We start from the raw sequence: 54,319 nt of genomic DNA, 5'->3' as shown, positions 1-54,319 counted from the left end.
CGACATTGAATGTCATCAGACGTTGGGCATTGCGGGATCAGATGTCCATCCGCGAGATCTCAAGGCGTACAGGCCTGGCTCGCAACACCGTGAAGAAGCACCTGCGATCAGAGGAGAGCGAGCCTAAGTACCCAAGACGGGTCAGCTCAAGCAAGCTCGATCCCTACGCCGAGAAGCTGGCCACCTGGCTGGTAATCGAGGCAACAAAATCGCGGAAACAGCGGCGCACTTTGAGGCAGATCCACACAACTCAGCCCAAAAAGGAGAAGATCAAGAACTTATCCACATCGTGAGCACCTTCTGCTCACAAAGAGTGTGGGTCAAGATTCGATGGAAAACTCGGGTCAGACTTCAGTGCAATTCAACAAACAGGCATTAATCGTGTCGCGTTGTGGCAGCACATGCGAGATGTGGCGCGAGCAGCGTATACAGACCGAGACATTTGGCTGTGAGCACACACGGAAACCACTTGGAGTTCTGAGATGAATCGTAGGAAAGCTCCACATCATCCAGGTGTGGTCCTTCATGAATACTTGGGCGACATTTCGATTGCCGAGGCAGCCAGGAAGCTGGCGGTTAGCCGTTCTGTGCTGTCACGCATATTGCATGGGAAATCCGGAATTTCCGCGGACATGGCGATCCGTCTCGGACTGGCATTGCAGACATCGCCAGACTTGTGGGCCGGGTTGCAATGGCAGTTTGATCTGTATTTGGCTAGCAAGCACGCGAAGCCCAGGGTTGGGCGCATCGTGACAAGGATCAAGGATAAGTCGATATTGGATCTCAAGGGAATGCTGCGTCCGCCCACTGGGATGAAAGTGTCAATAGAGGAGATGAGACGAGCACCCGCAGACCTCGACACGTAGGACGGTGAAGCACGTGGTGGGCGCGGTTGTTGGCTTCGCCAATCGGCTGGGGGAGTGTCCATCCTATTGCTCCATAAGTGGGGATGCCTACGAATGCATGGACTACCTCCTGGTAGTCCAAGTTTTTGCCCGCACCCCCTCGGGTCAGACTTCAGCGGAATTCAACACATCTACCAGAAAGTAATTGCCATGGAAAAGTTGACACCTTGGTTTGATGCCAAGTTACATTCTCCGTCCCGCGAGGGATGGTACGACTGCAAAGAATGCAACGCCAGGCATTATTTTAAGGACGGGCTTTGGTACAGAAACCAAAAATCAATCCGTGACGGAAACATGACGATCCGGAAGATGCACTGGAGAGGTCTGAGACGGGAGTCACAGGATTTTGATTTTCTACTCTGAAGCGTTGTGGCCTTTGTGTTCAACAGAAACCGCAAGGAAGAGCGTATGAAATCCTCCAATGTGACCGGGGAAGATACTCCCGACGACGAAAAAGAAGTCTTGGTGCCAGAAGACTTCCCTCACGATCCATTTCCCACTACGCTGACCGGCGCGCAACCGAAAGTTGCTGCACGTGAGGTCGATGGCCGCTATGTGATTGGCCTGACCGAGGAAGAACGCCGTGGACGGTACCTCATGTGCGCAGATCTTGTAGAGCAGCTGACCGCCTACACAGAGAGAAAGCGCATTGAACGTCACGATCTGACTTTAACCAAGCTATTGGATGAAGTCGATGTCGGCATCAGGCGTAAGGGATGGGAGCTTGGCAAAGTCGAGTTCGACTGGATCATGGCTAGATTGCGATCGCGGTTCCCTTAGCGCGGTCATGGTGGAGCTACGAGAGACTCTTGAGAGATAGATCATGAAAGAAATTCGCCTTTGCTGGGCAGCACATGTTGTTCATCATGAAGATGAGTTGAAAGATGGCGGACTGTGGACTCCTGCCACCGAAGAGGCGCGTCGCTACTATCAGATCGTCGCTGACGCTGGCAATGAGGTCTATGGCCCCGGCTCACACTGGGTGGAAGAGCGCGAGGCGTAAGGTGCACGGATTGCGTACCCACGATTTTGGTGCTGTACACGTCAAGGATGCTGGGGTAGCAAGGCCTCGCGAAGACATCTGATCCCGCAATGCTCAACGCCTGATGACATTCAATGTCGCCACGACTATCACCCTAATTTCCCCTGCTTTGATAATAAGCAGGGTAGTGCCTACGTGGGTCAGTTTTGGATAGAAATTACTGCCTTAAGTGGATCAGATTTTTACGGAATTCAACACGAATGTCCGAGCCGGCACGGCCCAGCCTTCAATGGCGGCCGGGAGGCCAGCGTTTTTCGTTTGACATCACGTGATAACCCAGGGTTATGGCTGAGGCAGGGTATGTGAGGCTCCCTGCCCGAGGTGTTTGCACGTCAAATTTGTCCAGCCTGTTTCGACGCCGGCATGCCCCGCACCACGGCTGGGCTGTGCGCCGCAGCGGGCCGGTTTGCCGTTGCAAAGCCTAGATGGCTTGCGCCGGCATCACCTCCTCGAAACCAGACAACAAGGAAAGATGGCCATGCACGCTGCAAGCCGGTTGGGTAGGGACATGGCAAGAGGAACAAGCACGCCCCGGTTCAGGCGGCGCGTCGTGGCGCAGGCGGTCACCGCCTGCCTGGTGGCCACGCAGGCGCCGGCGATGGCGCAGTCGGTGTACTGGCCGCTGCACGTCAACGTGGTGCCGTCCGCAGTGCCCACCACCGGCACACCGCTGCCGGTGATCTCCAACACCGGCACGGCCACCAGCGCGAAGGACGCGGTCACCATCCGCTACTCGCTGGCGCCGCGCAAGCTGGGCAGCAGCTTCGACGTGCATGCGGGCCTGGACCTCAACAAGATCGGCAACGCCACCGAACTGGGCAACACCATGGGCGTGGAGTACGCCTACGCGGTGATGGACGGACGCGTGGTCTTCATACGCCGGCCCCGCACCAATCCCTTGGACCCGGCCACGGGCTGCGACGGCATCCTGCCGCCGGGTGGCAGCGCGACCTCCAACGACTACGGCGCCGGCCACCCCTGCGCGCCCAGCGGTGTCGGCGGCGCGCAGGAAAATCAGGTCATCCTGCGGCACGACAACGGTGTGGCCACCTTCATGCACCCGGTGCTCGGCGAGTCGCGGCGCTACACCGTCTACAACCACCTTTATTCCATAGGCTCGGCGGCCGACGGCGGCACCACGCTGAACGCCGCCACCAACCTCAGCGGCAGCAACGGCACGCTGGTGAGCGGCGGTTCCACCGTGTTGGGGCGCATGGGCCTGTCGGGCGCCAACAACGTGCACCTGCACCTGACCTACTTGGTGGTGCCGACCAGCATCAGCGAGTCGGCCTACAACGCCGACAACGGCGCCAACGAGCGCTTCGCGCGCAACCCGCTGGAATTCCTTCCGCACAGCGCGCCGCGCACCGAGAACCTGCGCGCCAGCTTCAGCGGCAAAACCGTGCAGCTCGACGTGGCCCAGCAGAACAACGTGTTCATGCGCGCCACCGTGAGCAGCGGCAACGTGTACAGCGCGCTGGCCGGCAGCGGCCTGAGCACGGCCGACCAGAACCTGGTGCGCGCCGGTGACTGCCGCGACCTGGGCATGGCCAGCGCCAGCGCGGGCGGCGCGGCCAGCAGCTTCAAGTGCCGCACCGTCGACACCCACGACCTGCTGGCGCAGGGCAGCACGCAGCGCGACACGCAGGAGCAGTACGGCCTGCAGCTCGACGTGTCCAAACCTTTCTACCAGTCGCCGGCCACCTCGTCGACGGCCTACAGCTCGGCGCCCTCGGTGTTTCCCAATTCCTATGTGGGCATGGAGTCGGGCGGCCTCTCGGGCGACTATGCCAACACCACTGACGACGTGCTGAAGTCGCGCATGTCCTGGACGGTGATGGACAGCAGCATCAACGGCGGCGTGGCCAACAGCTCGACCTTCGCCAACAACGCCACGCGCCAGGCCAACATCTCGGGCAGCGGCAACACCACGCGCAGCTACGCCACCGGTTTTACGCCGGACCGGCTGCAAATGTTCGACTACTTCAACAACCGGCTCTACGACGCGGTGGCGGCCGACGACATCCTCGACACCAACGGCGTGTATTCGCAGTACCTGCCCAACCCGACCTCGGGCCACTACGCCACACTGCACCTGCTCAATTCCAGCCAGCGCATGCGCGGCATCACCGGCCCGTCCGATTCCATCGTGCGCATCACCGGCTCGTCCAGCGTGCTGACCCTGCAGCCGGCCGCGGGGACCACCAACACCTATTACGGCAGCGTCATCGGCGGCGGGGACGTGCGCATCAACGGCGCCGGCACCCAGGTGTTCGACGGCGGCACGCACACCTACTCGGGCGGCACCACGGTGAGCGCCGGCGGCTTCACGCTGCAGGGCGCCTCGCTGGCCTCGGGCGTGAGCGTCAGCGCCGGCGGCACGCAGGCCAGCCCGGCCGCCGTTTTCAGGATGGCCGGCGGCGCCGGGGGCAGCGCCTCGGTCACCGGCAACGTCACACTGGCCGCGCAAACCGCCTCCGGCCTGGGCAATGGCGGGCGGCTGGGCCTGGACAGCGCCACCCATTCGGTCACCGGCAACTTCACCATGGGCACCGGCTCCTCGCTGCTGACCACGGTGGACGCGGCGGCCAATTTCGGCCGCCTGAACGTCTCGGGCACGGCGCAGCTCAGCGGCAAGCTCATCATCCAGGCGGGCAGCGGCGCCGGCAGCGCCGTCACCGCGGGCATGACACGCACCCTGGTGCAGGCCGGAACGCGTACCGGCACTTTCAGTGGCGGCGTGCAGCACGACTATGCCTACTTGGCTCCCACGCTGAGCTACACCGCCAATTCCGCGATAGTGACCTTCGCGGCGGCCTCGGGCATGTCGGTGCCCAGCTATGCGCAGGTGGCGACCACACCCAACCAAGCCGGGGCGGGGCAGGCCCTCACTGCGTTAGCGCTCTCCGGCTCCAGCGCACCGCAAAAACTCGACGCGCTGTCGGTCGTCGATGCGCGGGAGGCGCTCACCGCGGTCAGCGGCAGCGCACATGCCACGGCGGCGCGGCAGATGTACCGCATGAACGACTCGCTGGACGAGCTGCTGATGTCGCATGTGCACCAGGGCGGTGCGGGTGGTGCCGAGGCCGTGCGCACATCCGGCCAGCTGAAGTTTTACAGCCGGCTCACACCGCCATCCGCCGCGCCGGTGTCGTCCTTGCAGTCGGGCCTGCGCCTGGGCCTGGATGCGGCCAGTGCCAGGCCGGCGCTGGACGGCTGGATGGCCGTGGTCAACGGCCGCAACCGGATCGCCGGCGACAGCGCGCAGGGCATTGCGGGCGGCGACGTGGACGCGCGCATGGTGCAGTTGGGCATGGACTGGCGCCCCCAGCAACCGCTGGCGGGCGGCGACGTATCGCTGGGCCTAGCGGCCGGGAGTGGCCGCGAAAACGGCATGCTGGGCGTCGATACCCTGGACACGAGCGCCTTTAACCTAGCCGGCTACGCGCGCTGGTCGCATGACAGCTGGTACGCCGGTGGCTACGCAAACCTGGCCTGGCGGAAACACCGCGTGGACCGCCGCATTGTGTTCGCGGGCGTCGACACCCTGGCGCAAAGCCGATTTTCCAGTTTCACGCCCAGCCTGCGCCTGGAAGCCGGCCGCAGCATCAGCCTGTCGCCGGCCTGGCGCGTCGAGCCCTACGCCGGCCTGCGCCAGACGGTGATCCGCCAGGATGCGTATGTGGAGCAAGGCGGCGGTGGTTTCTCGCTGGCGGTGGACAAGCGCACCGACAAACCGCTGGAGCTTTCCGCCGGCGTTCGCACCGAGTTCCGACTGCACGACTCCCCGCGCAGGAAGACCACACTGGACGCCGGCATGGCCGTGTCTCGTGTCAAAGGTGGCAACCCGGGCAGCATGGAACTGTCCTTCGCCGATGCACCCGGCGCGGCCGTCTTTAGCGTACAGGGCGCGCCCACCGACAACACGGCGCTGGAGCTGAACCTGGGCGTGAAGGTGCATTGGACCGACAGCTTCACCGGCGGCGTCGCCTACTACCGCAAATGGGTCCAGGGCAACAACACCGGCACCCTGATGGTGAGGCTCAACAAGAACTGGTGAATAAGATTGACACGCAACTGGCACTGGCGGCACTACGTGCAGCACTTGAGAGCAAGCGGCCTTCGCCAGGTTGCATTTATCACGCGGACCGCGAATGTCAATACGCGAGCGAGACTTACCGGAGGGCGTTGCGAGACGCTGGGCTTCCCGGCTCGAGGAGTTCACCGGCCAATCCGTATGACAATGCCCAGGTGGGGAGCTTTATGAAGACGCACAAGGTCGAGCAGCTGTACTTGGCCGGCGCGAGACCTTTGCGAAATGCAGCCACCGGGCTGCCACGCTTCATCGAAGAGGTCTACCACGCCAAGCGGCCTCATTCCGCAGGTGGTTATCCTTCACTGAACGAATTTAAATTGCAACTCGCTCGGGAGTCGCTTAGTTCTGATGGTCCCGTGGTCCAGCCTGAGGGGTTTACTCCAAACTCGGATCAGACTGCAACGGAAGTCAACACATCAAGAGTTCCAGTGAACGACGCCGCTCGTGTCTCGTGCACCTCGTTGCCGTCTTTCAATGCTCTAGATTTGTCTACAAAATGCTTGCCCCCCCCGGCTAGCTCTTGCCTTGCGGCAGCGACTTTTTAAAGTCGTCAATGCTGTCGAATCAGTCATCTAGACGGCGGCTTAGCTCTTTGCCATCGGCATCTTTCTCATCTCGGCGTTGAGGCTTGATGCCGACAATTTGGTCCGTATTTTCTGGCCGTCAGGCCGAGACCCGCCTTAGTTCTCCAGGTCCGCCACCTTGTCGCTTGGGTATTTGAAGGAGTCTTTCAGAACATAGGGCATCGGCAATTCCATGTTGATGCCGCGCGGCGGAATCGGCTGCTGGAACCATTTGGCGTAGATGGCGGTGATTTCGCCGCTCAGGATGATGCGGCGCATCTCCTTGTCGACCACCTTCTTGAAGGCGGCGTCGCCCTTGGGCAGCACGATGGCATAGGGTTCTATGGTCATGGGCTTGCCGACCACGCTGAACTTCGACGGGTCTGGCGCGTTGGCGCGCAGGCCGTAGAGCAGCACGTCGTCCATGGCATATGCGTCGGCTTTCCCGGCTGCCACCATGCCGAAAGCCTCGTTGTGGTCTTTGGCCTCGACGACCTTCATCCGGTAGTTGTACTCCGCGTCCAGCCGGCGCAGTGTTTTTAGGTTGGTCGTGCCAGTGGTGGACACCACGGGCCTGCCGGCCAGGTCGGCCATCTTGGTGATGCCCGAGTCGCTGCGAACCAGGAATCGCGCGGACGTGATGAAGTGCGCGATGGTGTAGTCCACGATCTTGCGGCGCTCGGCATTGTTGGTGGTGGATCCGCACTCCATGGCCGCCTTGCCATCGGCCACGGCCGAGAGCCGCGTGGCCGGTGTGACCAGCAGATACCGCACGACGAGGTCCTTCAGCTTCAGCTCCTGCCGGATGGCTGCGACGACCTTCAGGCACAAGTCCATGGCATAGCCGACGGGCCGTTGATCGCCGTCCAGGTAGGACATGGGAATGGCCGCGTCACGGTGCGCGAGGGTGATCTCGCCGCTCTCGCGGATGGTGTCGAGCAACCCGGCGTGAACCGGAAGCGTGGCGACAGCAACGGTGACGGCAAGCGCGCAGCGAAATGCCTGACCTGGCAGTTTTTTCATGCAGGAAGTCCTCTGGTAAATGGTCGGCCGCCTTGGCCGCAGCCCAGCCAGGCGCACCGTCCGGTGCGCCTGGCTGCTTTTAGTTCAGCGCGTGTAGCGGCTGAAGAATTCCACGGAGCGGCGGATGCTGTCTTCCGTGGCGCGGACGTTGGCTTCCACCGCCTGACGAGCCTTGCTCGGGGTGTCGAAGGAGTGGGTGACGCCTTCGTACCAGACCAGGTCCAGTTCGCTGCCATTGCGCTGTGCGTTCTCTGCCAGGATGCGGCAGTTTTTCGGATTCACTTCCTCGTCGTCGCTGCCGATGAACAGGATCATCGGCGTGTACGTCTTGTAGGCGGCTGTGTAATGCTGCGTAACCTGGGTGCAGGCCGGGTAGAAAGCGAGGATGGCGCGAAAGCCCGACGCCGTCGTGGGCGCGGAGGCACCCGGGGCGCTGGCCGATGCGGTGGACAGCGCCGCGCTACCGCCGTTGGACCATCCCTGCAAGAAGACCTGGGTCGCTATGACGTCGGGCTGCTCGCGCAGGTACTTGAGGGCGCCGTAAGCGTCAAGCGGACGGACAGTTACCTCGTTGAGGTTGGCGGGTCGACGGCCGTCATTGGTACCCGCTGCAAAGCCTTTCGCATAGCCTCGTGGCCCGAATGAATCTACCAGCAGGGCGACGTACCCTCGCTCGGCCCAGAACTTGCCCCAGAACGCGTGGCGCGAACTCAGGGAGTTGGCGTCGGTGGTCTCCTTCAGGCTGGAGTACAGGCCGCCGCGGCCATGCATCAACACCACGGCCGGGTGCGGGCCTGGCGTGGAGGGCTTGTACACATAGGCCACCAATTGCGTGCTTCCGTCCAGGCTCGGGAAATGGACTGTGCCGGCCTGCTGCGCCTGTGCTGCGGCGCCGGCGCATACCAGCAGCGCGCAAAGAATTTTTCCCATCATCAGTTTCACCCTCATGAAGTCACTCCGGAAGTTGGTTGGCCGGAGGCCGGCGCCCATTGGGCGTCCAGGTCCAGCGGGAAGATAGGCCGTGGAATACGCTTCCACGGCACGTTGGCGAGCACTGCAGTGGTGAGACCGGGAACGTCGACCTCCACCACCTGGCTGCTCGTGAAAAACTCGTCGAAGGCCGCGCGGAAGTGCCCGCGCGACTTGACCACCATGGCGCGGACCGTGGAGAGGTCTATACCCAGCATTTCGAACTGCACCGCGTCGCGCGCCTGGTCGCGGCGGCTGACCACCACGACCTGGACGCCGCCTATGCGCAGCAGCACTGTGGGCCCGTTGGCGATGACGTTGCCGGCTGAGATGCCCCGCCGTGCGACATAACTTCCCTGGTGCAGGCGTTCAACCACAGCCTGCGCGGCGAAGCGGCCAGAGAGCGGGTGCGTTTCGTCTCGGTTGAAGCGCGCCTCAAACACCTCTCCTTCGCCCAACTGGTGAGCCTCGGCGGCCAGCATTGGGTCATAAAAAGGCCCGACGACGGCGCCGCTCACGCCGGCTTCCACGAAACCCTTGAGTATCCACACCGTGTTGCCTCGCGCGCCACCACCGGGGTTGTCGGCGATGTCCGCAAAGATCAGCGGCGACACTGCCATGTCCCGGCCGCAGGCCAGGGCCTTCGCGGTCGCGTCGGCCAGCGACGTCATCTGCGGCACATAGCGGTGCCGGTGATTCCAGGCAAAGCTGGCGATCTCGTTGGCCAGCGCCTGTGCCTTGGCCTGCTGGCCCCGCGTGGTCACGATGACTGACATGCCGTTCTTGGGCGTATCGCCCAGCGTGAAGCCGGACGAGATGGACACGTTGAGCACGTCCGCGTCGACCTTGGACTGGCCGAAGGCAATCAGGTCGGCATATGGGCCTGAGGCGGTGTTCTGGGTGACCGAGGGCGGAGCGAAGGGCAGCTTGACGAAGCCTTTGGCGGTGCGCATCCCGCCCAGCATTTCGCGCAGTGCACGCGCGCACTCGGCACCGCGTTCGCGCATGTCCACGTGCGGGTTGGTGAGGTAAGCGGCCATCAGGTCGGCGTTGTCTACCATGCGCGCGACGACGTTGGCATGCAGGTCCAGCGTCGTGACGATGGGTACATCCTTGCCGACGATCCTGCGCACCGCTTCAAGCAGCGTGCCGTCCGGGTCGGCGTCGCCGGTGGCGCTGGCCGCGCCGTGCATTGCGATGAAAACGCCGTCCACCGGTAGCGCCCGCTGCAGCCGTGCACAGAAGTCCGCGACGATTTCGTCGAAGTAGTCCTGCTCCACTTCGCCGCTGGCATGCGCCTGGGCGATGAGGAGAGGAACCGGCTGCCAAGCGCCGGTCGCGTTCATGCCGGCGACAAAGCCGCTGATATTGTTGGTGCAGGTGGGGCTGGCGCTTTCCCAGTCGGCCTGGAAGGCGGCGCCGGCCAGCGTGCAGACGGACTGGAACTCGGCGCGGGTCGCCACCGGGGAGTGGTAGTTGCTCTCAAGCAGGAAACCGCCGACAGCGATACGGGGAAGTGAAGGAGAGGTGCTCATGGTGCTCGTGGGTTCAGGCGAGGGCCGTGCCTTGTGTGTCATTCAGGTGGCAAGCTGACTGCTGGCCGGGTGAAACCTCGCGCAGCACCGGCTGCTCAGCGGCGCAACGCGGGCCGGCGTGCGGGCAGCGCGGATGAAAGTGACAGCCCGTGGGCGGATGGAGCGGCGAAGGGATCTCGCCTCGGATAGGCGTGAAGCGGGTATGGCGCCGGTCCAGCCGCGGGATCTCCGCCAGCAAGGCCTGCGTATAGGGGTGGTTGGGCCTTATATAGAGCTCGTCGACCGCTCCGCTTTCCATCACCCGTCCTAGGTACATGATGACCACGCGGTCCGACAGGTGCCGCACCACCCCCAGGTCGTGGCTGATGAAAAGATAGGTCAGGCCCAGCCGCTCGCGCAGGTCCATGAAGAGATTCAGCACCTGCGCCTGGATCGAAACGTCCAGCGCTGCCACGGCCTCGTCGCAAACAAGAAAGCCGGGTTTGACCGCCAACGCCCGGGCAATGCCGACGCGGGCGCGTTGCCCGCCCGAGAATTGATGCGGGTAACGGCGCATGCAGTCCGGGTCCAGCCCGACCTGCCGCAGCAGGCCCGCCACATAGTCTGCCGCTTCGCCCCGGCTGATGAAGCCGTGCGCCACAGGCGCCTCGGCGATGGCGTCACCGACCCGCATGCGCGGATTGAGCGAGGCAAACGGATCCTGAAAGATCATCTGCACCGAGGGCCTGGCACCGGGCTTGACCAGCACCGTCTTACCGTCCAAGAGCACCTCGCCCTCACAGGCGCCATGCAGGCCCGCGACCACCCGTCCCAGGGTGGACTTGCCGCAACCGGACTCACCGACCAGGCTGACGACCTCACCTGCGCGCACATCGAAACTCACGCCGTCTACCGCGTGGACCGTCTGCTTCTGGATCTTCACGCCCAGGCGCGAGGCGACTTTCTCGATGATGTCCAGCTTTCGGGTAAAGCGCTTGGACACATTTCGAATCTCCAGCAAGGCGGTGCTCATGCGCAAACCCCCAGCGCCGCGCCTACGGGGTGGAAACAGCGCACGCCGCGCCGCGGCCTGACCTCGTTCAGCATGACATCCCTGGCGCACTCCGGGCTGGCAGCACTGCAGCGCGGTGCGAACGCGCAGCCCGGCGGCAGGCGCAACAGCGATGGCGCCATGCCCGGGATCTGGTACATGCGGCTGCCGCGTTCGTTGGCGGCCGGCACCGAGCCCAGTAACCCCCGCGTGTAGTGGTGCAGCGGCGAGTCCAGCACATCTCCGACAGGGCCCTCCTCGACAATGCGGCCGGCATACATCACCGCCAGCCGGTCGGCCAGGCCCGCGACGACGGCCAAGTCGTGCGTGATCCAGATCAGAGCGGTGCCTGCTTCGCGCACCAGCTCCTGCATTTCATAAAGAATCTGCGCCTGCACCGTCACGTCCAGCGCCGTCGTGGGCTCGTCGGCAATGATGAGTGCCGGCCGGTTGAGCAGTGCGATGGCGATCGCCACGCGCTGGCGCATACCGCCGGAAAACTGGTGCGGGTATTGCAACAGTCGTTCTTCGACCGAAGCGATGCCGACCTTGCGCAAGACTTCAGCGCAGCGGGAGCGTGCGGCTTTCGCGCTGACGCGCTCATGCGCGTGAATGGTTTCCATCATCTGCGTGTCCACTCGCAGCACGGGGTTGAGCGTCATCATCGGGTCCTGGAAGATCATCGCGATGCGGTTGCCCCGCAGCCGCCGCAGCGACTCGGCCGAGGCGCCGACAAGTTCGCTGCCCTCGAACTTCACACTGCCGCCGGCAATGCGGCCGGGTGCGTCTACCAGGCCCATGATGGAAAAGCCGGTGACCGACTTGCCCGAGCCCGACTCCCCGACCAGCCCTAATACTTCGCCCGCCCTGAGCGAAAAAGACACGCCATTCACGGCGCGGGCAATGCCGTCGCGCGTGCTGAATTCCGTGACGAGCTTGCTGACTTCAAGCAGGGGTGTTTCCTTGCGGGTGGATGTGTCGTTCATTTGGCGAGCCTCGGGTTCAGTACGTCGCGCAACTGGTCGCCGACAAGGTTGATAGCCAGGATGGTCAGCAGCAGCGCAATGCCGGGATAAACCGAGATCCAGTACTTGCCCGACAGCAGCGACTCGTAGCCGTTGGCGATCAGCAGGCCCAGCGAGGGCTGCGTAGGCGGCAGGCCCAGACCCAGGAATGACAGCGTGGCCTCCAGGGAGATCGCATGCGCGACCTGCACCGTCCCCACCACGATCATCGGCGGCAGGGCGTTGGGCAACAGGTGGCGCAGCACCATGCGTATGGGCGTGAGGCCCAGGCCGCGCGCGGCTTCCATATAGTCCTTGTGGCGCTCTACCAGCGCGGCTGAGCGGGCCGTGCGCGCATAAAACGCCCATTGCACGGCGATGAGTGCGATGATGACCTTGTCGACGCCCTTGCCCAGCATGGCGATCAGCACGAGCGCGACCAGGATGGACGGGAATCCCAGCTGGATGTCCACGATGCGCATCAGCACCTGTTCGAAACGCCCACCCAGATAGGCTGCCAGAATGCCCAGTGTCACGCCCAGGCTCATGGCGGCAATGCCGCTGGTCACGCCGACGATTAGCGAGACGCGTAGGCCGTAGAGGATGGCCGACAGCATGTCCCGGCCCTGTGCATCGGTGCCCAGCAGGTAGATAAGCGTGCCGTCGCCCGACGCCGAGCCTGGCGGCAGCCGGGACTCCATCAGGTCCAGGCCGGCCAGGTCATAGGGATTCTGCGGCGCTATCCACGGCGCGAAGACGGCGACCAGCAGTACGGCTGCCAGAAGCGTCAGGCCGAAGAGCGCGATGTACGAACCGGCATAGTCGCGCGCGAAACGGCGCAGCGGTGTGTCTTCCTTCGGTGCGGGCACAGAGGATTTGGGAGGCGGAGCAAAGGACATCATGGGTTCGCATCCAGACGGACGCGCGGGTCCAGCATCGAATAAAGCAGGTCCACCACCAGGTTGATGGCAATGAACATCAGCACGGTGATCATCAGGTAGGCGACGACGACAGGGCGGTCCAACTGGAAGATCGAGTCCACCACCAGTTTGCCCATCCCCGGCCAGGCGTAGATGGATTCGGTCACGACGGCAAAGGCGATGACCGAGCCGAACTCTAGGCCCACCACGGTCACCAGCGGAATCATGATATTTTTCATCAGGTGCACGCCTAGCACGCGGCGGTTCGTCAGGCCTTTGGCGCGGGCGAAGCGGATATAGTCCAGCAGCACGTTCTCGCGCACTTGGGCGCGGGTAAGGCGGATGATCAGCGCCAGCTTGAAGAGCGCCAAGTTGAGCGCCGGCAGCAGCGCATGCTTGAGGCCGTCCCAGTGCAGGATGGAAAGCTTGAGGCCCATCACGTCGACCACGGGGCCGCGGCCCGTCGATGGCAGCCAGCCCAGCTGCACCGCAAAGACCAGGATCAGCAGCAGGCCGACCCAGAAGCTGGGCAGTGAGAAGCCGACGATGGAGCCGGCCATGATGGTCTTGGCCCCCAGGCTGTCCGGCTTGAGGCCAGCGTACAGGCCCAGCGGTATGCCAAAGACCAGCGCAATAAGCATCGCCAGCAGCGCAAGCTCCAGAGTGGCGGGCATGCGCTCGAGGATGACGTCCAGCGCCTGGCGGCCGTGCACAAAGCTCATGCCGAGGTCGCCTTGCAGGGCATTGCCGAGAAAGCGGGCGTATTGGCTGACAACCGGCTGATCTAGGCCCAGCGCGGCGCGGGCGCGGTCCTTCTCGATCTGGTCGGCCTGCGGGCTGACGAGCAGCTCGATGGGGTCGCCGATCACGAAGATGCCGGAGAACACCAGCACCGACGTTACCAGCAGAACCAGCGCGGTCTGCGCCAGCCGCCTGAAGATATAGACAAGCATCTTATTTTCCCGGCTTGATCATCAGCGCGTTAAAGCGCCGCTGCGGGCGGTGCGTCACTACCAGGCCTTTCCTGGCGGCGTAGTCGAAGGCGGGATGGAAAACCGGAATCAGGCCTTCGTCCGCCATGAAGGCCTCGGTCACCTGCGCCAACTGGGTGCTGCGCTGGCTGTCGTCCATCACCGCCATGGCCATGGCGAGCTGGCGGTCCAGCCCAGGGTTGCTGTATTTCGTGCGGTTGGCCGAGCCGGAGCCCTTCTCGGGGTCCACCGTGCCGAGCAGCGTGCGCAGGCCGCTGCCCGCGTCGTCCGAGCCGTATTGGGCCGAAAAGGCCGAGAACTCCTGGCGGGCGGCGCGGCCGAAGAACACTGCGCCGGGCATGGTCTCGACATCCACGGCCAGGCCGATGCGCGTCCAGCTGGCAGCGATGGCCTGCGCGATGGCGGTGTCATTCGGGTAACGGTCCACCGTGGCGTGCAGTGTCAGGCGGAAGCCGTCGGGCCAGCCGGCTTCGGCCAGCAGCGCCTTGGCCCGGGCCGCGTCGAAGGCATCGGGCCTTAGCGTCTTGCTGGTGCCGGCAAAGTTGGTGGGCAGGATCTGCGCGGTGGGCACGGCGCTGCCTTCCATCAGACGTTCGGAAATCAGCTTGCGGTTGAGCGCTAGCGAGAGTGCTTTTCGCACGCGCGCATCCTTCAGGGGATTCTTCGCCAGCGCTGAGCCGTCCCTGGCCTTAATGAAGGGCGACACGTCGCGCGCGGAGTCCAGCGCGATGTAATGCACCAGCGCCGCAGGGCCGCTGAAGAGCGTGTAGCGCGGGTCGGCCTTCACGCGCGAGAGGTCGGAGATCGGCACCAGATCGATCGCGTCGACCTGGCCCGACAGCAGCGCCGCCAGCCGTGAGGAGTCCTTGGCAATAACGCGTTCGGTGACCTTGCTCCAGGTGGGCTTGCCCCCCCAGTGGCCTTCAAAGCGCTGCACCACAAGGCGTTCGCCGCTCACCCATTCCGCCAGTTTGTAGGGCCCGGTGCCGATGGCCTTTTTGCCGCTGTTGTAGTCGGCCGTGGTGGCGCCCTTGCCGTTCTTGGCCGAGACGACGAAGAGGGTCGACATTTCCAGCGGCAGGGCCGGGTTAGGCGCTTTGGTGTGGATGCGCACCGTGAGGGGGTTGACCTGCTCTACGCGCTCGATGTTGCGCGTGTACTGCGCAAACGAGTTCGGGCTGTTGGGCACAGCAGGAATGCGCTCAATGGTAAAGGCCACGTCCGCCGCGGTGAGTGGTGTGCCGTCATGGAATTTGACGTTGGGGCGTAGCTTGAACTCCCACAACTGGTCGCTCAACATCTTCCAGCTCAGCGCCAGCTGCGGCTGGATCACGCCGTTGGCATCCTGAAAGGTCAGCTTTTCGTATATCAGCTCATGGGAAGACCCCGCGGGAAATGACGCGAAGAAATGCGGATCCAGCGTGTTGAGCTCAAGCTTGGTCCCTATCGTGATGTCCTGGGCGGCCGCGGGGAGGGCCAGGCCGACGAACGCCGAAAGCGCCACCAGTGAGCCCAGCATCATCCGGCGGGGCGATGTATTTGCGTTAGTCATGATTAACCTCATTTCTCCACGGCCGCGCGTTTGTGGCCAGCCAGATGGCTGCGGGATGACGGCCGGAGGGGCCGCCTCGCCCGTGTGATGGGCTAATCTAACAAATGGTGTTCAACTGAACTTGAATAAATATGCATTGATACATTCAATTTATTCATGTATCGCCGTTTTCGCGTTGCAGGCCTTGGCTTTAAGGTGCCGAAGTGACTTTTCTCGGCTTCTGCTTTGAAATGACGCGCCAGAAGTCATTGCTCAGGTGCGCGCGCGGGCTGTCCGACCGTTCCACCAGGCCGACTTCGCGGTAAAAGGTGTCTCCGGCCAAGTCCACCTCGCGCACCTTCAGGCCTAGCACCCTGAGCGCCGGTGAGCGCGGCACAATGGCCACGCCCATGCCACGCTCAACCAGAAGGCCGATGGTCTCGATCGAGTCCGTCTCCATGGCTTCCATGAGGCTGTAGCGTTTTCTCTTGACGAAGCGCTCTACCAGGCTGCCGCCGTGGGAGTGCCGGTCGTAGCGGATGAAGGGACGGCTGGACAACAGCGCCGCCACGTCGCTGGACTTTTCGCCCGCCGCCGTGAGCAGCACGAAAGGTTCCTGTCGCAGCGACTTCCAGGTGAGCACTCCATCAATGGGGTAGGAAGGCTTGACGATCAACGCGCAGTCCAGTCGCTGCTTTTCAACCGCCGTCAGGAGCTCCATAGAGCCCCCCGGCGTCAGGTGGACTTCCACCTTTGGAAAACGCTTATTGAAGGCCGGCATCGCGTCCACCACATCGCCCAGCAGGCTGGTCATGACAGCGCCGGCTCGCAGGGTACCCGTGAGTTCGGCGTCGTCCACGCCTGCCGTCATCTGGCCAAACAGCAACACGATCTGCTCGGCGTGCACCAAGGCGCGGCGCCCGGCTTCATTCAGTACGGCGCCGCGGCCGCTGCGGTCAAACAGCGTAAGGCCCAGTGCCTCTTCGAGCTTGCGCATCTGGACGCTGACGGCCGACTGCGTCAGGCCGATACGGTCGCCGGCGGCTGCGAATGTGCCGTGGCGTGCAATGGCGGCAAGGGTGTTGAGGTAACGGATCATGGCGCTCCTTGAGGGCGGGATAAATCAGGCCAGTATGGCTCCTCATGACTCAACACATTAAGAAGATTCATGTGAAGAGCGAATAATTTTCGATCTTATATGAATCTTTGCGCCATAACATTGAAGCCAAGGCGCTCCCGACACGGTGTGGTGCGCCTCCACCCCCCCCCGGGCCCTCCCCAGGCCCAAGGACACATCAGGAGCCTTACATGAGCAGAAAATTCAAACTTCCATGGGTCGCGGCGGCGCTCGTTGCCTGCACCCTCGGCACCGCCGGCGGGCAAGAGCTGACCGGCACGCTGAAGAAGGTCAAAGAGAGCGGCACGCTGGTGCTCGGCGTGCGCGACACGTCCGCGCCCTTTTCTTACTTGGATGACAAGCAGCAGTACATCGGCTACCACATCGACCTGTGCATGAAAATTGTTGAAGCCACGGGCAAGCGCCTCGGCATTCCCGTCGCGGCCAAATTGCAGCCGGTGGCTTCCGCCACGCGTATACCGCTGATGGCCAACGGCACGATAGACCTGGAATGCGGCAACACCACCAACAACCTAGAGCGCCAGCAGCAGGTGGCGTTCGGCCCGACGACCTTCGTCACCGCCACCAGACTGATGAGCAAAAAGAGTTCGAACATCGCATCTGTTGCCGATCTGCGCGGCAAGGGTGTGTCGGCCACCTCGGGTTCTTCCAATGTCAAGCTGATGGTCTCGCTCAATGCGCAGAAAAACCTGGGCATGAACGTGACCCCGGTGGTGGACCACGGCGAAGGCCTGGCCATGCTGGACTCCGGCCGCATCGCAGCCTATGCCATGGACGACATCATCCTCTACGGCATGGCCGCCAACGCCAAGTCGCCGGCCGACTACGTCATATCCAAAGAGGCCCTGTCGGTCGAACCCTACGGCGTAATGTTGCGCAAGGGTGACGCGGACTTCAAGAAAGTCGTCGACCAGGCCATCACTGACACCTTCAAAAGCGGCGAGATCCACAAGCTCTATGCCAAATGGTTCCAGTCGCCCATCGCGCCCAAGGGCATCAACCTGAACGTGCCGATGAGCGATGCGCTCAAGGCCGTGATTGCCCGCCCGACCGACTCCGGCGACCCGGCTTCCTACCAGTAAAGCGCAAACGTTCCATGCAAGCCCTGTCCCTGAATGAACAAACCGCCCCGGCGGGTGCGCTCCGGCCTGCGAGCATCCAGCACGAACTGCTGGGCGAGATGAGAGTGCCGGTGTTCTCCGACGTGGAGCGCGCGGCCCTGCGGCTGCGCCACTACGTCCGGCACACGCCGCTGCTGCGGTCGCCGGCGCTCGACAACATCGCCGGCGGCGCGGTGTGGATCAAGCCCGAATGCCTGCAGGTCACCGGCTCGTTCAAAGCCCGGGGCGCTTTCAACGCGCTGCTGATGCTGGAGCCGGCGCAGCGTGCCAGGGGCGTGGTGGCGTATTCCACGGGGAACCACGGGCAGGCTGTCGCCTGGGCGGCCCGGCAGGTGGGCGCGAGCGCGACCATCGTCATGCCCGTTGACGCCCCCCGCAACAAGGTAGACAAGGCCCTCCAGCAGGGTGCGCAGGTACGCCAGTACGACCGCCGCACCGAAAGCCGCGAAGCCATCGGCATGCAGCTGTTGGCCGAGACCGGCGGGGTGCTGGTGCCGCCGGGCGACCACCCCGACGTGCTGGCGGGGCAGGGCACTGTCGCGCTCGAGGCGCTGCGCGACCTCCCACCGGACGCGCTGGCGCGCCTGCACACCTTCATCGCACCCTGCGGGGGCGGCGGCCTGCTGGCGGGCAGCGGCCTGGTGCTGGAACAACTCTCGCCGCGCACGCGCATCGTGGCGGTGGAGCCTGACGCTTTCGACGACACGCTCCGTTCGCTGGCTTCGGGCCGCCGCGAAAGCAACCCGACAGGCGCGCGCTCGGTGTGCGACGCACTGCAGGCGGCCACACCCGCCGAACTGCCCTTTGCCATCAACCGGCTGCTGCTAGGCGCGGCCCACTCGGTGACCGACGCGGAAGTTGCCGCAGCCATGCGTTTTGCGTTGGAAGAGCTGCGCCTGGTGGTGGAGCCCGGTGGTGCCGTGGCGCTGGCGGCTGTGCTGGCCGGCCGCATGCCCTTGGGCGGCCAGGATGCGGTGCTCGTGCTGTCGGGCGGCAACGTGGACATGCCTTTGCTGCTGACGCTGATCGGTCAGCAGTCTGCGCCGCATTGAGCTTTTCAAGCAAGCCGGCCGACCATGAATTACCACTGGAACTGGAAAATTTTCTGGGAGATGTCGCCCGAGGGTACGGGCACCTATCTTTCCACGCTGGTCTCGGGCCTGGGCTGGACGCTGGCCACAGCCATTGCCGCATGGTGCCTGGCGCTGTCGCTCGGCCTGCTGGTGGGCGTGGCGCGCACGCTGCCCAGCTGCGCGGCCGTGCGGGCGGGTAATGCCTATGTGGAAGTTTTCCGCAATATCCCCTTGCTGGTGCAGCTGTTCCTCTGGTACTTCGTCGTGCCCGAATTGCTGCCCGAGGCTCTGGGCCACAGCATCAAGCAAATGCCCAACGCCTCTTTCCTCACGGCCGTAGTGTGCCTGGGCTTGTTTGCTTCTTCCCGCGTGGCCGAGCAGGTGAAGGCGGGCATCCTCTCGCTGCCGCGCGGCCAGTCCATGGCCGGAACAGCCATGGGCCTAACCACCGCTCAGACCTACCGGCACGTGTTGCTGCCGCAGGCGCTGCGTATTGTCCTGCCGCCACTGACATCAGAATTTCTTAACCTGGTGAAGAACAGTGCCGTAGCGCTGACTATCGGACTGATGGAGTTGACCTCACGGGCTCGCGCCATACAGGAGTTCTCGTTCCAGGTGTTCGAAGCCTTGAGCGCCGCGACGCTGGTCTACCTCATCGTCAACGTCGGCGTAATCGGCTTGGCGCGGCTGCTGGAGCGCCGCGTCGCCGTGCCGGGGCTGATTGGCGCGAAGGGCGGCCGTTAACCCGGCAGCCACAACCGCGCCATTGAAAGAAAACCGCATGCTTGGCAGCTTCGACTTCGATGTGATCGCCCGCTCATGGCAGTACCTGTTCATGACGGGCATGCTGTTCACGCTCAAGCTCACTGCGCTCGCCACCCTGGGCGGCATCGTGGTCGGCACGCTGCTGGCTATGTGTCGGCTGTCCGGCTCCGGGTTCGCGGCCATGGCCGCCGGCACCTATGTGAACGTCGTCCGCTCGGTGCCTCTGGTGCTGGTGATCTTCTGGTTTTACTTTCTCGTGCCCTACATCGGCGCCTGGATCATCGGCGCCAAAGAACCGGTCAGCGTGGGCGCGTTCTCGTCCTGCCTGATCACTTTCATCATGTTCGAGGCGTGTTACTTCTGCGAGATCATGCGCGCCGGCATCCAGTCGATCCCGCGCGGCCAGGTCTCGGCAGGTTATGCCATGGGCATGAACTACTGGCAGGTGATGCGTTTTGTCGTCCTGCCGCAGGCCTTTCGCAACATGGCCCCGGTGCTGCTGACGCAGACCATCGTGCTGTTCCAGGACGTTTCGCTGGTCTATGTGCTTTCCATCACCGACTTCGTTGGCGCCGCCTCCAAGGTGGCTCAGCGCGACGGGCGTCTGGTGGAGATGTACCTTTTCGTTGCCCTTGTCTATTTCGTGATGTGCTTTTCGCTGTCGGGCCTTGTGAAGCGCCTGCAGCAGCGTGTGGCCATCGTGCGCTGACTTCTTTTTCATCCACCCCAACCCCAACCCCAACCTCAAAAACCAACCTCCACTCCAAGGAAAACCATGAACGTGAAAGCCGATACCTGGCTGCAGGCTCCCCAAGTCCAGCCCTCTCCCCGCGTCAACGAGTTGCGCCTGCCCACCCGTGTGCCCGGGGGCGCGCGACAGGCAGACCGCGACCTGCTGGCGCTCGCGCCCGAAGGCTTCCTGGACACCACCCATTTCGACACCGTGCGCTTTGCGCCGCCCGACTGGGCCGGTGACGTCATTGCCCGCGCGGCCAGGGACGGCTCGCTCGCCTACACCGGCTACCGCGGCCATCCCGACGTGCTGGCCAGCGTGGCCGAAGGCGTGAAGTCGGTGTTCGGCCTGGCGTTCGACCCGGCCAGCGAGCTGATCCTCACGCCGGGCACGCAGGCCGGCCTCTTCGGCGCGCTGTCCTCGCTCATCGGCCAGGACGACGACGTGCTGCTGGTGGACCCCGATTACCTGTTCAGTGAACGCATCCTGCGTTTCCTGGGCGCCAAGGTCACGCACATCCCGCTGGCCGGCGATGCGAGCCCCCATCCTGACCTCAACGCGCTGGAAGACGCCTTCAAACGCCTGAAACCGAAGCTCTTCGTTTTCTCGCACCCTAACAACCCGACCGGCGCCGTCTACGCGCCCGCCGTGATCGCCGCCATCGCGGAACTGGCTGTGCGCTACAACGTGATGGTGCTGGTCGACGAACTCTACGCGCGCCTTGTCTATGAAGGTGTGCCGTATACCCACTTGGCCGCCCTGCCCGGCATGAAGGACCGCACGATCACGCTGCTTGGCCCCAGCAAGACGGAATCCCTGTCCGGTTACCGCCTGGGCGTGGTGGCGGCTCCGGCCGTCGTGATCCGCGGCATCGAGGACATCCAGTCCATTACGGCGCTGCGCGCGCCGGCCTATTCGCAGCACGTGCTGGTCCCGTGGCTGCGCCAGGACGTGCAATGGCTGGAAGGCCGGCTGAAGGAATTCTGGAACTTGCGCCAGATCACCGCCGCCGCTTTCGCAAAGCTGCCCTGGCTCACGCTGCACCTGCAGGGCGGCACGGCATACGCCTGGCCCGACGTCAGCGCGCTGAAGCAGGCTGACACCACCATTTCGCAGGCGCTGATGCGAGATGCCGCCATGCTGGTCAGCCCGGGCTACCAGTTCGGCCCGAGCGGCTCCGGCCACTTCCGCGTCTGCTATGCGCGTGACGAGGCCGAATGGTCGGTGGCGCTGGAGCGCATGGTCGGGGTGCTCGACAAGTTCGCGGTTGCGGCGGGCCTGCCAGGCCGCACGTCATGAGCGTGCAGGCTTTTACCAGCGCCCAAGCGCCCCGGCCCGCCGGTACGTACAGCCAGGCCGTGCGCTTTGGCGACCTGGTGTTTCTTTCGGGCCAGGTGCCGCGCACGGTCGACGGTATACCCCAGGGCCACCGGCCCTTTGATGAACAGGTGCGCCTGACACTGGACAACCTGCAGGCCGTGGCAAAGGAAGCCGGCCTCAGCCTGCGTGATGCCGTCAAGGTGACGGTGTTCGTGCGTGACCCCGCCAGCCAGGCCAAGGCTTTCGATGCCGTCTATGCCACTTATGTGGGTGCGCCCTTCCCGGCGCGCAGCTTCGTGCAGTCCAGCCTCAACGGGTTTGACATTGAAGTCGATGCCATCCTTGCCGTTCGCTGAGCAGCCAGCCACCGCGTCTTCGCTGTCGGCGCCCCGGGGCCTGCGGGTCGCGTTGTGCTGCACCCACGTCGAAGCGCAGCCCTGGGAGCAAGCGCTGCGCGTGGCACTGCCACACGCCACTGTGCAGGCTTGGCCCCGCAGCGTGGCGGACGCCGACTATGCCGTGGTCTGGAATCCGCCGCAGGCCTTCCTGAACACGCTGGTCTCGCCGAAAGCGATCTTCAACGTTGGCGCGGGCGTCGATGCCCTGATGCGTATGCGCCTGCCGCCTTCAGCGCAGATCGTGCGCGTAGAAGACGGTGGCATGGCGGTGCAGATGGCCGATTACGTCTGCCACGCCGTGCTGGGCCATTTTCGTGATTTCGGCGGCTATGCAGACGATGCCCGAGCCGGGCGCTGGGAGCCGCGCAAGCCGCGGCTGCGCAGTGATTTTCCGCTCGGCGTTATGGGCCTGGGCGCTCTGGGTGAGCGCGTGGCCAGGTCGCTGGCACAGTTCGAGTTCCCGGTGCTGGGCTGGAGCCGCAATGAAAAAAGTATCCCGGGCGTGCGCTGTTTGGCGGGCCCGTCGCAGCTGGACGAGTTTCTGTCGTCGACACGCATCCTCGTGTGCATGTTACCGCTCACACCGGAAACGCAGAACCTGATGTGCCGCCAATCGCTTTTACGCCTGAAGCCCGGCGGCTACATCATCAATGTGGCACGGGGCGCACATCTTGTGGAGGATGACCTAATAGAGCTGATCGATAGCGGCCACCTGGCGGGCGCGACACTCGACGTTTTCCGCACCGAGCCGCTGTCCTTGCATCACCCTTTCTGGAAACATCCCAAGGTCACCCTGACGCCGCACATCTCAGCACAGACGCTGATCGGCGAGGCCCTCGCGCAAATCGCCGCCAAGATCACGCTGATGGAGCAGGGAAGGACTGTCACCGGGCTCGTCGACACGTCGCGCGGTTATTAGGGTGCTGTCATGCGCCGCCCCGATAGACCTGAGGCCACCCGTCGCTTGTTTTAAAAGCAAGGGAAATTAGGAGTGATAGGCGTGGCGACATTGAATATCATCAGGCGCTGGGCATTGCGATCAGATGTCCATCCCCGAGATCTCAATGCGTACAGTCCTGGCTCGCAACACAGTGAAGAAGCACTGCGGTCGGAAGAGAGCGAGCCCAAGTATCCAAGGCGGGTGAGCGCAAGCAAGGTCGATCCCTACGCCGAGAAGCTGGTCACCAGGCTAGTCATCGAAGCAACAAAATCGCGGACACAGCGGCGCACTTTGAGGCAGATCCACACAGACTCTCCTTTTGATCCCGCTTTTCGCCTCAGCAATTCTTCATAGAAATTCCGAGCTGCGGCTGCCGAGTTGGTCTTATCAAGACGCCAAAGAGCCTGGTCATCTTTATCCACACCAAAAAAGTCAGCGCCCTCTCCAGGCGTCTCTACGGGAGAAACGTGCACCCGAGGGCATTGCTTCTTCAAGTGGTCGATTCCTTTCGTATGTGCAACATACGGAATGTAAATCACCGCCCGCTGTTCAGGTTGCCGCTCTAACTGGTAGGCCCGGGCAAAGTTCTTAAACTGGGTTCCAGTACCCAGGCAATCATCGAGGAGGATCAGCGCGTCACACTGATCCAGGCGCAACCGCGAATGCTGGCCGCCGACACACCGGACGCCCCCTCTCGATGCAAGGGCTAGACGGCTCTAGGCCAAAGCGATACGAAATCGAAGGCATGGTTTGCTACCGAACTGCGGAGGCTTATTAAACCGCTCATGGAGCTTGCCGCCTGCTGCAAGGATGACCTTTTGCGAAGGCAAGTTGTCTGGGTCGGTGGTGATTTCCACATACGGCATTCCCATTAGTCGTGCTTCCTCCAGCATGCTGAGCAGTGCGGCTGTTGCATAGCCTCGCCTTTGCCTCCATGGAACCACCGAGTAGCCGATGTGGCCCAGGCAATACGGAGGTAGGTCCGTCGTTCCGTGTTGCCACCTAAACCCGATAGCTCCTGCGAACTCTCCATCCCACATCCAGCGCACGAATCCGGGCAAGCGAGGTACCTCTGAGCCGTCCGGCATCTTGACGGGCAGGCCATTGGCTTCCCTGTCATCAAGCGAGTCAACGAATAACTTCGGGTCAGCTTCAATTTTCTCAAGTTCTTCGATCGAAGCTCCCAAGCCGCGCTCATTGTGTGGAGACCACCCGCGTTTAAGCGCGGCAGCGTAGCCCTCAACGTGACGTTCGGTCGGAATTACGAGTTGGATCATCTGGTATTGGTCGCCTAACGCCCGAATCAAACCGACCCGCAAAGCGGGTTCGGATTGAAAGAGTTGTTAGGCCTTACAGGCATTGCACGATTCCATTTGTAAGTTGCTCGGCTGCCTGATCAGCCCCAAGGTCGGCAAAGTAGGCTCCGCTGGCCTTGACTTTGATGCGCCCGTTTCCTGTGCGGGAGTCATACCTGACTTGTACCCGTATGCCCACGATATTTACCTTATTGAACTGGTTGGTTTCAAATAGGCCGCTACCAATATCTCGAGTTGTGACGACATCACTCCATGTGCCTTGTTTTACCTTAAGTGAGCGAATGGTGGACTCAGCACAAGTAAAGACGGCCTCTGCGGGCGTGTCTGGCTTGGCATTGAAGTGGCTTGCAGCCGTCGGCTCGATTAGAGCGCAGCCTCCAAGAACCGTAGCCAACAAGACCGTGACGAGAAATTTCATATGAGGCCTAGCGTTGACGTGAGCGGCTGGCCGCCCGAGATTAACGATAGACTGAGCCGCTTCTGGCCGGTCCGACTCGACAAAACTGTTAGGCAGCATCTAAATACTCCCGTACTTGCATCTCTGAGCGTAGTCGGAAGCGCTGGCCTTGGAACGCCTCAAACAAAGCAAGGTGAGCGGCCTGACCGCTCGATCCCTGGCGAAAGCAATACGCTTCGGCCCAACTAATGAGTTCCCGAAGGCCTTGGCTAGATTGTTCTCGGTGCATGTGCGCTTTGCTCTCAGAGCCTCGGAGTTCAAGCCGCCGCCTGCACACCAACCAGGGCAAGTCAAGCCACACGAGCGTCATCGCAGAGGGCAAGAACTGCGCTGCCAAGTTCCCGTAGACACCTTCGACAATCCATTCGGCCTCAGTCCGCTTGACGTCAATGAGGCGGGAGACGTCTGAGGGGTCTCGCTTCTCATTAAAACCGCCCGGAAGCCAGAAGACCTCGTCAAGATGCATCACTGGACCACCTGTTTTCTCAGCAAGACATTTGGCCAGCCACGTCTTCCCGCTGCCACTGTTTCCGATAATTACTGTCCGCATATTCCCCCTAACTTGAAGGCAAGTCAGCTGCGCTGCCACCAGCCAGAAGATATGAGCATTTCCGGGAGTACTCGGGGTCACATCCCGTTCCTGAACTCGGCCGCAAGCAAGTCAACGTCATCCAGACGCCTTGGTTCAGGAAGCCAGTGCCTGTATGAAACCTACCAATATTGGGCTGTTACAAGAGTCCGCCGCTCGCGCTCAGGAGCCAGCCGCCAAGCTCGGCTCTTTGGTCGCGTCGATCGCGTTCAATCATGTCCAACCTAACTAGGGGTGGGGCCACTGCAAGGCAAACCCAGAGTTAGTCGCTCAAGTGCATTAATTGCCGGAAATTCTCGCCCCAAAATCATTAATTGCCGGAAAGAGGTTTGGGAAAAGGGGCGATTTTCGAGGCTAAAACCGGTTTTCTGGCTATTAAATGCCGGAATTCCCGCTCACTATTTGCCGGATTCCACAGCCTCGGCATTAAATACAGCCGGTCCAGGTGGATTCAGTGCAAAATGCCTCGAATATTTGCACAGTCACCACCGCAAAGTCTGTAACTGCCCGCATCCCGCGGTGCTGTTTTCCCTCTGGTCGGGGCCTGCCGTTCAACCACGCAAGCCGGGATTTTCCGCATCTTCTACCATGAGAACCCGCCACATCGAAGTCCTGCAAGCCATTCTGCGCACGGGCACCATTAGCGGTGCCGCACGCCTGTTGCACGTCTCTCAGCCTGCCGTCACCAAGGCGCTGCAGCATGCGGAGGCCACGGTCGGCTTTGCCCTTTTCAACCGCGAAGGCAAGCGGCTGGTGGCGACCAAAGAGACACACGCACTGGCACCCGTCGTGGAGCAAGCCACCGGCGGCCTGGACGCCGTTCGCGAACTGGCCCGCAATCTCAAGCTGGGCGCCGACAAGGCGGTGCGGGTGGCCGCGGTGGCGTCTTTGGCCAACAGCGTGCTGCCTACCGCGTTGCTCGCGGCCCGAAAACTCTTTCCCAAGATGCGCAGTGAGCTCAATACCGGGCACACCGAAGACATGATGCAAAAACTGCTCATGCATGAAGTGGACATGGCCATCGCCTTTGACCCGCCGCTGCATCCTTCGCTGGATTGCATCGAGATCGGGCATCTCCAATTGGTAGCGGCGAGCCTGCCCTCCAGGCTTGGTAAATACGCGCGCAATAAGTCCATCTCGGCGGAAGCCCTGGCGACCATGGAGTTGATCGAGCTCTCTGGAAAGGATCCTTTGGGGCGCATCTATTCGCGCTATGCCAACCGGTTCAGCTGGCAGCAAGGCAAGACGGCCGTACGCACTTACCAGATGGCGGTACGCCTGGCGGAGTTGGACCAGGGTGTGGCGATTGTGGATTCGGCCAGCGCTAACTTTTTCTCCGACAAGCTCAAGGTCTTGCCGCTGGAGCCGCGCGCCGAATTCCCCGTCTGCGCCATGTACCTCAAGGCTGCCGCCGTCACAGACATCATGCGCGCGCTCACCACCTGCGTGGGCGACGAACTCAAGAAGGTACAAGACGCCACCTGGCAGCCTCGCACCTGAGCGCCGGCTCTTCCTTTAGTACTGGCTTGAAGCGACAGCTTGAGGCAGAGTCCGCCCGCTCAGGCGGTTGACCACGAGTCGCGCAGCGACCAGGTCGCTCAAGCCCACACCCACGGCCTTGAACAGGATGATTTCTTCAGGCGTGCGCCGCCAGTGCGCATCGCTGGCCAGCAGTTCCGGCAAGTCGCTGATCTGCGACGCGTCCAGGCTTTTGTCCGCCAGGCCGATCACGATCTCTCCGGCTTCCACGAGGCTTTGCGGTTTCCATTCAACGATCACGCGGTCGCTGCGCGCCCGGCTGATCTGGTCGATCTCCGTGCCACTGGGCAAGCTGGTTCCTACTGCGCAGATGCTCGCGCCGCGCTTGAGCCAGGCACCGTCAAACAGCGGTTGCTTGGAGCGCGTGACGGTGACGATCAGGTCTGCGCCGGTCACGGCTTCCTGGGGCGTCACCTGGTGAACCCGTGTCTTGTAGCGTTTGGAAAACGCTTCGCAGGCCTGTGAAACATCAACCGTATCCACCACGGCGATCTCGGCAAACCCCATCGTCTCCTGCAGGGCCTCAAGATGGGTGCGCCCTTGTATCCCCAACCCGAAAAGCGCCATTTTTTGGGCGCCGGGCACGGTGATTTTCGGGGCCACCCAGGCCGTCATGCCTGCGGTCCTGGCGCGGGTGATTTCCGCCGCGGGCATCACATGGTGCGTCTGGTCTTTCAAGTCGAACAGGTTGACCAGAAAATTGAACTGGCCATTCAGGCTGGTGTAGGTTTTGTACGCAGCGACGGCGCGGCTTTCCCACAAGGCGCCCATGCCGCTGAGCTTCCAGTTCCCGCAATCGATGCGTTGGCGGGCCTGTATGGATGCATCTCCGGTGCGCAGGGATTCAAAGGCGTGGGGCAGGTCGCGCAGAACATCGCGCCATCCGACGGCATCGCCAACGTCGTCATCTGTGTAGGTGTGGATCATCGGTTCTTTCAAGGTGAGTGATTGTTCAGTAGCCATCGCCGTGGCCATCGGGCCAAGCTCATCCTAAGTTCGGCCACTGCTGTGCCCTTATCAAATTAATGTGAGCCCAATAACCTGAAGTTATGGGTCCCTCTGAAGCGCTGGTCTGCATGTGGCCAACTGTCATCACCAAGGCTTGACGCCGCCGCGTGCTGACGGACATGATTCAAAAACGAATGCAACGGCACTTTTGCTAGCCCCTGAAAGTCGATACATGCACACAGCTGCCCTTCCTCTTTTTCGTCCTGACCTGCAGTCTTTGGCGGCCTTTGCCCTGCTGGTTGTGTCGCTCCTGGCGGCACCGGGCGCATGGGCGCAAAAAGCCCAGGCCGTGAACTTCACCAGTGAAGACGGAAAAACTGAACTGGTGGCCTATATGTATCTGCCGTCCACCCCGGGGCCGCATCCGGCGGTGGTGATGCTGCATGGGCGGGGCGGGCTTTACTCGACCCTGAAGGAAACCTTCGACGGCGACTCCCTGTCGTCGCGCCATGTCATGTGGGGCAAGTTCTGGGCCGAACGCGGCTATATCGGCTTGCTGGTCGACTCCTTTGGCCCTCGCGGCTATGCGCGCGGGTTCGAAGCCGGCACCAACGACGGCAGCCGGCCCGCCAGTGTGAACGAGATCACCATACGGCCGCTGGATGCCTATGCTGCGCTGAAATTCCTGCGCAACCGCCCGGATGTCGTCAAGGACCAGGTGTTTTTGCAAGGTTGGTCCAACGGGGGCAGCACGGCTTTGTCTGCGGCATCCACCCGCGCGCCGGGCATCATGTCGCCCACCGAAGCCACGGGTTTCCGGGCCTTTCTAAGCATGTACCCCGCCTGCGCACAAGTGATGCGCCAATTCCCTGAGTACAAAAGCTACGCGCCCATGCTGCTGCTGATCGGCACCGATGACGAAGAAGTCAAACCCGAACGGTGCGCACAAATTTCGGAGATCGCCAAACGCAATGGCAGCGACTGGCAGTTTGTGCTGTATCCCGGTGTGGAGCATTCCTACGACACGCCCACCAAAAAGCGTGAATCGGTGGAAGCCAACAAACAGGCTGCGATCGACAGTAAAAAGCGCGCCGAAGAGTTCTTCAGGAAGTTCACCCGCTAAGTCGTTCTTTTGCATTAAATTGCCCTCTAGCCCATAGTGGACATGGACTTTTCGCTATCAAAAATGGAGCGTCCGGGGGGCTGGACCGACGCCTGGCGTGGTGTCACCACGAGTTTGTGCCGGCGGCCCGCACCGGTGAACGTCTGAGCCCGCGCAAGCGCCCAGGACGCCCTGATGCGATCACCACGGGCCGCAATTTTTTAATCCTTCACTTCTTGCAGCGGCAGGTCTTGCGGCGCAGCCGTATCCGCGCACGCTTGTTGCGGCCCTGACCCTCGGCCACAAGCCCTTCTGCCTCACTTTTATGAGGTGATCAATAACCTGAGGTTATGGATATGGGCGGGTATTTCGAACTGGCGATTTCGGGCGATTGCCCGTCCAATATCCGTCAGGGGAGCAGGCCTTGATGCATGGCGCGGATGCGGCTGCCAGCCTTTCAAGAAATACAGATGCAAGCAATCAAAGTGAAAAGGCCCAAAGGCCGCCCGTTCAAACCCAGCGTGATTGGTAGCTTGCTGGCCTTGTCCGGCTATGGCGCTTTGGCGCAAGTGCCCGATGCGGGCCGCATGCTCGAGTCGATCCGGGAGCGCGCGCCCGGCGTGAGCAACCCGGCTCCGGCGGAAACCCCGGCCGTGATTGAGCGGCCTGCCGATGAAAAAAGCCTGCCCGCCACGGACTCCGGTGTGCGGATCGTGGTCAGGCAGTTTGAATTCAGCGGCAATGACTCCATCGACGCGCAGATCCTGGCTGCGGAGCTCGGCGACTTCACGGGCCGCGAAATTGGCTTTGACGCGCTGGCCGACGCCGCTGCGCGCATCACCCGCTTCTACCGGGCGCAGGGCTACCTGGTGGCACGCGCCAACTTGCCCGCGCAGGACATTGCCAACGGAACGGTGAAGCTGGAGATCCGGGAAGGGCGTCTAGGCACCGTCGCGGTCGAGCCTGCGAAGGGCGTTCGCCTGGATGAAGGCGTCATCCGCCGCTTCATCAATGACCTGACCCCTGGCGCCGTGATCCGCGAAGCCGATATCGAACGCTCGCTGCTGCTGCTCACCGACTTGCCGGGCATCACCGTGCGCTCTGTGCTTCGCGCCGGCGCGCAGCCGGGAACGGCCGACCTGGTGGTGCGGGTGAGTGAGAGCGCGCTGGCGCAGGCAAGATTCGGTTTTGACAACCAGGGCAACAGTTACACCGGGCGCAATCGCCTGACGGTAGAGCTATCGGCCAACGACTGGCTGGGCCTGGGCGAGGCCTGGAGCGTGCGGGGACTCACCACCTTTGAAGGGCTGACGGCGCAGACGCTGGGCGTCTCCGCGCCGATAGGCGGATCCGGCCTGCGTGCAGGCGTGGGCTACACCAACCTGCTCTACAAGATAGGCCGCGACTTTGCGCCGCTCGAGGCCCACGGTGAAGGCCAAAGCGCCAGCGCATTTCTGGCATATCCCTTCATCCGCAGCAGGCAGTCCAACCTTACAGGCCAGCTGACGCTGGAGCACAAGTCCTATATCGACCAGATCAACCAGGCCGGCGTGGATGTCAAAAAAACGAGTTCACTGGGCCGCTTTGATCTGTATGGCGACTGGCGTGATGGCCTGGCGGGCACCGCGGCGCTGACGAACTACTCACTGGGCTTCACCCACGGCAACCTGAGCCGGGACACGCTCTCTGATGCCGCCTTTGACGACCGTTCGGCCCGCACGGCAGGCAATTTTCACAAGCTGAACTGGTCGCTTTCGCGCCTGCAGGCCTTGCCCGGCGGCTTCACGCTGTACGCGTCGTTCTCGGGTCAGCGTGCCTCCAAAAATCTCGATTCCTCGGAAGAGTTTTTTCTGGGCGGCATGAACGGTGTGAGAGCCTATCCGCAGGGCGAAGGCGCCGGCGACGAGGGCTGGGTCTCAAGGCTCGAACTGCGGCGCTCGCTGGGGCGTCTGGGCGGGTTCGGTGTGGAAGGCTTTGTCTTCTACGACGCCGGGCGCGTGCGTATCGACAAAAATCCCTGGGATCCCACACAGGCCAGCAACCACAAGAGCCTGCAAGGCGCCGGCCTGGGCGTGATCCTTACCCGCCCCAAATCCCTGACCGTCAGCCTGGGCGTCGCGTTCAAGCCGACGAGCACGCCCAGCAGCATCGAGGCCTCGCACAGTCCGACGGTGTGGATACAGCTCAGCGGCGCGCCGCAAGCCTTTGCAGGGCTCTCGTCGTCGGGCTCTGATGACCCGGACCTGAGCCAAGACCGGTTCGAAATCTTCGGTGGCTTCGGCCTCGAATTCGAGCGTATAAGCCGTGATGGTGCGACCGACGCCGGCCCGCGCGGCGCCACGCAGTCGGCCACGCCCACAGGCAGGCAACTGCCGCCCTACACGCGCTACAGCGACCCGTCGTCTTCGATCGGTGTGCGCGGCGCTCTGGGGCTGGGCGATGGCCTTGAAGCCTTCTGGCAGGTTGAAGCTGGCGTGGCCTACAAGTACGTGCCGAAGGACGGCGCCACCTCTTCACGGCCCGAATCCAACGCCTCCACCTCCCTGCAGGACGCCGGTGTGGGGCTGCGCAGCCCTGATTGGGGTGCGGTGCGTTACGGTCAGTGGACCATGCCGTTTCGCGACATGACCGCAAAGTTCGATCCCTTCAATGACTACGGCATTGGCGGCGCGGGCGGCATCATCGGCTCGCCCGGCCTCGGCGTCGGGTCGTCCAGCGCCCCCGGACCGGTGACCAATGCGACCGATGCCAACAACGACGACGCGGCCTTCATTCGCCGGCAGCCGGGTGTCTGGCAGTACGCATCGCCGGAGTGGAACGGGCTGTCGGCGCGCATCGCGTATTCCAACAATGGCCGCAGGGCCGCGCCGGATCTGGGCTCTGGCTCGGTCTGGGGTTTCAGCGGCTCGTATGTCATTGGCGCTCTCAAGCTGGGCCTGGCCTACGAGCAGCACAACCAGTACTTCGGCATCGCGAGCCTGGGGCGCAACAACCGCGGTGTCGGTTCTTCCGCCACCGCCGTCACGCAAGGCACCTCGTCGCGCGACTGGGCAGCCAGTTTCGGCGCCAGCTACACCGTGGGGCGCACCACGTTCTCCATGCTCATCGACAAGCTGGCCTATTCCGAATCGGATGTCGTTCCCGGGAACACGGTGCTTGATTTGCAAAGCTATCGCCGCCGCGCCCGGCTGTTCGGCGTGACGCACACCATCGGCCCGTGGGAGCTGCGCGCCAGCGCAGGCCGTGCCTCTGCCGGCAGCTGCGATGTGGTGTCCAACGATCCGGCCTTGCGCTCCTGCTCGACGGCGGGTTTGGGCGCGACCATGGTGGCTGTCGGCTTCAACCGCACCATCAGCAAAAACCTCAGCGTCTACGGCACCTTCTCCCGCATCCGCAACGACGGCTCGGCCAGCTACAACTTCCGCACGGGTGCGGTGTTTGCTTCCGCCGGCAACTCACCCGGCGTCGGCGCCGATGTGCTCGGTTACGGGCTGGGTTTCAAGTACAGGTTCTGAGAAAGAGAGTCCTCCATGCGCTCCATGCACGCTACTCATAGTCGCCGCTTTCATCCTGTCCCGACTTCCATCATGCTGGCGGTCTTCGCCTTGCAAGGTGCCACCGCGTTCGCTGACTCGCTGCCGGGCAATGCCTTGCCGACCAACGGGCAGGTGGTGGCCGGCTCAGGCACCATCGCCACGTCGGGCAACGTCCTCACCGTCAACCAGGCCAGCGACAAGCTGACGACGCACTGGGACAGCTTCAACATCGGCTCGGGCGCAACCGTCAATTTTGTGCAGCCCTCCAGGTCGTCCATCGCGCTGAACCGCGTGATGTCCAGTGACCCGTCGCGCATCTACGGGCAGCTCAATGCCAACGGCCAGGTCTTTCTGGTCAACGCGGCCGGTGTGCTGTTCGCGCCTGGCTCCAACGTGAATGTCGGCGGGTTGGTCGCCAGCACGCTCGATATTTCCAACGCCGACTTCGCCGCAGGCAATATGCGCTTCAACAAAACATCTGGCGCCACAGGGCAGGTGCTCAACCAGGGAACGCTCACCGCGAGCGAAGGCGGGTACGTCGCGCTGGTTGGCCCCCAGGTCAGCAATGAAGGCAGTATCACCGCGCGCATGGGCACCGTGGCCCTGGCAGCGGGCAATGCCGTCACGCTGGACATGCATGGCGACGGGCTGATCAACCTGCAGGTCGACGGCGCGGCGCTGTCGGCGCTGGCCTCCAACAGCGGCGCCATCCAGGCCGATGGCGGGCTGGTCATGCTTGCGGCCCGCTCCGGCGGCGACCCGCTGGCAACCGTGCTGAACAACAGCGGCACGGTGCAGGCCCGAAGCCTCACCAACAAAAACGGCGTGATCAGGCTCGAAGGGGGAGAAACCGGCGTCGTCGCTGTGAGTGGCACGCTCGACGCTTCGGGCTACGGCACCGGCCAGGCCGGCGGCACCGTCAAGGTCCTGGGTGACAAGGTCGGCTTGTTCGCGGGTACCCGCGTCGATGCGTCGGGTGACGCGGGCGGCGGGGCCGTGCTGGTAGGGGGTAACTGGCAAGGCTCTGGCAGTGAGCAGCGCGCGAGCGCAACTTTTATCGATGCAGATGCCCGAATCAAGGCCGACGCCGTCACCACCGGCAACGGCGGCAAGGTCGTGGCCTGGTCGGACGAGAGCACGCGTTACTACGGCACCATCAGCGCCAAGGGCGGCTCCACCAGCGGACACGGCGGCAACGCCGAAGTGTCGGGCGTCGGTTTCCTTGACTATTCGGGCACAGCCGACCTGACGGCCGCGCACGGCAACGCGGGCTCCTTGCTGCTGGACCCGACCAACATCACGATCTCGTCGGGCGCCAATACCGCGACATGGAATGGCAGCAATACCTTCACCGGTGCGGGCGCTTCGTCCGTCCTCAACACCACCACGCTGGTCAACCAGCTGGGGACGGCCAACGTGACGGTGAGCACTGCCAGTGCCGGTGCATCGCTGGGCGACATCACGGTTGCCAACGCGGTGAACTACAACGGTGCCACCGACCGCACACTGACGCTGCTGGCCAATCGCGACATCAATGTCAATGCGAACATCACCTCGGGCACGGGCAAACTGAACGTCGTGCTCAACTCGGCCTCGGCCGGCGGTGCGGCGGTCGGTTCTGTCTCCATCGGAAGCGGCGCGCAGATCGTGACCAATGGCGGCAACCTCACCATAGGCGGCGGCCCGGACCCGACCACCGGCTATGCCACCGGCGGCGGCGTCACCACCATCGGCTTTCGCATGGTGGGCGGCGGCAGCCTGCTCAGCACCGGCGCGGGCAACATCATCATCAATGCCAAAGGTGCGGCCGGCCAGGCGTTCTCGATGGCCACCAGCGCCAACACGATACAAACCACCAGCGGCAACATCACCATCAACGCCCGTAACGCCGGTGCCACCGCCTTTGGTATGAACAGCGGCACCAACATCATCCAGTCCACCGGCACGGGCAACATCACCCTTAGCGCCGAGTCCACCGGCGCTGCGCTGGGCCTGACCATGGGCTCCAGCGGCACCAACACCATCCGCGTGGCAGACGGCGTGCTGATGATCGACGCCAAATCGACCGGCTCCAGCAGCGCGCTGGCGCTTGGCTCCGGCACCAACACCCTGCAAGCCACCGGCACCGGCCGGCTTGCGTTGACCGGCACATCATCGGGTTCGGGCAATGCCGTGTCGCTGATCACCGGCACCAACCTGATAAGCACAGGCGGCGGCGACATCGCCATCACGGGCAATGCCACGGGAACCGGCAGCGCCATCGTGCTGGGCGATGGCGCCAACCTGGCCAAGGTTGAGGCCACGGGCGCCGGCAACATCACGCTGGTGGCCAATCGCCCCGTGGCGATGAACCTGGCCACGCTCAGCTCCGCCGGCGGCAATATCAATGTCTCGGGCATAGGTGCGGGGGCAACGCAGGGCATTTCGCTTACCGGGGGCAGCAAGATCCTCACCTCGGGCGCCGGCGGCATCACCCTCTCGGCCAGCAACGCCGGCGGCAGCGCCATGCTGGTGGGCTCGGGCGCCAATCTGGTGGAAGCCGCGGGCAACGGCAACGTCACGCTCAATGTGCAGTCCAGCAACGCAGGCTCCGGCTCGGGCCTGTCGATGGGCAGCGGCGGCACCAACGTCATTCGCACCAACAATGGCGCGCTCACCATCAACGCCCAATCGGCCGGCACCAGCAGCGCACTCGCTTTAGGTTCAGGCAGCAATACGCTCGAAGCCACCGGCGCGGGAAGCGTGGCTTTGTCGGGCACCGCCACCGGCGCCGGCAACGGCATCTCGATGGCCGGCGGCACCAACCAGGTCAAGTCGAACAGCGGCAACCTGTCGCTCACCGGCGCGGGCACTGGCGGCGGTGATGGCATCACCTTCGGCTCGCTCAACAACTCGGTGCTGTCGCAGAGTGGGAACATCAGCTTGAGCGGCACCAGCAGCAGCGGTGTCGGTGTCTCCATGGCCACCGGCATCAACCTCGTGCAGGCCGGCGGGCAAGGCAGCCTGGCCGTCACCGCGCAGTCGGCCGCCACCGGCGCGGGCTCAGGGCTGGGCATGGGCACCAGCGGCACCAACACCTTGCGCACCGCCAACGGCGCCCTCACGGTCAATGCGCAATCGGCGGGCACCAGCAGCGCGCTCGCCCTGGGCTCAGGCACCAACACCATTGAGTCCACCGGCAGCGGCGCCGTGACGCTGGCAGGCAAGGCCCTGGGTTCAGCCAATGGTGTTTCACTGGCGGCCGGCGGCACCAACACGCTGCGCACGGTGAGCGGAGATCTCTCCGCCTCCGGCACCGCCATGGGCAGCGGTGACGGGATCAACATTGCCAGCGGAAAAAATTCCGTCCTCACGCAAAGCGGCAACATCACCCTGGCCGGCGTTGCTGCCGGTTCGGGCACCGGCATCGCCATCCGGCCCAGCACAAACGTGGCCACCATCGAAGCCACAGGCGCCGGCAACATCACCTTCAAGGCCGACAGCTACGACAGCTCTCCTACTTCCACTGGTACCGGCTCGGTGCGTATTGCCAGCGCGGGCGGCGTGCTGGGTATTGAGCAACTGACGCCGGGCGCCACCATCGGCATCGGCGAAAACGCCGTGGGCACGTTGAACTGGGACGGATCCGAAATTGCACAGGCTGCTTCCGGTTTCTCGTCAGTGCGTGTGGGAAACATGTTCTCCGGCGCCATTGACGTACGGCCGCCGTCCTTCCCCGCGCCGCTGGTATTGCCGGTCAGGTCTAGCGATGCGACGCGCCAGCAAGCGGCCATTGTGGCGTCCACCTATGCCGAAGCGGTCGAGCCCGCGGGGGAGCATGATTTCAGCGGCACCACCTTGGCCTTGCGCAGCGAGGAGCCTGAGTTGCTGAAAGTGGAAGGCTTCGATGAAACTCGCTGACCTGAACCTTATGGTTCGTATTGCTTGCCTGGCCGTGCTGGCAGCGGGTCTGTCGCTGCCTTCGCATGCGCAGGAGAAGGTGCAGTTCCCCAGTCTTGACCGCTGGCAGGGCAGTGAACGCCTGGTGATCGACGGTTACCTCTACAAGCCGGCGGCCGAGGGCCGCTTTGTCTCGCTCGTCATGTTTCACGGCTGCGCGGGTGCGCTGGGAAACAACGGCCGCATCACGCAGCGTTTTCGCGACACGGCCAAACTCCTCAATGGCATGGGCTACGGCGTGTTGCTGGTAGACAGCTTCAACCCGCGTGGCGAGCGGCAGATCTGCACGGTAACGCCCAAAGCCCGCGCCATTCAGGAAGAGCAGCGCTGGCTCGACGCCTATGGCGCCGTCGAATACCTCAACACACGCCCAGACGTGGTGCCGGGCAAGATCGGCGCCATCGGGTTTTCGCACGGCGGCACGGCAGCCGTGCAGGCGATGAATGCCGAGTTGCCCGTCAAGAAGCAGGGCGCACCTGGTTTTGCCGCGGCCGTGGCGATGTACCCGGGCTGCGCCTCGACGCTGGCGGGCAAGCCGGACTACGTGGCCTATGCGCCGCTGCTCATCCTGGCCGGTGAGCTGGACGACTGGACGCCGGCGCGCTACTGCCAAAAGCTGGCCGAGCGCAGCAAGGGGCGGGGCGAGCCCGTCGACATCGAAATCTACCCCGATTCGTACCACGGCTTCGACGAGCTGAGCGCCGTCAAGGTTCGCGAAGACGTGATACGCAGCGGCAAGCCCGTGCACGTGGGCGGCAACGCGGCAGCGCGCATTGCGGCTCACCAGAAAATTCGCGAGTTCTTCGCCAAACACCTGCCTGCTCATTGAGCGGGCGCATTCATGTCACAAGGAAAGATGATGCGTTTACACAAAAAAGCCCGCGCACTGGCAGGGTTAGGCCTTGCGTTTGTTGTCTCGCAAGGTGCGCTCCACGCGCAGTTGCTGCCGCCGCAAGACGTGGCGCCCGAACCGTCGTCGGGCTACACAGAAAAGAAGGTGGTCACCGCGCGCAAGTTCATGATCGCCACGGCCAACCCGCATGCGACACGGGCCGGCGATGAAATGCTCAAGGCCGGCGGCAGCGCGGTTGATGCCGCCATTGCCGCCGCCATCATGCTAAACCTGACCGAGCCGCAATCGTCGGGCATAGGCGGCGGTGCGTTCATCCTGAGCTTTGACGCGGCCGGTAAATCCGTCAATGCCTATGACGGCCGAGAGAAGGCGCCCGCCACGGCGCAAGGGGACCGTTTCCTCGACAGCAAAGGCAAACCCCTTCCGCTTCGCGACGCCATCAACTCCGGCAAATCCGTCGGTGTGCCCGGCTTGCTGCGTGTGATGGAGCTGGCCCACCAAAAGCACGGCAAGCTGCCCTGGGCCAAACTCTTTGAGCCCACCATCCGCCTGGCCGAAAGCGGCTTTCCGGTGTCCGAGCGCCTGCACACGGTGATCAAGCTCGACAAGACCTTGCGCGCCAACGCCAATGCCAAGGCCTACTTCTACGATGCCGCCGGCGAACCGCTGGCAGTCGGTGCGACACTCAAAAACCCGGCCTTTGCCGCCGTGCTCAGGCGCGTGGCCAAAGAAGGGCCGGACGCTTTTTACAAAGGCGAAATTGCCCGCGATATCTCAGTCGCCGTCAACAGTCAGGCGCAACCCGGCGGCATGACGGTGCAAGACATTGCCGCCTACCAGGCCAAAGAGCGCACGGTGCTGTGCGGCACCTACCGCGCCTACAAGGTCTGCGGCATGCCGCCGCCATCGTCAGGCGGCATCGCGGTGCTGTCCATGCTGGGCTCGCTAGAACGCTTTCCGATGTCCACCGTGCGCCCGAACTCTGCAGAAGCCGTGCACCTCTTTTCTGAAGCTGGCCGCCTGGCCTACGCCGACCGCGACTATTACGTCGGCGACCCTGATTTTGTGAACGTACCGGCCACCGCGCTGGTCGCGCCGGACTACCTCAAGACGCGCAGCGCGCTGATTCGCCCGGACGCCAGCATGAAGCGCGCGGCGCCCGGTGTGCCGGCCGGCGTCAAGCTCGCCTGGGCGCCTGATGAATTGTCTGAAATTCCCGCCACCAGCCACATCTCTGTGATCGATTCCGCCGGCAACGCGGTCTCCATGACAACGACGATTGAGGCCGTGTTCGGCAGCCACATCATGGTTCACGGCTTTTTGCTGAACAACCAGATGACCGACTTTGCGATGGCGCCGGAAGAAAACGGCTTGCCGGTGGCCAACCGCATCGAAGGCGGCAAGCGCCCCCGCAGCACCATGTCACCCACGCTGGTGTTCGACGCTGCCGGCAAGCTGAAGATGACGGTGGGTTCGCCCGGCGGCAGCGCCATCATCAACTACGTGGCCAAGACCTTGGTGGGCGTGCTGGACTGGAACCTGGACATCCAGCAGGCGATCTCGCTGCCCAACCGCGGCAGCCGCAACCGCGCGACCGAAGTCGAACTGGGCACCGAACTTGAGAAACTGGCCGGCCCTTTGAAAGCGATGGGCCATGAGGTGCAAGCCATCGAGTTCACCAGCGGCCTGCAGGGCATTGTGGTGACACCCGGCGGCCTGAGCGGCGGCGCCGACCCGCGGCGCGAAGGGTTTGTGATGGGGGAGTAAGCACTGGGCACAAGCTGCCCTGATTTGTCGCGCTGTAAAGCGATCCTGTTTCATGGCACTGGTTTACGGTACGCGCTATCTGCGAAGATAGGCGCCGTTCAACCGCATGCCGTGACCCAGGAGCGCCCATGCCACACCGCATTTATCACGTCGAGTTTTCAGCGCGGCAGCTGGCAGGGTGCTTTCAATGACAGCGGGGCAACTCGGCTTCGGCTTTGACTACGAGGCCTTGGCGGCCGCGCAGGCTGCAACGCCTGCCAAGGTTCGCCAGGCCAAAGCGCCACCAACACCAGCCGCGGCTCCCTCTTTGCCGGCCCTCACCCCCGAGGCCATGGCGCTTGAACTCGAGCGCTACCCGGATTACCGCGTGCTCAGGCGCTTGGTGCCGGTAACGCATTTTGACCATCGCCCTGCGGGGCCCATCGCCCGCATCGTGATCCTCGACACCGAAACCACCGGCCTGGATGCGTCACGCGACAAGGTCATGAAGCTGGCGCTGGTTTGCGTTCAGGTCGATATCCAGACAGGGCAGGCCATAGGCCCGGTAGAGTGTTGAATTCCACTGAAGTCTGACCCGAGTTTTCCATCGAATATTGACCCACACTCTTTGTGAGCAGAAGGTGCTCACGATGTGGATAAGTTCTTGGTTTTCTCCTTTTTGGGCTGAGTCTGTGTGGATCTGCCTCAAAGTGCGCCGCTGTTTCCGCGATTTTGTTGCCTCGATTGCCAGCCAGGTGGCCAGCTTCTCGGCATAGGGATCGAGCTTGCTTGAGCTGACCCGCCGCGGGTACTTGGCCTCGGTCTCATCGGACCGCAGGTGCTTCTTCACTGTGTTGCGAGCCAGGCCTGTACGCCTGGAGATCTCGCGGATGGACATCTGATCCCTCAATGCCCAACGTCTGATGACATTCAATGTCGCCACGTCTATCACTCCTAATTTCCCCTGCTTTTAAAACAAGCAGGGTAGTGCCTACGTGGGTCAGTTTTGGATGGAAATTACTGCGACAACTGGATCAGATTTCGACGGAATTCAACAGCGGGGCCCTTTGATCCAGAAGCTCGCTATTCATCTGCTTGAAGCACTTGACTGATCCGGGATCACACCGATACGACGGCACTTCGGCGACAAGCTCCGCCGAAAGCCTGGCGAGGCAAGCCGATTCTCACGGCGGCACGTCGATCAAGAGCTGTCATGACGAGAAAAACAAAGTCAGCTCCTGTATGTGAATTGCCGTAACGTGGGCCGCGTAAGAGTCCACGTCCAGTTTCAAGCCCGCTGCGAGCGGGCTTTTCTACGACTGCATGTGTCTGACCCCCCTCGGGTCAGACTTCAGCGCAATTCAACACGAAAACATTCTGGCGATCCTTCAATTGCCCCAAGCTCCACTACTTAGATGATCAAAAGCCGTTTACTGATGTCCAGTAGACGGCTTTTCCAGTGGAAGGTACGGATTTTTGACCAGTGAACGTCAAAATCATTCAATACGAGTTACGACTGTTTTGGAGCGCTCTGCAAATCGTGCGCTTCGAGGCGCGCTGCGAACCCCGACTTGCTACTTCGGGGCTGGAGCCGCTTTGGCCTCTACAACATAAGTCGCAGCGCTTCCTGGCGTGAAAGTGAGACTGAAACGGGCCAACCCGTGCGGAAAGAGTTTCTCCTTGCCGGTGTACGACTGCAGGGAGTCCAGACTTTGCTTGAGGGCTGCCGACAGCGTCGCGACGTCGTCACCTGCTTGGGGCTGTGAGTCGAGAATTCCGGTGAGCGGCCAACCGGTTGCAGTTAGGACTTCATCCACTTTGGTCCGATAGGCCGGATCGCCATTACCGTTGTAGTTATAGGCCCCTTCAAGAAGTTCCGCACGGCTAACATCACCGAACAGATAGAACTCTCGAGCTGGTGCGGCACGCTTGTTGGTTTTCCAGACCAGGTGGGGAACAGCCCAGTAAAAACTCATGGTGCTGTTGAAGGCGGGATCGTCATGCCCCTTCGACACCGATCCAAGGCTGCCGACCTTGGCGGCCGCTGGCACCTTGTCCTTGACCGCATTCGGCAGCTGGTTCGCGTTGAGGTTGGATGCGCCAGGACCGCCGACATACCTGTCGAATACGGTGCCGCTATTGGCCAGTTGCGGCCACCAGGCATCCGCCGGATTTCCACACTGCATGGGGTCTCGCGCGGGCTGGTTCCCGATTCCGGTTCCGTGCTTGCTTTCTACCCACGACATGGCACGCACCAGCCGGGTGATCCTGTCTATGTCCGTTGCATTCAGTACCGCGCCCGCTCCTTTGCGGAACTGCATGAATTGTTGCCAGAACAATATGGCTGCGCTTGCAGTCGCGGCAAGTGGCTGCCAGGCAGCGGCCTCCTCTGCCGTGGGGAAAGCTGGTATTGCTACCTTCAAGGTTCTGCCGGTCTTCTTTTTCCTGGCCGGAGCGGCGATGCCCTTGGTGATCTTCCTGCTTGCCATGCTTCCTCCCTTATGTTGTGCCCGCAAGCTTCGCATGACTTCCTGAAATATTCAAGACGCCGGAATCATGGATAACCAGCGGTTTCCTCAAGACGCCAAGATTCTTAGGGCTCGAATGAAATAATTTTTTTGGATGCCGGATATTGTTTGCATGTCCAGACAACCGCGCGCGCGGTGAGTAAGTACCTTGACAACAGCCTACGGCCAAACTCAAATGTGTCCGAGGTGTGGGAATAACTATCAGACATGGGTGGACGCCGTCCCGGGCGGTCCTTCGCGTGCGCAGAGGAGGAAACGATGAGCCATTCAGAAGCGAATCTTGCCAAGGATCGCCCGGTAGAGCCGCGGGCGGCTGACGCAGTCTACGAGCGCGGCACAGGTCCTTCATGCGGTCTGCGGGTCTTCGAAGGGCGGCTTTCATGCTGAATCTTCGATGGCTAAGACAGTCGGTTTTACAAGTTGCGTCAACCGGCGATGCTGACCAGCGAGAACCTCTCCCGATTTTTGTTCATCCTTTCAGCCGCCGCTCCTTGCTGCAGGCGGGCGTGGCGAGCTCATCGGTTTTGCCGGCAGCAGCGCTTGCACTGCAACGCAGCGCCGACATTGCTGCTTATTCCAGAGACGGCCGCTTCACGTTGCAATATGGTGGAGCAACCGCATGGGCAGTCGATCCCGCCTGGTTCGACGGCGATGCACGGCTGACCCACTCCATCGCGCCAGACAGTTTTACCGTTTCACTGTCGGGCGCGAGTTTTGCGGGGACGGGCCTGCGCTGCGATTTCACGATGGCTTGCAAGCAGCACGGCGGCAACTGGAGCGCAGAATTTACCTTCCCCACCCTGGATGGTCGTGCCAGCGTCGATCTGGCCGCCTGGCTGCGTGGCGACACGGTGGTGATGACGCGCGTGCGGGTGCCAGCCAGCATCGGTGGCTGTGGCGGCCTCGCCAGCCGCATCGCCGGGCAAGCGGTGCTTTCTTTTTCAAGTGCATGGACGCTCACGCTGGACGGCGTAAGCATTGCGGCGGTCAGAACCGCTCGGGGATCTGCGGCTTGTGAAAGCGTCTCGCTGAGCTTGCCCAAGACCTCACTCGACAGCCTGATCACAGAGCCAGTTTTACGCCGGTCGCATGTCGCCTTCGACGGCGCGCAAGCCGGCGCCCTCATGCCCAGTACTGAAAGGGTCGCCATCGTCAGCGAGGCTGGCAGCCGGATGACGGCCGAGTTCGCCCGCTTGTCCAATGATCGTCTGCTCGTTGCAGCATTGTTCAGTCCACAAAGCAGTTCGCATGCTGGCGCTGCAAGCGCCATTGTTGACAGTTCCTCTGAAGGCGGCGGGTTGCAGTTGCCCGTCGAGGATTTTCGTGTCGTGGAACTGCATGGGGCGGCAGAGCAGAGCAAGGCGCTGTTTGCACGCCTGCGCCAAGGCACGCAATGGGCCAGTGCAGGCAGCGCCAGCGCGGAAGTCACCGTTGGTTCGCAGGCCTCGCTTGAGACGAGCAGCAAATGCACCGGCCTTGATGCACCCCTTTGTGAACTCAGGATGGCCGAGCTGGCCGTGTCGCGTTTGTATATACCTTTCGTAGGTGCGGATGTGGCCTATTTTGCCGAACGGCCCCCATCTGGAAAGAAACCGCCCGACTCCCTTGAAGTGATTCGTCACGACAAGCTATCTTTCTTCAGCGATGGCGTGATTGACCTGAACGATTTCGATCTCATCGTGCGCCGCACCGTCGATGGCTTTGGGGCGGTGTTTCGCTTCAAGGGCATACGATTGGCCGCCCGGCACGGCCAATGGACGCTGGCTCGGAGCGCTGGCGCTAACGACCCCTGCGAAATCGAGTTTGAACTGCCGTCGCAGCATTTGAATGAAGAAGCGATATTTTCCGCGTCACGTCCAGGCCTGAGCGACGCGTCCCAAGAGGTACTCTGCGCGCCTGTGGATTCGGCGCAAACACGTGTTCTGAACTACATCGCACGTGAATCGATGAAGCCTTGGAACGCAACGCCTCCTGCGGTAAAGGCTTTCCTGGAGAGCTTTGTTGTCCGCCTGATTCGCGACGCAAGTGCAATGAAGCAATCGGTGGGCGAGTCTGCCGGTCTTACCTTTTTGAACAACGTGAAGGCAGGCATCGCGAACGCGAAGGATCTTCCGAGAGCATTTGCCAAATATCTGAGCCCGCAGTACGCGCAGGCCACATTCGACGTTTTTCAGGCACTTGACTCCACGAAGCAAGACGCGATCCGACAAGCCGCAGCCATCGGCGATGAACCTGGCAAGGACGTGTTTTCAACATGGCGCCCACGCGCCGTGGATAGCGCGCCGAGCCGCCTTGTTTTTTCCGTCGACCTCAAATCCAACGAACACATTCCCTTCTCGCTGCGCGCGCTGATGGCGTGGTCCGAAGATAGCGATGAAGGCAAGCTTGCAGGCGCGCGTTTCAAGGAGAAACTGTCCACACGCGCCATACCGCCGACAGCGCCGCTGGAGGTCCAGGAAAATCTCTCCACCGAGACTGGGCGCCCATTGATCGGCATTCACCAGCTGTCAGCAAAGGGCGACGGCGAACGCGTCACAGCGCTGGAGTTGCCTTACCGCCTGGCGATCAGCCCGATTCGCCGAGAGGCCGTAGGCGGCAAGCCGCCACCTGCCTACTGGCGTGCCAGCAGTCCGCCGCAGGAGGTATGGGGAAAGTCAATTTCCCTGTGGCATTTGCGGGCCGGTAAGCCGGGCGGACCCCCGCTGCAGCTGCGGGCACTCAGTTCTCCGGATTTCGATCTCAGCAAAAATGCCTTCCTCAGCCCGCCTGCGCCCTACCTTGCCAATGCAGGGGAAATCCGCGCATCGCTTGACCGTCACGACCGGTTTAACTTTGTCGCGCTGAGCGGGGGGTTTGGTCAGACTGCCTTGCTGGGAAGTGCATCGGTGGTACCGAGGACCTCGGTTAAGGACGACGAAGGACTTTTCATACCTCAACCGATCCAGGCCAAAAGGCTCATCCTCACAACGCCAGGCGCAAGCTTCGACTTCGACACGCAATGGGATCCGCCGGGCGGCAAGAACGGCGCGCTGACCGTTTCCAAATGGGAACACCACGCACGAATACGGCGCGACTCCGCCGTAACAGTGGAGTACCGCGGCTTTCTCATGCCGCTGGGCATCCCGGCCGTGTTCATCAAACGGACCACACGCGAATTCAAACGCGATGGCGCGGGAAAAGAAAGCTATCGCGCAGTGCTGGTGCAGCGTTACAGCATCCGCGTCGATGCGGTCGAGATGTCCTATCCTGCGCTGGACCAGCCCTTCGATTCACGCGACTGGTTCATGCGCAAATTGCGCGTGATGCCGTTGGAAACGCCGCCGCTGTTGCCGCCCGAGCAAACCGCCGAGAGCCAGATTGAAAGCGAGCCGGGCAAGAGTTTTGGAAGGCAGGCATTCTGGCCGATGATTCCCGCCAGTCCCTTGTCGGTCAGCTGCAGCGACGGCAAGCTGTTTGAATTCACTGTTGAAAACGACACGATCGCCTTCAGCGCGCCGCTGGTTTTTGTCGACAACCAGATTGCGCACACGCCCGACCGTCTGGCGGTGGTCATCAGGGCATACGCGAAGCAAGTCATCGCTCGCAAAGGCGAACTTTCTGCAGTCGGCGGCGGAACGCTTCCGGTAAAAAAAGCACTCGCAAGAATCACCAAAGGCGAACTCGAATACCTTCCCGGCGCAGGAAGCCGCAACAGCCGGCACATCACACGCTGGTTTGCGCTGGGAATAGGCCTGCCGGCCGGGACACTTTCCGGTGCCGCAAATTCAGTCCTTCCCGATCTCGACGAAGCCGCTTCTAAGCTATCCAGCACGGATAAGCTGACGTTCAATCCTGAGCGCGAGCGCAAAAAGCAGCCGCCGTTCTATCCCCGCCTGTCGCAGGCATTGATTGAATCAGAACTCCTGTCACGTCTGTCCGGCAGCGGCGTGCGCCGCAACAACATCGATTACCACCCGGTCTTCATACGAGCAGCTTTCGACGAGACAGAAAATAAGGGAGGCGTTTTCGCGCGGTTCATCGACGGCGGCGCGACCATGAGTTTTGGCGGCAACACGTCCCAGTCGGGTGGCGCGTTTTCTCCTAGCACCACCATGATGGCGTTCACCCGCGACCACGGGCCTGTCGGTGGCGCCAGCCCTTCATCAAACCGGCAACCCGTCGCTATCCTCGCGAGCCCGCGTACGGCGCTACAGTCTGCATCCGCCTCACCGACCAGCGATCCGGTGGCAAAGTTCATGAAAGGACTATCGGACCCGGTCGAGTATTTCTGCCAGACGATGGGCAACGCCAAGCTTCTGGGCTGCGTGCGGCTGGTTGATATCGTGAAGACCGCGCTGCAGGTTACCGGCACACAGGTTCCGCGCATCAACCAGCGGGAGATTTTTGACGGCGTCATCGATGCGATCCGGCCTGTGCTGCTCGACGCATCTGCCGGGCCTGTGAGGGTGCTGCAAGATGTGCTGGATACACTGGCAAGACCCGATATGTCTGCCGAAGTCGCCGCGAAACTGGCACCGCCTGTTCAGACAGCGGTGGACGCGCTGGAGTCAGCGCGTGCAGAACTTCAACAGGCATCACCGCGCCCCGAAGTGGTTGCCGCTTTCGTCGCCGACGCCTATGCAGCGCTGCGCGCTTTCCTGGACGACGCCAACAACCTGGCGAACAACCCGCTGGCACTATTGCCACCTGCCGCGGCGGCGACTTTCGCACAATTGCGGTCCATCCATGAGCAGCTCCTGGCAGCAAGGCAGGCGCTTCGCGACCTGCCAGAGCAACTCAAGGCCGGTGCACTTGCCCTGCTTGCAGAAGAAGTCAGGAAGGTGGAAGCGCGCGCCGTAGCCAGTCCTGAATTCCATGCGGTGCTGGATTGGGTTCTCATGATGAAGGCGGAACTTGCCCGCATCGAAAAAGCTGCGCGAGACCGTGCCTGGGCCGAAATCTCGTCAGCACTGGGCGCACTGGCCGGGCCAGTGGCCGAGCTGCGCGGCTGGCTGGCTTTCTGCCGTGCCGCTACCGATGCCTTCAGGAATCAACTCCATGCGGCCATAGCAACCCTGCTCAAGCCGCTGGCGGACCCCAAGGCGGCGGTGGGAACTGCTATCGACAACGCTCTGGAAAGGCTGTCCTATATCCAGAAAAGCGTAGAAGCTGTCTTGCCGAACCTTCGCGGCAATCATGCAGCCGCTCGTGCCGCGACCGACGCCTTGCATGCCATTGTGCAACTTCGCGAAATCCTGCTCACCTTTGCACCGATGCTCAAGCGCATCGACGACGCTCTGGCAAAACCGGATATTGCCGTCGACATAGCACTCTCATCTGAGTACCTGCTCAAGTTCGAGGCCATGCTGCGCAAGACCGGCGAACTGATTGGACTGCTGACGCAAGTCGAGCCGATGCAAGTACGCAGCAAGCTGGTTATCTTTACCACCACCACCATGCTGCCGGGCAATGAACTGGTGGATCATCTGGCTTCCACACTGGCTGACACTTTCACCGCCCTGAAGCTCGCCCCGGCACTAAGGGACGCAGCGGATGCAATTGAAAAACTCGACATAAAGGTAGACAAGAAGCCCGCAGCCTTCAAGACGCGCACCGTCGAAGTTCTGAAGCAAACAGCAGACCAGATCGAAAAGCTGAACTTGAAGGAATCGCTCAAGAAAGAGCTGGGAAATATCAGCGACGCGTGGGTGGAAGGGGTTGAAAAACAGCTCACGGCGATGCTGTCATCAGCGATACCGCAAGCGGCTGCACTGATGGCTGCAGTTGCTCAATGGGAGAGGCAAGTGGCGGCCGCACAGGCCGCGTTGATTTCTGCCACACAACCAGTTTGCACGATATTGGCGAAATGGAAAAAGCCAGTCATCGGGCCCGACGAAAGCGCATGGGTTTCGCCAGACCTTCTTTCTCGCCTGGACAAGCTCGACATGCTCATCGTGAAGGCACAAGGCACATGCAAATCTTTGGCTACTTTCGATGAAGTCACACGCGCAGCATCCGATGCGACCCGCATTGGCGATGAAGTTACCGCGCTGGCGGGCTACCTGGGCGAAAAAATCACTGGCGGCGGCCTGGGCGATCTGGTCAACATGAAGGCACTGGTCGAACAGGCCATCGCAAAAATCGGCTTGCCGACCAAGCTGCGTGTGAGCTATGAATGGCGTTGCAACATCGACGACTTCCCACGTGGCGGTGCGGCGGTATTTCGACCGGTCAAAGGCGCAGGCACCGGTCCGGGAGGCCACCCACAACTCAGCATCACCTCCGTCACCGAAGTCGACCTGCGCAACCCGGGTGCGCCGGTCACAAGGGTCAACGGAACCATAGATCAGTTCGATGTCAACCTCTTCGGCTCGGCGTCTTTCCTGATCATCAAGTTTGCGCCGGTCACCTTTACGGCGGGCAACTCCAGCTCGCTGAAATTCGATATAGAAATCCGTGAGGTGCTCTTCGGCCAGGCCTTGAATTTTGTCAATGATCTTGCCAAGTACGTCGGCGCCGAAGCAGGCGTGTATGTACAGGCGCTGCAAGGCCGGCCGGGCTTGGAAATCGGCTATCGGTTTAACCGCGACGTCATACAGCTGGCAGCGTTGACCTTGCAAAACGTGTCGTTTTCGATTGCCGTGCAACTGCCGTTCGACAACTCGCCAGTCCGCTTCAAGGTTGCGGTCGGCACCAGACAGATGCCTGTGCTGGCGTCCGTCGGCATCTATGGTGGCGGCTTTTTTGTGGCCCTTACCATGCGGGCTGACACGATGGAGCTGCTGGAGGTCTCTTTCGAGTACGGCGGCGTGACCGGCTGTGAATTCGGCGTTGCCAAAGGCACTTGCAAGATCACAGCGGGCATATACCTTGCGCTGGGTGTGCGTGACGAGATCACCGGCTTCTTCTCGGCGAGTGGCGCTTTCACCATTGCCCAGCTCATGCGTGTAGGCGCGGCGCTGCTGGTGAGCTTGAAGAAAGAAAAGTCTTCATTGGTAGGCACGGCGACCTATACCTTCTCGTTTTCGATTGGGTTTGCCGAATACTCCTACTCGGTCGGCGTCTCCTACGCCAAAGGCGGCAGCAGCGATATGGATACGTCAGCCGACGGCACCAAGACGCCGCCCGAGTCCCAGGGGCAGGCCATTGTCAACAACCAGGTTACAGACATCGATTACCGGATGCTCAATACCGCAGAACCAGATTCGAAGTCCCTGCAATCCAGCCTCAGAAACAGGAAGGTAGCAAGCAAGGAGTCCGAGCGGGCGGACTACAACCTGGACATTGAAGAGGCCGCGTCAACGCCCCTGAAGCCCGCGCCGCTGCAGCGCGGGCTGGCCGATGCGGCCGTGTGGTCCACCTACTGGAGTGCGTTCTCGGACCTTGACGGCGCGATAGATGACGAGCTGTGCCCCGAAACAAAGACATCAAAGACAACATCATGAACAACGAAGAACGAGTGCACCTGCAGCGCGAGACTTTCGATAAATTCTGCGCCTGGCTTCTCATACCGCACGGCAGGAAAGAGGCGTCTGCTACCGGCGCGGTGCGTTACAACGCGCGGTTGATGTTCAGGCAAAGCGGATTGAGCATGTCCAGTCAGGACGTCGCGGTGCTTGGCGAAGTGTTTGCCAACTGGCCGGAGTTTTTATCGCGCAGCAACTGGCAGCCCAATGTCTACAAGGCAGACGAAAATCTCAAGGTTTGGCGGCTGAAGCCCGATACGACGCGGGATCTGAAAAGCCTCTACCAGCGCTATTTCGAATCGCTGGATTCGAGAGACTCAGGTGCAAAGACCAGATGGAAAAACCGGCTGTTCGAAGCAAAGGAAATCTGGCGCGCCGCGTTTCCCGAAGCTGGCCGCAAATGCGTGGTGTATGCATCGCCCAAGCCTGACGACGCCACGACCAAGCCGCACTCCGAGACCGCCGATTTTGTCGCAGGCATCTATGGCGGCCTGCACGCGCTTTCAGTTGCGGTAACGCGTCTGGCACCAGGCCTTCCGACCCACGCGGGCGTAAGGGCCTACAACCTCAAGGATTCGCGGGAACGGCTGCTGCGTGAAGGTAGCCCGATGGTTGCCAATCTGTCACAGTTGAGCGATAGCCTGAATGGCCCAGCAGACCGCCGCACTACAAGGGACAGTCTTCGCCCCAATCGCGAACCACCTGCACAAAAAAATGTGCTGTCAAACTGGCTGTTCAACGCTGCGCCCAGCAACTCCGTGTGGAAATTCGACAAACGGGTGGGCGAAACCGGCAGGACGCTGCGTGGCGATTCAGCAGTCCAGAAACTGTTCTCGTGCCTGCACTGCTCGACGCCGGACAACGAAAAAACAAGGCAGGACATCGACAAAGTTCACGGCGCGCGCGATCAGGTGGATTCCATCGAGATTGCCAGGGAGATACAGAAGATCGCGCACCATGGCTGGTTGATGCGCCATCTGGGTCTTGTCCTCGAGATGACGATAGCAGACAGCGAATGGGAAGAGGCGCCCCGCGTTGTCGCAGGTTCTTTTCAGCCCGGAGTGGTGGTGGCTGATGCAGAAGGTCATGCCGCTCCCAATCCTGCGCGTGAAGTCGGCCTGCCGCAACGCGCGGGAGTCATTGAGCTGGGCCCCAGGTCCGGCAAACGCTTTAAGCTGCTGCAGCTGGACGTCGAGACAGCAGCCCGCAAGCTGGTGCAGGCGGCGTCTACCCAGAAAGCGCAGGAAGCTGCAGGGGCCGAACCAGATGTACTGCGCTATGAAACTTCTGCGCAAGTCAGCAATGGCATCACCCTCGTCGACACGGACAACGTGGGACGCGAAAAAAGCCTGAAGCGTCAGCAGGCCCCCGTGATCGCGCAAGCCACTGGTCATAGGCTGCTGTATGCCGAAGACATTACAAGCGGCATACGGCCTGACGTGCGCACGCAGACGGTACGCACGCAAACGGCTCCCAAAATCACACCGTGGAAATCACTGACTGGCTGGAAAATCAGGGATGCGCGTATCAACAGCCGCGACATCACGGGGCACTTCAACCGGGTGGAGGCCGGCGAGTCAGTGGTTGGTGCGTCAAGCCGCATGGTGGCCGCCGAAGACGGCAAAGGGGAGGTCAAGCCTGGCGCCATAGGCTTTGAAACGCTCTTTACCTGGGACGGCTGGAGCCTTGCTGCAGGCCACCCTGACCCAGGCGCGGACGGGCGGCAACCCGCTTTTCTCAAACTGGAAGTTGGTGATCTGGTGGTGACGCTGGCGGCCAGCGGAGATCTTCCCGCGCTGCGTGTCGGTCGTGGATACCAGGTCGCGGCACGCGCCGTTTACCTTGACGGCGTAGGCCCCAGCCTTGATGACGCTCGCTTGCGCTATCGATGCGAGGGTTATCAATATGTGGTGGGGCTGGACCCGGAGACTGGCGACGCGCAAGCTTTCTTTCCCTGCATGCGCTACGAGGTCCTGCTGCCTCCAGCCATTCATCTGGGCGAGCACCTCGACTACGCCCGCTTTCCGCAAGCTTCCGCCAGCAAGGCGGTGCTGGCGACCTCGTCCAATCCAGCGCATGTGAACAAGCGCGAAATCCGGTATGTGGTGCCGCCCGCGATTTCGCTGGAGCAGGCAGTGGCGCTGGGTCAATACGATTCGGCCGCCATGCGGCAGGGCCCGCCTGTGAGCGCATTCAAGGGTGTATGCCTTACACGCAGCGGCCGCGTGCCCAACGCATCAAGTCCGGCGTTCGATGGCGAACCTAGGCCCACGCGCGGATCGAGCGCAGGCGACAAGTCCGACACGCTGTTTCGCCGCTCGCCGCTGGCGCGTGACCCGGTGATCCCCTACCTGCCCGACCCGTGGGCGCGCATGGTCATCATTGCGGCCTATCGCAGCGGCGACAACGAACTGCTCGCCGCAGAGTGCCATGACTACTATGAAAAATCCGGCATCGACGCATGGCCGCAGTGCGAGCCCTTGAAAATCGAGATTGTCCGTTCACAGGACTACTACATCAGCGTTCCGCAAAACAGTGGCTCAGCCAAAGGCCGTGTCGACTTCAAAAAAGAAGGTGGCACGCTGAAAGTCATCATCCCGCCTGGCGAAGACTTGCGCCTGCACCTGTGGCATGAGATCGATGAAGACATGCTGGAAAAGAGCGCCATCGTCGACCAGATGGCCGCCTATCTTTACAGCGCGGATGGACAGCGCTGCTGCGAGCAAATCGGCATCACGCAGCGCACAGGTAACCTTGAACAAACACGCAAAGCATTGATCAACCGGCTCTCGCAGTGGCAGGAAATGCGTGACCATCCGATCCGCAGGGAGATGTCCCGCCTGCGCGCCAAGGGACTTACCAACATCACATCGTTCGGCATGATCAACCCGAGCCAGGAACTGCGTGTGGTGCACGCTGTGGAGCAGCCGCTGGCGCCGCACTTTCTATGGTCCGGTCTGCCCAGTGAAGAAGTTGCGCCCAATGTGCGGGAGCAGATGGTCATGGCGATGCCGTTCGAAAGATTGCTTCCCTTCGAACAGTCTTTCCGGCTGGCGCGCGAGCCAGGGCGCAGCGATGCGGTACTGCGCGGAGATCTGCGCATCGATCGGCAATCGACTGCGCGCGTCGATATTGCCCTGTCGTGGAAAGACTTTACCGACCGCATTGAAAATCCGGCTCCAGTGCAGGAGAGCAAAAACGCAGTCGTGACCATAGACCATTTGCCGGCGATGTTGAAAAAGTCGCTCGATGCAGCACCCAACTCCCGGGCCTATCCTGACCAGGCCCCCGACCACGACCTCATCCTGCTCGACGGCGTCAGGTCGCAACTCGGCAGGATAGCAAACGAAGACCTCGGCGAGCGCCGCCTGACGGTCGGCTTCGGCGATGGACGTGCCCGCGTGGTCGATCTCAAAGCCGTCGCGCAGAGCCGTTTTGCTGCAGAGTTTCCGAAGAACGCCCATGCCCTTTCGGAAGCTGGTGTGATCACGCAGATGGTGTGCCCGGCCACCGTCGTGCCGCCCCCGCCAAACGTGGATTTTGTGATGCCGCAATACCGCTGGCTGCAAAACAGCAGCGGACACACAGCGCATGAACGAGTGGGTGGCTGCTTTCGCGTGTGGCTCAACCGGCCGTGGTTTTCATCCGGCGTGGACGAGCGTCTGGCAGTGGTGTGCTGGCCACCGGAGATGTTTGACAAGTCGTTTCTCAAGCGCAGCGTGCATGCGGCGGTGGCCGACTTCTGCGGCATCAACCGCGACCCGCCAGTCTTTCTTGAACCCTTCGTCACGCGCTGGGGTCTCGATCCGCTGTGGTCGAAGGATCGCGGTTGTGTGGGCTCGATACCGCCAGAGGCGTTTCGCAACCACGTTTGCGACGTCAGTGATATCGCCGGGCGGAGAAAGTCGGAGGCGTGTTTCCCGGTGGTCGATTTGCGGGAATGTGAAGCGATGAAACCGCATATCGAAAGCTACCAGGCTGGCAGCGCCAAGGTTGCGCTGGTCTTGTATGCGCCCAAGTACGACACGGCGAGCCGCCGGCACTACGTCGACATACAGATCGACGAGCAGTACGCGTACTTTCCGTTCGTGCGCCTCACGATGGCGCGCTACCAGCAGTACGCCTTGCCCGGTTACGAGCTGTCCGAGATCTCTGTGCAGGAGTTTGTGCAGTTGCCGCCGGGCCGCAAGACGAGCGTGACAGTGAAGCGGGAAAGCCGCACGCACAACTCCGCCACCGTCAAGCTGGCGCTGGAGATGCGCGGATCCGCGCCCGGCCCGGTAGCCCCGCTGGACGTCGAACAGCCTGGGCGCGAATGGAATACTTTCGTGACCGCACGGCTCGACTACCTGCCGAAAGCCGTTTGGGAATCCATGCGCAGTTCAGTGCCTGGTGAACTTGGCATGCACGGCGTCGCGTGGGTTCCGCAGTTCAGCACCACCGTGCTGCTGGTGCGAGACAAAGCGCGCGGCCGATGGACTTTGTCCAAAGACGATGCAGACTTCAAGCCAGTATTGAGCGACGCGAATGTTTATTCAGTGCTCATAGAAGAGTTCGAACGCGGTTGGGAAGATACCGCTGACAGGAGCGCCGACGAGGCTAGCAGCGCGATTGCAGTTCGCCGCTCTATCCGGCGGGTATTCAGTGACCGGCTCTTGCTGCCGGACCAATCGTGACAACACCAGCAGGAGCGGTTGTGAAACCGGTTTTAAATATCGGCCGGTTCGTCGCTGCGGCGTGGCTGGCAATGGCTGTCTTTGCCTCTTCATCTGCAGGCGCGCAAACGCCGCCAAAGTCTGTCACCGGGGTGGCTCCGATTGTCGGTGGCGAGTTTGCGGGCGCTCTGCCCTGGCGACTGGCTGCTGCGCGACTGCTTAACGGGGCTACCAGTTCACCGTTTCCCGAGGCTGCACCGCCTCTGGTGGCGCTGCGCAGCGGCGCCAAGCCGTGGCTTGTGAGCTTCCAGGTGGCCCGCGCGGGCATGCCCGGCACGTTTTGCGAAGGCGCGATGGTCGGAGACAAATGGGTGCTGACCTCAGCCTCATGCGTTTGCCCCGGCAAAGACATGCCGCCAATGGATGTTCTGATCGCGCCGCAAACATCGACTGCAAATGCGAAAGTCTTAAACGCGGCGCGGGCTTTCGTTTATTACGAACGGCCGGATGCACCGCCCATGGCCTGCTACCAGGCCCCGCCGCCACCACCACCGCCGCTTCTGCCCAT

General features: G+C 62.2%; 36 protein-coding genes and 3 pseudogenes (1 of these 39 running past the window's edge). 24 read left to right on the top strand and 15 right to left on the bottom strand.

Going from position 1 to position 54,319, the window contains the following annotated elements:
* The 6 genes and pseudogenes from AC1DYQ_RS07565 to AC1DYQ_RS07540 all read left to right on the top strand — a co-directional run.
* Positions 1-245, top strand: a pseudogene (locus AC1DYQ_RS07565) (IS21 family transposase); the annotation flags it as partial.
* Between the two features lie 237 nt (positions 246-482).
* Positions 483-866, top strand: coding sequence for a HigA family addiction module antitoxin (locus AC1DYQ_RS07560; protein WP_477686268.1), 384 nt, complete (start codon positions 483-485; stop codon positions 864-866).
* Positions 867-1,313: 447 nt separating this feature from the next.
* Positions 1,314-1,685 (top strand): hypothetical protein, encoded by a 372-nt coding sequence (locus AC1DYQ_RS07555; protein ID WP_477686267.1) that lies wholly within the window; start codon positions 1,314-1,316, stop codon positions 1,683-1,685.
* 43 nt (positions 1,686-1,728) lie between these two features.
* Positions 1,729-1,908, top strand: coding sequence for a hypothetical protein (locus tag AC1DYQ_RS07550; protein WP_477686266.1), 180 nt, complete (start codon positions 1,729-1,731; stop codon positions 1,906-1,908).
* A gap of 547 nt (positions 1,909-2,455) precedes the next feature.
* Positions 2,456-6,007 (top strand): autotransporter family protein, encoded by a 3,552-nt coding sequence (locus AC1DYQ_RS07545; RefSeq protein WP_477686265.1) that lies wholly within the window; start codon positions 2,456-2,458, stop codon positions 6,005-6,007.
* On the top strand, positions 5,950-6,588 hold the full coding sequence (locus tag AC1DYQ_RS07540; protein ID WP_477686264.1) for an integrase core domain-containing protein: 639 nt from the start codon (positions 5,950-5,952) through the stop codon (positions 6,586-6,588). The genes AC1DYQ_RS07545 and AC1DYQ_RS07540 overlap by 58 nt, the downstream gene beginning before the upstream one ends.
* Before the next feature lie 135 nt (positions 6,589-6,723).
* On the opposite strand, the gene AC1DYQ_RS07535 is transcribed toward AC1DYQ_RS07540, so the two are convergent.
* The 9 genes from AC1DYQ_RS07535 to AC1DYQ_RS07495 all read right to left on the bottom strand — a co-directional run bounded on the left by AC1DYQ_RS07535 (position 6,724) and on the right by AC1DYQ_RS07495 (position 16,709).
* Entirely contained in the window at positions 6,724-7,629 is a 906-nt protein-coding gene (locus tag AC1DYQ_RS07535; protein WP_477686263.1) for an amino acid ABC transporter substrate-binding protein, read from the bottom strand.
* Positions 7,630-7,713: 84 nt separating this feature from the next.
* The gene (locus AC1DYQ_RS07530; RefSeq protein WP_477686262.1) at positions 7,714-8,577 is read right to left on the bottom strand and encodes a dienelactone hydrolase family protein; all 864 of its coding nucleotides are present in this window, start codon (positions 8,575-8,577) and stop codon (positions 7,714-7,716) included.
* A complete protein-coding gene (locus AC1DYQ_RS07525; RefSeq protein WP_477686261.1) occupies positions 8,574-10,133 on the bottom strand; it encodes a M81 family metallopeptidase in 1,560 nt (519 codons plus the stop codon). The genes AC1DYQ_RS07530 and AC1DYQ_RS07525 overlap by 4 nt, the downstream gene beginning before the upstream one ends.
* Positions 10,134-10,146: 13 nt before the next feature.
* Positions 10,147-11,145 (bottom strand): ABC transporter ATP-binding protein, encoded by a 999-nt coding sequence (locus AC1DYQ_RS07520; RefSeq protein WP_477686260.1) that lies wholly within the window; start codon positions 11,143-11,145, stop codon positions 10,147-10,149.
* The gene (locus tag AC1DYQ_RS07515; RefSeq protein ID WP_477686259.1) at positions 11,142-12,149 is read right to left on the bottom strand and encodes an ABC transporter ATP-binding protein; all 1,008 of its coding nucleotides are present in this window, start codon (positions 12,147-12,149) and stop codon (positions 11,142-11,144) included. The genes AC1DYQ_RS07520 and AC1DYQ_RS07515 overlap by 4 nt, the downstream gene beginning before the upstream one ends.
* Positions 12,146-13,069, bottom strand: a complete 924-nt coding sequence (locus AC1DYQ_RS07510; protein ID WP_477686258.1) for an ABC transporter permease — start codon at positions 13,067-13,069, stop codon at positions 12,146-12,148. The genes AC1DYQ_RS07515 and AC1DYQ_RS07510 overlap by 4 nt, the downstream gene beginning before the upstream one ends.
* Positions 13,066-14,040 carry an ABC transporter permease gene (locus tag AC1DYQ_RS07505; RefSeq protein ID WP_477686257.1) on the bottom strand — a complete coding sequence of 325 codons (975 nt, stop codon included), beginning with the start codon at positions 14,038-14,040 and terminating at the stop codon, positions 13,066-13,068. Before AC1DYQ_RS07505 ends, AC1DYQ_RS07510 begins: the two co-directional genes overlap by 4 nt.
* A 1-nt stretch (position 14,041) precedes the next feature.
* A complete protein-coding gene (locus AC1DYQ_RS07500) occupies positions 14,042-15,631 on the bottom strand; it encodes an ABC transporter substrate-binding protein (RefSeq protein ID WP_477686256.1) in 1,590 nt (529 codons plus the stop codon).
* Between the two features lie 190 nt (positions 15,632-15,821).
* Positions 15,822-16,709 carry a LysR family transcriptional regulator gene (locus AC1DYQ_RS07495; RefSeq protein WP_477686255.1) on the bottom strand — a complete coding sequence of 296 codons (888 nt, stop codon included), beginning with the start codon at positions 16,707-16,709 and terminating at the stop codon, positions 15,822-15,824.
* Between the two features lie 209 nt (positions 16,710-16,918).
* Between AC1DYQ_RS07495 and AC1DYQ_RS07490 the strand changes: the two genes are divergently transcribed.
* The 8 genes and pseudogenes from AC1DYQ_RS07490 to AC1DYQ_RS07455 all read left to right on the top strand — a co-directional run.
* Positions 16,919-17,830 carry an amino acid ABC transporter substrate-binding protein gene (locus AC1DYQ_RS07490; RefSeq protein ID WP_477686254.1) on the top strand — a complete coding sequence of 304 codons (912 nt, stop codon included), beginning with the start codon at positions 16,919-16,921 and terminating at the stop codon, positions 17,828-17,830.
* 14 nt (positions 17,831-17,844) lie between these two features.
* Entirely contained in the window at positions 17,845-18,921 is a 1,077-nt protein-coding gene (locus tag AC1DYQ_RS07485) for a threonine ammonia-lyase (RefSeq protein ID WP_477686253.1), read from the top strand.
* Between the two features lie 24 nt (positions 18,922-18,945).
* A complete protein-coding gene (locus AC1DYQ_RS07480) occupies positions 18,946-19,686 on the top strand; it encodes an amino acid ABC transporter permease (RefSeq protein WP_477686252.1) in 741 nt (246 codons plus the stop codon).
* Between the two features lie 37 nt (positions 19,687-19,723).
* Complete coding sequence (locus AC1DYQ_RS07475) at positions 19,724-20,416, top strand: amino acid ABC transporter permease (protein ID WP_477686251.1); 693 nt, start codon at positions 19,724-19,726, stop codon at positions 20,414-20,416.
* A 66-nt stretch (positions 20,417-20,482) separates the two neighbouring features.
* Positions 20,483-21,739: an aminotransferase class I/II-fold pyridoxal phosphate-dependent enzyme gene (locus tag AC1DYQ_RS07470; protein WP_477686250.1), complete on the top strand. Its 1,257-nt coding sequence runs from the start codon at positions 20,483-20,485 to the stop codon at positions 21,737-21,739.
* A complete protein-coding gene (locus tag AC1DYQ_RS07465; RefSeq protein ID WP_477686249.1) occupies positions 21,736-22,116 on the top strand; it encodes a RidA family protein in 381 nt (126 codons plus the stop codon). Before AC1DYQ_RS07470 ends, AC1DYQ_RS07465 begins: the two co-directional genes overlap by 4 nt.
* A 40-nt stretch (positions 22,117-22,156) precedes the next feature.
* Entirely contained in the window at positions 22,157-23,077 is a 921-nt protein-coding gene (locus AC1DYQ_RS07460; RefSeq protein WP_477686282.1) for a 2-hydroxyacid dehydrogenase, read from the top strand.
* Positions 23,078-23,149: 72 nt separating this feature from the next.
* A pseudogene (locus AC1DYQ_RS07455) lies at positions 23,150-23,410 on the top strand (IS21 family transposase); the annotation flags it as partial.
* Here the strand turns inward: AC1DYQ_RS07455 and AC1DYQ_RS07450 are convergent.
* The 3 genes from AC1DYQ_RS07450 to AC1DYQ_RS07440 all read right to left on the bottom strand — a co-directional run bounded on the left by AC1DYQ_RS07450 (position 23,323) and on the right by AC1DYQ_RS07440 (position 24,832).
* A complete protein-coding gene (locus tag AC1DYQ_RS07450; RefSeq protein ID WP_477686248.1) occupies positions 23,323-23,754 on the bottom strand; it encodes a phosphoribosyltransferase-like protein in 432 nt (143 codons plus the stop codon). The pseudogene AC1DYQ_RS07455 and the gene AC1DYQ_RS07450 sit on opposite strands and share 88 nt — an antisense overlap.
* Positions 23,755-23,814: 60 nt before the next feature.
* The gene (locus AC1DYQ_RS07445; protein WP_477686247.1) at positions 23,815-24,375 is read right to left on the bottom strand and encodes a GNAT family N-acetyltransferase; all 561 of its coding nucleotides are present in this window, start codon (positions 24,373-24,375) and stop codon (positions 23,815-23,817) included.
* Between the two features lie 73 nt (positions 24,376-24,448).
* Positions 24,449-24,832, bottom strand: a complete 384-nt coding sequence (locus AC1DYQ_RS07440; RefSeq protein ID WP_477686246.1) for a hypothetical protein — start codon at positions 24,830-24,832, stop codon at positions 24,449-24,451.
* A 1,216-nt stretch (positions 24,833-26,048) separates the two neighbouring features.
* On the opposite strand from AC1DYQ_RS07440, the gene AC1DYQ_RS07435 reads away from it, so the two are divergent.
* Positions 26,049-26,960 (top strand): LysR family transcriptional regulator, encoded by a 912-nt coding sequence (locus AC1DYQ_RS07435; RefSeq protein ID WP_477686245.1) that lies wholly within the window; start codon positions 26,049-26,051, stop codon positions 26,958-26,960.
* A 15-nt stretch (positions 26,961-26,975) separates the two neighbouring features.
* Here the strand turns inward: AC1DYQ_RS07435 and AC1DYQ_RS07430 are convergent, their stop codons facing one another.
* A complete protein-coding gene (locus AC1DYQ_RS07430; protein ID WP_477686244.1) occupies positions 26,976-27,938 on the bottom strand; it encodes an ornithine cyclodeaminase family protein in 963 nt (320 codons plus the stop codon).
* A gap of 241 nt (positions 27,939-28,179) precedes the next feature.
* On the opposite strand from AC1DYQ_RS07430, the gene AC1DYQ_RS07425 reads away from it, so the two are divergent.
* The 6 genes from AC1DYQ_RS07425 (at position 28,180) to AC1DYQ_RS07400 (ending at position 39,700) form a co-directional block, all read left to right on the top strand.
* On the top strand, positions 28,180-29,070 hold the full coding sequence (locus tag AC1DYQ_RS07425; protein WP_477686243.1) for a dienelactone hydrolase family protein: 891 nt from the start codon (positions 28,180-28,182) through the stop codon (positions 29,068-29,070).
* 449 nt (positions 29,071-29,519) lie between these two features.
* Positions 29,520-32,564, top strand: coding sequence for a ShlB/FhaC/HecB family hemolysin secretion/activation protein (locus tag AC1DYQ_RS07420; RefSeq protein ID WP_477686242.1), 3,045 nt, complete (start codon positions 29,520-29,522; stop codon positions 32,562-32,564).
* A gap of 15 nt (positions 32,565-32,579) precedes the next feature.
* Positions 32,580-36,485: a beta strand repeat-containing protein gene (locus tag AC1DYQ_RS07415; RefSeq protein ID WP_477686241.1), complete on the top strand. Its 3,906-nt coding sequence runs from the start codon at positions 32,580-32,582 to the stop codon at positions 36,483-36,485.
* Positions 36,472-37,353: a dienelactone hydrolase family protein gene (locus tag AC1DYQ_RS07410; RefSeq protein ID WP_477686240.1), complete on the top strand. Its 882-nt coding sequence runs from the start codon at positions 36,472-36,474 to the stop codon at positions 37,351-37,353. Before AC1DYQ_RS07415 ends, AC1DYQ_RS07410 begins: the two co-directional genes overlap by 14 nt.
* A 30-nt stretch (positions 37,354-37,383) precedes the next feature.
* A complete protein-coding gene (gene ggt, locus AC1DYQ_RS07405; protein ID WP_477686239.1) occupies positions 37,384-39,144 on the top strand; it encodes a gamma-glutamyltransferase in 1,761 nt (586 codons plus the stop codon).
* A 187-nt stretch (positions 39,145-39,331) separates the two neighbouring features.
* Positions 39,332-39,700, top strand: a complete 369-nt coding sequence (locus tag AC1DYQ_RS07400; RefSeq protein WP_477686238.1) for a hypothetical protein — start codon at positions 39,332-39,334, stop codon at positions 39,698-39,700.
* A gap of 96 nt (positions 39,701-39,796) precedes the next feature.
* Here AC1DYQ_RS07400 and AC1DYQ_RS07395 read toward each other — a convergent pair.
* A pseudogene (locus tag AC1DYQ_RS07395) lies at positions 39,797-40,075 on the bottom strand (IS21 family transposase); the annotation flags it as partial.
* A gap of 622 nt (positions 40,076-40,697) precedes the next feature.
* A complete protein-coding gene (locus AC1DYQ_RS07390) occupies positions 40,698-41,612 on the bottom strand; it encodes a hypothetical protein (protein WP_477686237.1) in 915 nt (304 codons plus the stop codon).
* Between the two features lie 545 nt (positions 41,613-42,157).
* Between AC1DYQ_RS07390 and AC1DYQ_RS07385 the strand changes: the two genes are divergently transcribed.
* The 3 genes in view from AC1DYQ_RS07385 to AC1DYQ_RS07375 are tightly spaced (at most 20 nt apart) and all read left to right on the top strand, a layout consistent with a single transcriptional unit that may run on beyond the window.
* Positions 42,158-49,075 carry a hypothetical protein gene (locus tag AC1DYQ_RS07385; protein ID WP_477686236.1) on the top strand — a complete coding sequence of 2,306 codons (6,918 nt, stop codon included), beginning with the start codon at positions 42,158-42,160 and terminating at the stop codon, positions 49,073-49,075.
* Positions 49,072-53,772, top strand: coding sequence for a hypothetical protein (locus AC1DYQ_RS07380; RefSeq protein WP_477686235.1), 4,701 nt, complete (start codon positions 49,072-49,074; stop codon positions 53,770-53,772). The genes AC1DYQ_RS07385 and AC1DYQ_RS07380 overlap by 4 nt, the downstream gene beginning before the upstream one ends.
* A gap of 20 nt (positions 53,773-53,792) precedes the next feature.
* A protein-coding gene (locus AC1DYQ_RS07375) for a glycoside hydrolase family 19 protein (protein ID WP_477686234.1) crosses the window boundary here: on the top strand, positions 53,793-54,319 show its 5' end (the start). 1,630 nt of this gene lie beyond the right edge of the window; 527 of the gene's 2,157 nt are visible here — the first part of the coding sequence; it begins with the start codon at positions 53,793-53,795; the stop codon falls past the right edge of the window.

It is taken from the genome of Polaromonas sp. P1_F4, assembly GCF_056405675.1.
This window is presented reverse-complemented; position numbering and strand designations above follow the sequence as displayed.

Excerpts from the sequence above, each read along its gene's own strand:
- AC1DYQ_RS07535 (WP_477686263.1), bottom strand. The coding sequence starts at position 7,629 with ATGAAAAAACTGCCAGGTCAGGCATTTCGCTGCGCGCTTGCCGTCACC.
- AC1DYQ_RS07530 (WP_477686262.1), bottom strand. The coding sequence starts at position 8,577 with ATGAGGGTGAAACTGATGATGGGAAAAATTCTTTGCGCGCTGCTGGTA.
- AC1DYQ_RS07475 (WP_477686251.1), top strand. The coding sequence starts at position 19,724 with ATGCTTGGCAGCTTCGACTTCGATGTGATCGCCCGCTCATGGCAGTAC.
- AC1DYQ_RS07440 (WP_477686246.1), bottom strand. The coding sequence starts at position 24,832 with ATGAAATTTCTCGTCACGGTCTTGTTGGCTACGGTTCTTGGAGGCTGC.
- AC1DYQ_RS07515 (WP_477686259.1), bottom strand. The coding sequence starts at position 12,149 with ATGAACGACACATCCACCCGCAAGGAAACACCCCTGCTTGAAGTCAGC.
- AC1DYQ_RS07520 (WP_477686260.1), bottom strand. The coding sequence starts at position 11,145 with ATGAGCACCGCCTTGCTGGAGATTCGAAATGTGTCCAAGCGCTTTACC.
- AC1DYQ_RS07410 (WP_477686240.1), top strand. The coding sequence starts at position 36,472 with ATGAAACTCGCTGACCTGAACCTTATGGTTCGTATTGCTTGCCTGGCC.
- AC1DYQ_RS07495 (WP_477686255.1), bottom strand. The coding sequence starts at position 16,709 with ATGATCCGTTACCTCAACACCCTTGCCGCCATTGCACGCCACGGCACA.
- ggt (WP_477686239.1), top strand. The coding sequence starts at position 37,384 with ATGCGTTTACACAAAAAAGCCCGCGCACTGGCAGGGTTAGGCCTTGCG.
- AC1DYQ_RS07490 (WP_477686254.1), top strand. The coding sequence starts at position 16,919 with ATGAGCAGAAAATTCAAACTTCCATGGGTCGCGGCGGCGCTCGTTGCC.
- AC1DYQ_RS07540 (WP_477686264.1), top strand. The coding sequence starts at position 5,950 with ATGGGTCCAGGGCAACAACACCGGCACCCTGATGGTGAGGCTCAACAA.
- AC1DYQ_RS07525 (WP_477686261.1), bottom strand. The coding sequence starts at position 10,133 with ATGAGCACCTCTCCTTCACTTCCCCGTATCGCTGTCGGCGGTTTCCTG.
- AC1DYQ_RS07510 (WP_477686258.1), bottom strand. The coding sequence starts at position 13,069 with ATGATGTCCTTTGCTCCGCCTCCCAAATCCTCTGTGCCCGCACCGAAG.
- AC1DYQ_RS07500 (WP_477686256.1), bottom strand. The coding sequence starts at position 15,631 with ATGACTAACGCAAATACATCGCCCCGCCGGATGATGCTGGGCTCACTG.
- AC1DYQ_RS07480 (WP_477686252.1), top strand. The coding sequence starts at position 18,946 with ATGAATTACCACTGGAACTGGAAAATTTTCTGGGAGATGTCGCCCGAG.
- AC1DYQ_RS07400 (WP_477686238.1), top strand. The coding sequence starts at position 39,332 with ATGACAGCGGGGCAACTCGGCTTCGGCTTTGACTACGAGGCCTTGGCG.
- AC1DYQ_RS07435 (WP_477686245.1), top strand. The coding sequence starts at position 26,049 with ATGAGAACCCGCCACATCGAAGTCCTGCAAGCCATTCTGCGCACGGGC.
- AC1DYQ_RS07505 (WP_477686257.1), bottom strand. The coding sequence starts at position 14,040 with ATGCTTGTCTATATCTTCAGGCGGCTGGCGCAGACCGCGCTGGTTCTG.
- AC1DYQ_RS07420 (WP_477686242.1), top strand. The coding sequence starts at position 29,520 with ATGCAAGCAATCAAAGTGAAAAGGCCCAAAGGCCGCCCGTTCAAACCC.
- AC1DYQ_RS07415 (WP_477686241.1), top strand. The coding sequence starts at position 32,580 with ATGCGCTCCATGCACGCTACTCATAGTCGCCGCTTTCATCCTGTCCCG.
- AC1DYQ_RS07425 (WP_477686243.1), top strand. The coding sequence starts at position 28,180 with ATGCACACAGCTGCCCTTCCTCTTTTTCGTCCTGACCTGCAGTCTTTG.
- AC1DYQ_RS07550 (WP_477686266.1), top strand. The coding sequence starts at position 1,729 with ATGAAAGAAATTCGCCTTTGCTGGGCAGCACATGTTGTTCATCATGAA.
- AC1DYQ_RS07560 (WP_477686268.1), top strand. The coding sequence starts at position 483 with ATGAATCGTAGGAAAGCTCCACATCATCCAGGTGTGGTCCTTCATGAA.
- AC1DYQ_RS07470 (WP_477686250.1), top strand. The coding sequence starts at position 20,483 with ATGAACGTGAAAGCCGATACCTGGCTGCAGGCTCCCCAAGTCCAGCCC.
- AC1DYQ_RS07465 (WP_477686249.1), top strand. The coding sequence starts at position 21,736 with ATGAGCGTGCAGGCTTTTACCAGCGCCCAAGCGCCCCGGCCCGCCGGT.
- AC1DYQ_RS07485 (WP_477686253.1), top strand. The coding sequence starts at position 17,845 with ATGCAAGCCCTGTCCCTGAATGAACAAACCGCCCCGGCGGGTGCGCTC.
- AC1DYQ_RS07445 (WP_477686247.1), bottom strand. The coding sequence starts at position 24,375 with ATGATCCAACTCGTAATTCCGACCGAACGTCACGTTGAGGGCTACGCT.
- AC1DYQ_RS07380 (WP_477686235.1), top strand. The coding sequence starts at position 49,072 with ATGAACAACGAAGAACGAGTGCACCTGCAGCGCGAGACTTTCGATAAA.
- AC1DYQ_RS07555 (WP_477686267.1), top strand. The coding sequence starts at position 1,314 with ATGAAATCCTCCAATGTGACCGGGGAAGATACTCCCGACGACGAAAAA.
- AC1DYQ_RS07390 (WP_477686237.1), bottom strand. The coding sequence starts at position 41,612 with ATGGCAAGCAGGAAGATCACCAAGGGCATCGCCGCTCCGGCCAGGAAA.
- AC1DYQ_RS07545 (WP_477686265.1), top strand. The coding sequence starts at position 2,456 with ATGGCAAGAGGAACAAGCACGCCCCGGTTCAGGCGGCGCGTCGTGGCG.